51 protein-coding genes and 1 riboswitch (2 of these 52 only partly in view) are annotated in these 56,740 nt (G+C 72.3%); of the genes, 25 read left to right on the top strand and 26 right to left on the bottom strand.

Annotation, left to right across the window (positions count from 1 at the left end; genetic code table 11):
- Positions 1-1,044, bottom strand: the 5' portion of a protein-coding gene (locus AB0F13_RS18435) for a prolyl oligopeptidase family serine peptidase (RefSeq protein ID WP_362082849.1). It extends 90 nt beyond the left edge of the window; 1,044 of the gene's 1,134 nt are visible here — the first part of the coding sequence; it begins with the start codon at positions 1,042-1,044; the stop codon falls past the left edge of the window.
- 47 nt (positions 1,045-1,091) lie between these two features.
- Positions 1,092-1,766: a class II aldolase/adducin family protein gene (locus AB0F13_RS18440; protein WP_362082852.1), complete on the bottom strand. Its 675-nt coding sequence runs from the start codon at positions 1,764-1,766 to the stop codon at positions 1,092-1,094.
- A gap of 112 nt (positions 1,767-1,878) precedes the next feature.
- Here AB0F13_RS18440 and AB0F13_RS18445 point away from each other — a divergent pair, with 112 nt between their 5' ends.
- The 9 genes from AB0F13_RS18445 (at position 1,879) to cobC (ending at position 12,068) form a co-directional block, all read left to right on the top strand.
- Complete coding sequence (locus AB0F13_RS18445; RefSeq protein ID WP_362082855.1) at positions 1,879-3,129, top strand: inorganic phosphate transporter; 1,251 nt, start codon at positions 1,879-1,881, stop codon at positions 3,127-3,129.
- A 19-nt stretch (positions 3,130-3,148) separates the two neighbouring features.
- Complete coding sequence (locus AB0F13_RS18450) at positions 3,149-3,400, top strand: hypothetical protein (protein ID WP_362082857.1); 252 nt, start codon at positions 3,149-3,151, stop codon at positions 3,398-3,400.
- 113 nt (positions 3,401-3,513) lie between these two features.
- Positions 3,514-3,641: riboswitch (cobalamin riboswitch) on the top strand.
- Positions 3,642-3,773: 132 nt separating this feature from the next.
- Positions 3,774-4,745 carry a cobalamin biosynthesis protein gene (locus AB0F13_RS18455; RefSeq protein WP_362082860.1) on the top strand — a complete coding sequence of 324 codons (972 nt, stop codon included), beginning with the start codon at positions 3,774-3,776 and terminating at the stop codon, positions 4,743-4,745.
- Between the two features lie 29 nt (positions 4,746-4,774).
- Complete coding sequence (locus AB0F13_RS18460; protein WP_362083121.1) at positions 4,775-6,436, top strand: cobyric acid synthase; 1,662 nt, start codon at positions 4,775-4,777, stop codon at positions 6,434-6,436.
- Positions 6,436-8,517, top strand: coding sequence for a putative cobaltochelatase (locus AB0F13_RS18465; RefSeq protein WP_362082862.1), 2,082 nt, complete (start codon positions 6,436-6,438; stop codon positions 8,515-8,517). Before AB0F13_RS18460 ends, AB0F13_RS18465 begins: the two co-directional genes overlap by 1 nt.
- A complete protein-coding gene (gene cobO / locus AB0F13_RS18470; RefSeq protein WP_362082865.1) occupies positions 8,517-9,125 on the top strand; it encodes a cob(I)yrinic acid a,c-diamide adenosyltransferase in 609 nt (202 codons plus the stop codon). Before AB0F13_RS18465 ends, cobO begins: the two co-directional genes overlap by 1 nt.
- A complete protein-coding gene (locus AB0F13_RS18475; protein ID WP_362082868.1) occupies positions 9,122-10,558 on the top strand; it encodes a cobyrinate a,c-diamide synthase in 1,437 nt (478 codons plus the stop codon). The genes cobO and AB0F13_RS18475 overlap by 4 nt, the downstream gene beginning before the upstream one ends.
- A complete protein-coding gene (locus AB0F13_RS18480) occupies positions 10,555-10,935 on the top strand; it encodes a cobalamin biosynthesis protein (RefSeq protein ID WP_362082871.1) in 381 nt (126 codons plus the stop codon). The genes AB0F13_RS18475 and AB0F13_RS18480 overlap by 4 nt, the downstream gene beginning before the upstream one ends.
- Before the next feature lie 80 nt (positions 10,936-11,015).
- Positions 11,016-12,068 carry an Rv2231c family pyridoxal phosphate-dependent protein CobC gene (cobC, locus tag AB0F13_RS18485; RefSeq protein ID WP_362082874.1) on the top strand — a complete coding sequence of 351 codons (1,053 nt, stop codon included), beginning with the start codon at positions 11,016-11,018 and terminating at the stop codon, positions 12,066-12,068.
- Between the two features lie 29 nt (positions 12,069-12,097).
- On the opposite strand, the gene AB0F13_RS18490 is transcribed toward cobC, so the two are convergent.
- On the bottom strand, positions 12,098-13,045 hold the full coding sequence (locus tag AB0F13_RS18490) for an SCO1860 family LAETG-anchored protein (protein WP_362082877.1): 948 nt from the start codon (positions 13,043-13,045) through the stop codon (positions 12,098-12,100).
- A 252-nt stretch (positions 13,046-13,297) separates the two neighbouring features.
- Positions 13,298-14,440 carry an amidohydrolase family protein gene (locus tag AB0F13_RS18495; RefSeq protein WP_362082880.1) on the bottom strand — a complete coding sequence of 381 codons (1,143 nt, stop codon included), beginning with the start codon at positions 14,438-14,440 and terminating at the stop codon, positions 13,298-13,300.
- Positions 14,441-14,651: 211 nt separating this feature from the next.
- On the opposite strand from AB0F13_RS18495, the gene AB0F13_RS18500 reads away from it, so the two are divergent.
- The 3 genes from AB0F13_RS18500 to AB0F13_RS18510 are packed head-to-tail and all read left to right on the top strand — an operon-like array spanning position 14,652 to position 17,628.
- Positions 14,652-15,689, top strand: coding sequence for a hypothetical protein (locus AB0F13_RS18500; protein ID WP_362082883.1), 1,038 nt, complete (start codon positions 14,652-14,654; stop codon positions 15,687-15,689).
- The gene (locus AB0F13_RS18505) at positions 15,686-16,960 is read left to right on the top strand and encodes a histidine kinase (RefSeq protein ID WP_362082886.1); all 1,275 of its coding nucleotides are present in this window, start codon (positions 15,686-15,688) and stop codon (positions 16,958-16,960) included. Before AB0F13_RS18500 ends, AB0F13_RS18505 begins: the two co-directional genes overlap by 4 nt.
- Positions 16,957-17,628 carry a response regulator transcription factor gene (locus tag AB0F13_RS18510; protein ID WP_362082889.1) on the top strand — a complete coding sequence of 224 codons (672 nt, stop codon included), beginning with the start codon at positions 16,957-16,959 and terminating at the stop codon, positions 17,626-17,628. Before AB0F13_RS18505 ends, AB0F13_RS18510 begins: the two co-directional genes overlap by 4 nt.
- A 16-nt stretch (positions 17,629-17,644) precedes the next feature.
- Here the strand turns inward: AB0F13_RS18510 and AB0F13_RS18515 are convergent, their stop codons facing one another.
- Positions 17,645-18,805: a serine hydrolase domain-containing protein gene (locus AB0F13_RS18515; protein ID WP_362082892.1), complete on the bottom strand. Its 1,161-nt coding sequence runs from the start codon at positions 18,803-18,805 to the stop codon at positions 17,645-17,647.
- A gap of 134 nt (positions 18,806-18,939) precedes the next feature.
- Between AB0F13_RS18515 and AB0F13_RS18520 the strand changes: the two genes are divergently transcribed.
- On the top strand, positions 18,940-20,088 hold the full coding sequence (locus AB0F13_RS18520) for a TerD family protein (RefSeq protein ID WP_362083124.1): 1,149 nt from the start codon (positions 18,940-18,942) through the stop codon (positions 20,086-20,088).
- 168 nt (positions 20,089-20,256) lie between these two features.
- Here AB0F13_RS18520 and AB0F13_RS18525 read toward each other — a convergent pair whose 3' ends face one another.
- The 3 genes from AB0F13_RS18525 to AB0F13_RS18535 form a co-directional block, all read right to left on the bottom strand.
- Complete coding sequence (locus AB0F13_RS18525; RefSeq protein ID WP_362082895.1) at positions 20,257-21,276, bottom strand: MsnO8 family LLM class oxidoreductase; 1,020 nt, start codon at positions 21,274-21,276, stop codon at positions 20,257-20,259.
- Between the two features lie 63 nt (positions 21,277-21,339).
- Complete coding sequence (locus AB0F13_RS18530; protein WP_362082898.1) at positions 21,340-22,821, bottom strand: alkaline phosphatase PhoX; 1,482 nt, start codon at positions 22,819-22,821, stop codon at positions 21,340-21,342.
- 220 nt (positions 22,822-23,041) lie between these two features.
- Positions 23,042-24,541 carry a hypothetical protein gene (locus AB0F13_RS18535; protein WP_362082901.1) on the bottom strand — a complete coding sequence of 500 codons (1,500 nt, stop codon included), beginning with the start codon at positions 24,539-24,541 and terminating at the stop codon, positions 23,042-23,044.
- Positions 24,542-24,907: 366 nt separating this feature from the next.
- On the opposite strand from AB0F13_RS18535, the gene AB0F13_RS18540 reads away from it, so the two are divergent.
- Together AB0F13_RS18540 and dapA are read left to right on the top strand one after the other, a co-directional pair.
- Complete coding sequence (locus tag AB0F13_RS18540) at positions 24,908-26,746, top strand: endonuclease/exonuclease/phosphatase family protein (protein WP_362083127.1); 1,839 nt, start codon at positions 24,908-24,910, stop codon at positions 26,744-26,746.
- Positions 26,747-26,846: 100 nt separating this feature from the next.
- Positions 26,847-27,749: a 4-hydroxy-tetrahydrodipicolinate synthase gene (gene dapA / locus AB0F13_RS18545; protein ID WP_362082904.1), complete on the top strand. Its 903-nt coding sequence runs from the start codon at positions 26,847-26,849 to the stop codon at positions 27,747-27,749.
- Between the two features lie 79 nt (positions 27,750-27,828).
- On the opposite strand, the gene dapD is transcribed toward dapA, so the two are convergent.
- Positions 27,829-28,824 (bottom strand): 2,3,4,5-tetrahydropyridine-2,6-dicarboxylate N-succinyltransferase, encoded by a 996-nt coding sequence (gene dapD, locus AB0F13_RS18550; RefSeq protein ID WP_362082907.1) that lies wholly within the window; start codon positions 28,822-28,824, stop codon positions 27,829-27,831.
- A 266-nt stretch (positions 28,825-29,090) separates the two neighbouring features.
- Here dapD and AB0F13_RS18555 point away from each other — a divergent pair, with 266 nt between their 5' ends.
- A complete protein-coding gene (locus AB0F13_RS18555) occupies positions 29,091-30,353 on the top strand; it encodes a S8 family peptidase (RefSeq protein WP_362082910.1) in 1,263 nt (420 codons plus the stop codon).
- Between the two features lie 123 nt (positions 30,354-30,476).
- The gene (locus tag AB0F13_RS18560) at positions 30,477-31,481 is read left to right on the top strand and encodes an agmatine deiminase family protein (RefSeq protein ID WP_362082913.1); all 1,005 of its coding nucleotides are present in this window, start codon (positions 30,477-30,479) and stop codon (positions 31,479-31,481) included.
- A gap of 42 nt (positions 31,482-31,523) precedes the next feature.
- Here AB0F13_RS18560 and AB0F13_RS18565 read toward each other — a convergent pair whose 3' ends face one another.
- The 8 genes from AB0F13_RS18565 to AB0F13_RS18600 form a co-directional block, all read right to left on the bottom strand.
- Positions 31,524-31,862: a metal-sulfur cluster assembly factor gene (locus tag AB0F13_RS18565; RefSeq protein ID WP_362082915.1), complete on the bottom strand. Its 339-nt coding sequence runs from the start codon at positions 31,860-31,862 to the stop codon at positions 31,524-31,526.
- Positions 31,859-32,341 (bottom strand): Fe-S cluster assembly sulfur transfer protein SufU, encoded by a 483-nt coding sequence (gene sufU, locus AB0F13_RS18570; protein ID WP_362082918.1) that lies wholly within the window; start codon positions 32,339-32,341, stop codon positions 31,859-31,861. Before sufU ends, AB0F13_RS18565 begins: the two co-directional genes overlap by 4 nt.
- A gap of 18 nt (positions 32,342-32,359) precedes the next feature.
- A complete protein-coding gene (locus tag AB0F13_RS18575) occupies positions 32,360-33,613 on the bottom strand; it encodes a cysteine desulfurase (RefSeq protein ID WP_362083129.1) in 1,254 nt (417 codons plus the stop codon).
- A gap of 2 nt (positions 33,614-33,615) precedes the next feature.
- On the bottom strand, positions 33,616-34,383 hold the full coding sequence (sufC, locus tag AB0F13_RS18580) for a Fe-S cluster assembly ATPase SufC (RefSeq protein WP_362082921.1): 768 nt from the start codon (positions 34,381-34,383) through the stop codon (positions 33,616-33,618).
- 7 nt (positions 34,384-34,390) lie between these two features.
- Positions 34,391-34,717, bottom strand: coding sequence for a non-heme iron oxygenase ferredoxin subunit (locus AB0F13_RS18585; RefSeq protein ID WP_361898243.1), 327 nt, complete (start codon positions 34,715-34,717; stop codon positions 34,391-34,393).
- A complete protein-coding gene (gene sufD / locus AB0F13_RS18590; RefSeq protein WP_362082925.1) occupies positions 34,714-35,895 on the bottom strand; it encodes a Fe-S cluster assembly protein SufD in 1,182 nt (393 codons plus the stop codon). The genes AB0F13_RS18585 and sufD overlap by 4 nt, the downstream gene beginning before the upstream one ends.
- 87 nt (positions 35,896-35,982) lie before the next feature.
- A complete protein-coding gene (sufB, locus tag AB0F13_RS18595; RefSeq protein ID WP_362082928.1) occupies positions 35,983-37,404 on the bottom strand; it encodes a Fe-S cluster assembly protein SufB in 1,422 nt (473 codons plus the stop codon).
- A complete protein-coding gene (locus AB0F13_RS18600; RefSeq protein WP_362082931.1) occupies positions 37,401-38,135 on the bottom strand; it encodes an ArsR family transcriptional regulator in 735 nt (244 codons plus the stop codon). The genes sufB and AB0F13_RS18600 overlap by 4 nt, the downstream gene beginning before the upstream one ends.
- Positions 38,136-38,302: 167 nt before the next feature.
- On the opposite strand from AB0F13_RS18600, the gene AB0F13_RS18605 reads away from it, so the two are divergent.
- From AB0F13_RS18605 to AB0F13_RS18615, 3 genes are all read left to right on the top strand, one after another.
- The gene (locus AB0F13_RS18605) at positions 38,303-39,229 is read left to right on the top strand and encodes an ABC transporter ATP-binding protein (RefSeq protein WP_362082934.1); all 927 of its coding nucleotides are present in this window, start codon (positions 38,303-38,305) and stop codon (positions 39,227-39,229) included.
- Between the two features lie 174 nt (positions 39,230-39,403).
- On the top strand, positions 39,404-40,192 hold the full coding sequence (locus tag AB0F13_RS18610) for an ABC transporter permease (protein ID WP_362082937.1): 789 nt from the start codon (positions 39,404-39,406) through the stop codon (positions 40,190-40,192).
- A gap of 87 nt (positions 40,193-40,279) precedes the next feature.
- Positions 40,280-41,278: a COX15/CtaA family protein gene (locus AB0F13_RS18615; protein ID WP_362082940.1), complete on the top strand. Its 999-nt coding sequence runs from the start codon at positions 40,280-40,282 to the stop codon at positions 41,276-41,278.
- Here AB0F13_RS18615 and AB0F13_RS18620 read toward each other — a convergent pair.
- The 3 genes from AB0F13_RS18620 to AB0F13_RS18630 form a co-directional block, all read right to left on the bottom strand.
- Entirely contained in the window at positions 41,251-42,297 is a 1,047-nt protein-coding gene (locus tag AB0F13_RS18620) for an amidohydrolase (protein ID WP_362083132.1), read from the bottom strand. The two genes, AB0F13_RS18615 and AB0F13_RS18620, sit on opposite strands and share 28 nt — an antisense overlap.
- Positions 42,298-42,385: 88 nt before the next feature.
- Positions 42,386-42,709, bottom strand: a complete 324-nt coding sequence (locus tag AB0F13_RS18625; protein ID WP_362082943.1) for a hypothetical protein — start codon at positions 42,707-42,709, stop codon at positions 42,386-42,388.
- 92 nt (positions 42,710-42,801) lie between these two features.
- Complete coding sequence (locus tag AB0F13_RS18630; RefSeq protein ID WP_362082945.1) at positions 42,802-43,743, bottom strand: heme o synthase; 942 nt, start codon at positions 43,741-43,743, stop codon at positions 42,802-42,804.
- Positions 43,744-44,163: 420 nt separating this feature from the next.
- Here AB0F13_RS18630 and tkt point away from each other — a divergent pair, with 420 nt between their 5' ends.
- From tkt to pgl, 5 genes are read left to right on the top strand one after another with little or no spacing between them, the layout of a single operon-like run.
- Positions 44,164-46,245, top strand: coding sequence for a transketolase (gene tkt / locus AB0F13_RS18635; RefSeq protein WP_362082948.1), 2,082 nt, complete (start codon positions 44,164-44,166; stop codon positions 46,243-46,245).
- A 32-nt stretch (positions 46,246-46,277) separates the two neighbouring features.
- On the top strand, positions 46,278-47,393 hold the full coding sequence (gene tal / locus AB0F13_RS18640) for a transaldolase (protein ID WP_362082951.1): 1,116 nt from the start codon (positions 46,278-46,280) through the stop codon (positions 47,391-47,393).
- 1 nt (position 47,394) lies between these two features.
- Positions 47,395-48,918: a glucose-6-phosphate dehydrogenase gene (zwf, locus tag AB0F13_RS18645; protein WP_362082954.1), complete on the top strand. Its 1,524-nt coding sequence runs from the start codon at positions 47,395-47,397 to the stop codon at positions 48,916-48,918.
- On the top strand, positions 48,915-49,976 hold the full coding sequence (gene opcA, locus AB0F13_RS18650) for a glucose-6-phosphate dehydrogenase assembly protein OpcA (protein ID WP_362082957.1): 1,062 nt from the start codon (positions 48,915-48,917) through the stop codon (positions 49,974-49,976). The genes zwf and opcA overlap by 4 nt, the downstream gene beginning before the upstream one ends.
- Positions 49,973-50,752: a 6-phosphogluconolactonase gene (pgl, locus tag AB0F13_RS18655; RefSeq protein ID WP_362082960.1), complete on the top strand. Its 780-nt coding sequence runs from the start codon at positions 49,973-49,975 to the stop codon at positions 50,750-50,752. Before opcA ends, pgl begins: the two co-directional genes overlap by 4 nt.
- Before the next feature lie 183 nt (positions 50,753-50,935).
- Here pgl and pgi read toward each other — a convergent pair whose 3' ends face one another.
- The 6 genes from pgi to gap all read right to left on the bottom strand — a co-directional run.
- Positions 50,936-52,588: a glucose-6-phosphate isomerase gene (pgi, locus tag AB0F13_RS18660; RefSeq protein ID WP_362083135.1), complete on the bottom strand. Its 1,653-nt coding sequence runs from the start codon at positions 52,586-52,588 to the stop codon at positions 50,936-50,938.
- Positions 52,589-52,713: 125 nt separating this feature from the next.
- A complete protein-coding gene (locus tag AB0F13_RS18665; RefSeq protein WP_003957010.1) occupies positions 52,714-53,049 on the bottom strand; it encodes an RNA polymerase-binding protein RbpA in 336 nt (111 codons plus the stop codon).
- 185 nt (positions 53,050-53,234) lie between these two features.
- A complete protein-coding gene (secG, locus tag AB0F13_RS18670) occupies positions 53,235-53,471 on the bottom strand; it encodes a preprotein translocase subunit SecG (RefSeq protein WP_079274375.1) in 237 nt (78 codons plus the stop codon).
- Positions 53,472-53,598: 127 nt separating this feature from the next.
- Complete coding sequence (gene tpiA / locus AB0F13_RS18675) at positions 53,599-54,375, bottom strand: triose-phosphate isomerase (RefSeq protein WP_362082964.1); 777 nt, start codon at positions 54,373-54,375, stop codon at positions 53,599-53,601.
- 6 nt (positions 54,376-54,381) lie between these two features.
- Positions 54,382-55,593: a phosphoglycerate kinase gene (locus tag AB0F13_RS18680; protein ID WP_362082967.1), complete on the bottom strand. Its 1,212-nt coding sequence runs from the start codon at positions 55,591-55,593 to the stop codon at positions 54,382-54,384.
- Between the two features lie 164 nt (positions 55,594-55,757).
- Positions 55,758-56,740 carry the 3' portion of a type I glyceraldehyde-3-phosphate dehydrogenase gene (gene gap, locus AB0F13_RS18685; protein ID WP_362082970.1) on the bottom strand. 22 nt of this gene lie beyond the right edge of the window, so 983 of the gene's 1,005 nt are visible here — the last part of the coding sequence; its start codon lies beyond the right edge, outside the window; it ends in the stop codon at positions 55,758-55,760.

A 56,740-nucleotide genomic window follows, 5' to 3' on the forward strand; every position in this document is an offset into this window, starting at 1 on the left:
CGTCCGCAAGGTGATCAGTTCCGGTCGTCCGGCGACGAGTTCACGCGAGTGCGCCAGGGGCGCGAGGGTGTCGTCGGTGCCGTGCACGACGAGCGTCGGCACGGTCAGCCGGGCCGGGTCGGCGGCGGCCAGCAGGGCGCCGGGGGCGAGGCCGGTGCGGCCCTCGGTCGCCCGGACCGCAAGCGGAATGAGGGATGCCGGGACGCGGCGGCCGGCGAGGGCACGCAGCGCGGCCGGCCAGTCCAGGACCGGGGCGTCCAGGACGAGGCCGCCGATGCGGCCGCGCAGTTGCGGGTCCGTGCCCTCCACGGCGGCCAGCAGGGCCATGGTGGCGCCGGTGGACCAGCCGTGCAGGACCACCCGGCGGGCGCCGTAGCGGACCGCGTAGCGGATGGCGGCGTCGAGATCCCGCCACTCACCGGCGCCGAAATGGCTGATTCCGTGCGCCGGGCGGGGCGCGTCGGCGTCGCCGCGGTAGGCGAGGCAGAGCACGGGGAGCCGCTGCCGGTGCAGGAACGGCAGGATCACCATGGGGTGCTCGCGGGTGGTGCCCAGCCCGTGCACGGTGATCACCCAGGTGTCGCGGGTGCCGGGCACGAACCACGCGGGCAGCGGGCCCAGCTCGCCGGGGACGTCCACCTCCGCGTGGTCGAGGCCGAGGGCCGTGCGCGGGTTGCCGGTGTGCACCTGCGGGGTGAGCCAGACGTGGTCGCCCGGCCGCGGGCTGCCGTGGGTGACGCGCTCCAGGCGGCGGACCACGCGGTCGTGCGGGTGGGAGACGTCCGCGACGACCGGCCCGACGACGGCGCGCATGCGGCGCCCGGCGAGCCCGTAGGTGCCCGGGCGCAGGGACGCGGGGGTGCGGCCGAGGGTGACCGTGCCGTCCGCGACGTCGTGGAGGGCCAGGCGCGGTTCGCCCGGCAGCGGCCGGCCGGGGTCCGCCTTGAGGGCGGCGTCACCGGCGTACCGCCCGGCCGCCACCGCGGCCGCTCCGGCACCGATCAGTGTGGTGGCGGCCACGGCCGCCGCTGTGCGGAGCACCATCGCCTCCAGTGTGGGCGCGGGTCGCGGTGGTGGCCAGCGGGCGGGGCTCAGCCGCGCTGTCCGTACCCCCGGAGCTTGTCGGCGGCCTCGTCGAGCCGCTCGGGGGTCAGCAGGGACGGGGTGCGGCCGGGGAGGGCGGCGGCCGTGAGCCAGACCCGGCACATCCACTCCAGCTGGGCGGTGCGGTCGTAGGCCTGGTCGAGGGTGGCGCCGTAGGTGAGGGTGCCGTGGTTCTGCAGCAGGCAGCCGGTGCGGCCGTCGAGGGCGCGCAGGATGTGGCCGGCCAGTTCCTCGGTGCCGTAGAGGGCGTAGGGGGCGACGCGGACCGGTCCGCCGAGGGCGGCGGCCATGTAGTGGATCAGCGGTACCTCGGTGACGAGGGTGGAGACGGCGGTGGCGTGCACGGCGTGGGTGTGCACGATGGCGGCGGCGTCGGTGGAGCGGTAGACGGCGAGGTGCATCGGCAGCTCGCTGGTGGGGCTCAGCTCGCCGAGGACCTGACGGCCCTGAAGGTCCACGCCGACCGCGTCGCCGGGTCCGAGCCGGTCGTAGGGGACGCCGGTGGGAGTGACGAGCACCACGTCGCCGACGCGTGCGGAGACGTTCCCCGAGGTGCCCACCACGAGCCCGTCGGCGGTGGTGCGGCGGGCCGTGGCCACGACCCGGCCCCATATGTGCGGTATGCCGTCCTGCCCGCCCACAGCCTGTTCGTATGCCGTCATCGGTCTCCGCCTCCGGTTCGCGTCATCGCTCAGCCCGTCCCAGTTCACCTTCCGTTCACCCTGGGTCCCTACGGTCGCCGCGTACTGACCATCGAGCTGATTGCCTGGGTGAATGGAAAACATCACGCTTCTCATCGGGATCGTGATCGTCACGGCCTTGGTGTTCGACTTTACGAACGGCTTCCACGACACGGCCAACGCCATGGCCACCACCATCTCCACGGGCGCCCTCAAGCCCAAGGTCGCGGTGGCCATGTCGGCGGTGCTCAACCTCGTCGGCGCGTTCCTCTCCGTGGAGGTCGCCAAGACGATCTCGGGCGGCATCATCGACGAGGCCGCCGGCATCCGGCCGGAAGTGATCTTCGCCGGGCTGGTCGGCGCGATCGTCTGGAACCTGCTGACCTGGCTGGCCGGACTGCCCTCCAGCTCCTCCCACGCCCTCTTCGGTGGTCTGATCGGTGCGACCGTCGTCGCCGTCGGCTTCGACGCGGTCAACGCCGACAAGGTCGTCATGAAGGTCCTCATCCCGGCGGTCGCCGCGCCGGTCGTGGCCGGCCTCGCCGCCTGGTGCGCGACCCGGCTCACCTACCGCCTGACCCGCGGCCGCGACGAGCAGGAGACCGCCAAGGGCTACCGTGCCGGGCAGATCGCCTCGGCCGCCCTGGTCTCCCTCGCGCACGGCACCAACGATGCCCAGAAGACGATGGGCGTGATCACCCTCGCCCTGGTCGCCGGCGGCGTGGTCGCCCCGCACTCCGACCCGCCGATGTGGGTCATCGTCTCCGCGGGCCTGGCCATCGCGCTCGGTACGTACCTGGGCGGCTGGCGCATCATCCAGACGCTCGGCAAGGGCCTCACCGACATCAAGCCGGCGCAGGGCTTCGCCGCCCAGACCGGCGCCGCGACGGTGATCCTCGCCTCCTCGCACATCGGCTTCGCGCTCTCCACCACCCAGGTCTGCTCCGGCTCGATCATGGGCGCCGGCCTCGGCCGCAAGGGCGGCGTGGTGCGCTGGTCGACCGCCGGCCGCATGGTCCTCGCCTGGGGCCTGACCCTGCCCGCCGCGGGCCTGGTCGCCGGTGGCGCGGCCCTCCTCGCCGACCAGGGCGACTGGGGCGTGGCCGCGGTCGCCGTCCTCGGCCTGGCCGTGTCCGGCGCGATCTGGGCGGCCTCGCGCCGCAAGCCGGTCACGCACGACAACGTCAACGACCTCAACCAGCCGCAGGGCCTGCCCGCCGAGCCCGCCGGTGTCATCACCGCCGCCCTCCAGGCCGTCGCCCCGCCGCCGGCCGGCCCCCTCTCCGCCGCCCCCGCCCCCGCCGAGCGGGCAGCCGCTCCGGCGGCCGCCGCGGCGACGAGCTAAGGAACCAAGGAATCCCGTCATGCAGATCAACTGGGAAGCCCTCGGCCAGGTCTTCGGCGTCAGCCTCGTGGTGACCGTCGCCCTCGTGGGCGTCTTCACCCTCGGCATCGTCGGCACGTCGTCCCGCAAGCCCCAGGTGCAGCCGGACGGACCCGCCGACGGGGCAGTCACGGCCGGCGGCCCGGGCACGCTCACGCGCGCCGGCGCCTACGCCTGTTTCGCGCTGTGCGCGGCGGCCGTCGGGTACGGCATCCACCTCATCGTCTCCTGAGCCCCTCGAACGCCGCGAATACCTCCCCCACGGCCCGGGAAGGCCGCAGGTCAACCGTGAGTTGACTGCCCTTCCCGGGCCGTGGTGGACTTCCGGAGCCAAACGGCGACAGCAGAGGAAGCCGGTGCGAATCCGGCGCGGTCCCGCCACTGTCACCGGGGAGTGTCCCCCACCGAGGGCCACGGTCCGCCAGCGCGGGCCGGAAGGCCGGGGCGACGCCGATCCGGGAGCCAGGAGACTCTGGTCGCCGGTCACGTCGAGCCAGGGCGCGGACCCTGAGTGAGGACACATCACCATGCCTGGCTGCCGCCGACCACTGCCCCCTGTGCACCGTCCCCGCCAAGGCCTCACGGCGGCCTGACCGGTGCGCGCGATGCGCAGGCATCACCTGCGTGAGGATCACATCGGTTTCGTCTGCGGTGCCGCGCTCGGCTTCGCCTGCGACCTCGTGCTGGGCGACCCGCGCCGCGGTCACCCCGTCGCCGCGTTCGGGCGCGCCGCACACGCCGTCGAACAGCGCCTGTGGCGCGACCACCGCGGCTACGGCACCCTGCACGCCCTGTTGTGCGCGGGCGGCGCAGCGGCCGGCGCCGCGCTGCTGGCCCGTACCGCGCGCCGCTCCCCCGCCGCCGGCACCGCGCTGACCGCCGCCGCGACGTGGGCGGTGCTGGGCGGTACGTCCCTGGGCCGTGAGGCGCGGGCCGTCGGCGGTGCCCTCGCGGCCGGCGACCTGGAGGTCGCCCGGGAGCGGCTGCCGCACCTGTGCGGGCGCGACCCGCAGGCCCTGGACGGGCAGCAGATCGCACGGGCGGTCGTCGAGTCCGTCGCCGAGAACACCTCCGACGCCGTCGTGGGCGCCCTCGTCTGGGGGGCCCTGGCGGGGGTGCCCGGCCTGGTGGGCTTCCGCGCGGTCAACACCCTGGACGCCATGGTCGGTCACAAGTCGCCCCGCCACCGGCGGTTCGGCTGGGCCTCCGCCCGGCTCGACGACGTCGCAGGCTGGCCCGGCGCCCGGCTCACCGCCGCCCTCACCGTGCTCGCCGGACCGGACCCGCGCGGCGCCTGGCGCGTGGCCCGGCGCGACGCCTCCCGCCACCCCAGCCCCAACGCCGGACCGGTCGAGGCCGCGTTCGCCGGCGCGCTGGGGGTGCGCCTGGGCGGCACCCTCGCCTACGCCGGCCGCGTCGAACACCGCCCCGTACTCGGCGCGGAGAACCGGCCCGTGGAGGTGGCGGACATCGAACGCGCGGTGCGGCTCTCGCGCCGGGTCTCGGCGCTGGCCCTGGGGGCCGCCGTCGTGGGCAGGCTCTCTCTCGCAAGCGTCGCAAGGAGGAGGAATCGGTGACAGCCGACAGGAGTGGGCCCACGCGCCCGCTGGGCGGGGGCCTGCTGGTGGCCGGGACCACCTCGGACGCAGGCAAGAGCGTCGTGACCGCCGGCATCTGCCGCTGGCTGGTCCGCAAGGGCGTCAAGGTCGCGCCGTTCAAGGCGCAGAACATGTCGCTCAACTCCTACGTCACGCGCGAGGGCGCGGAGATAGGGCGCGCGCAGGCCATGCAGGCGGCCGCGGCGCGCGTCGAGCCGAGCGCGCTCATGAACCCCGTGCTGCTCAAGCCCGGCGGGGACCGCAGCAGCCAGGTCGTCCTCATGGGCAGGCCGGTGGGCGAGCTCAGTGCCCGCGGCTACCACGCGGGCCGGCAGGAGCAGTTGTTCGGCACGGTCACCCAGTGCCTGGAGGAACTGCGGCGTACGCACGACGCGGTGATCTGCGAGGGCGCGGGCAGCCCGGCGGAGATCAACCTGCGCCGCAGCGACATCGTCAACATGGGCATCGCCCGGGCGGGCCGGCTGCCGGTGGTCGTGGTCGGCGACATCGACCGGGGCGGGGTCTTCGCGTCCTTCTTCGGCACGACGGCGCTGCTCTCCCGCGAGGACCAGGAGCTGATAGCGGGCTACATGGTCAACAAGTTCCGGGGCGACGTCACGCTGCTGGAACCGGGCCTGGCCATGCTCCGCGATCTCACCGGCCGGCCGACCGTGGGCGTCCTGCCGTTCACGCACGGCCTGGGCATCGACGAGGAGGACGGCCTGCGGGTCTCGCTGCGCGGTGCGGTCCGCGAGTCGGTGGTGGCCCCGCCGCACGGCGCCGACGTCCTGCGGGTGGCCGTGTGCGCGGTGCCGCTGATGTCCAACTTCACCGATGTGGACGCCCTCGCCGCCGAACCGGGTGTGGTCGTCCGCTTCGTGGACCGCCCCGAGGAGCTCGCCGACGCCGACCTGGTCGTCGTGCCGGGCACCCGCGGCACGGTACGGGCGCTGGCCTGGCTGCGCGAGCGCGGCCTCGCGGACGCGCTGCTGCGACGGGCCGCGCAGGGCCGTCCCGTGCTCGGCATCTGTGGCGGCTTCCAGGTGCTGGGCGAGCGGATCGACGACGATGTGGAGTCCAGGGCCGGGTCCGTGGAGGGCCTGGGGCTGCTGCCGGTGCGGGTGCGGTTCGCGGTCGACAAGACCCTGGCGCGGCCCGTGGGCGAGGCCCTGGGCGAGCGGGTGGAGGGGTACGAGATCCACCACGGCGTCGCCGACGTGCTGGGCGGGGACGAGCCGTTCCTGGACGGCTGCAGGGTGGGCGCCGTGTGGGGCACGCACTGGCACGGCTCGCTGGAGAGCGACGGCTTCCGGCGGGCGTTCCTGCGTAAGGTCGCCCACGCGGCGGGACGGGCGTTCGTACCGGCGCCCGACACGAGCTTCGGCGCGCTGCGGGAGGAACAGCTGGACCGGCTGGGGGACTTGATCGAGGAACACGCGGACACCGGTGCGCTGCTGCGGCTCATCGAGGGCGGGGTGCCGGTCGGTCACCCGTTCATACCGCCGGGGGCACCACCTCCGCCTGCGCGGAGCCCCCAGGGCCCGGACAGTCCTCGTCCTGGCAGTGCCCGGCTCACCCCCGCTCCCGCGGGGCGGAGCGACAGCCCGGCAGGCCCAGCGGCCGCCGCTGCGCCCAGTCGGATCGATTCCCTCGAAGGGGGTAACACCTGATGGCTCCGGCCACCTACCCGTTCACCGCGATCGTCGGCATGGACGACATGCGACTGGGCCTCGTCCTCAACGCCGTCTCCCCATCGATCGGCGGCGTGCTCGTCCGTGGGGAGAAGGGGGCCGCGAAGTCCACGGCGGTACGAGGCGTCGCCGCCCTGATGCCGGCCATCGATGTGGTGAGCGGTTGCCGGTTCTCCTGCGCCCCGGCAGCCCCCGACCCGGAGTGCCCGGACGGTCCCCACGAGTCCGCCGCTGCGCACACCCGCCGCGCGCAGGTGGTCGAACTGCCTGTCGGCGCGTCCGAGGACCGGCTCGTCGGTGCTCTCGACATCGAGCGGGCGCTGTCCGAGGGCGTGAAGGCCTTCGAGCCCGGCCTGCTGGCCGCCGCGCACCGGGGTGTGCTGTACGTCGACGAGGTCAACCTGTTGCACGACCACCTGGTCGACCTGCTGCTCGACGCGGCAGCCATGGGCGCCTCCTACGTCGAACGTGAAGGCGTCTCCGTCCGCCACGCGAGCCGCTTCCTCCTCGTCGGCACCATGAACCCCGAAGAGGGCGAGCTGCGCCCGCAGTTGCTGGACCGCTTCGGCCTGACCGTGGAGGTCGCGGCCTCGCGGGAGACGGAGGAGCGGGTGGAGGTCGTGCGCCGCCGGCTCGCCTACGACGAGGATCCCGCGGCCTTCACCGCCAAGTGGGCCGCCGAGGAGGAGGCGCTGCGCGAACGCATCGCCGCCGCCCGCGCGCTGTTGCCGGAGGTACGGCTCGGGGACGGCGCGCTGCGCCGGATCGCGGCGGTGTGCGCCGGGTTCGAGGTGGACGGCATGCGCGCCGACATCGTGACCGCACGGGCGGCGACCGCGCTGGCCGCGTGGGCGGGTCGTACGGACGTGAGCACCGAGGACGTACGGCAGGCGGCGCTGCTGTCGCTGCCGCACCGCCGGCGGCGGGCGCCCTTCGACGCGCCGGGGCTCGACGAGGACAAGCTCGACGAGATCCTGCGGCAGTTCGAGGAGGACGAGCCCGAACCGGACCCCGAGCCGGACCCCGGGCCCGAGGACCCGGACGGCGAGGGCGACGGCCCCGGGAGCGGTCCCGGCGGCGGCGGGCAGCCGCCGCAGGACGGGCCGGGGCCCGACGGCACGTCCGACGTGCCGCAGCAGCGGCAGGACTCCGGTTCCCCCGCCCCGCAGGAGAACGCGGGCGCGCCCGCGAGCACGCCCGGCGACAGCCCGGCGGAGATGCCCGCCGTCGCCGCGGCGGAGCCGTTCCGCACCCGCAGGTTCGACGTGCCCGGCCTGGGTGAGGGCGCCGACGGGCGCCGCTCGCGCGCGCTCACCGCGCACGGGCGCACGACGGGGGCGCGCCGTCCCCGGGGCGGCACCCTGTCCAAGCTGCACCTCGCCGCGACCGTGCAGGCCGCCGCCCCGCACCAGCGGGCGCGGGGCCGTTCGGGGCCCGGGCTCGTCGTGCGCCGCGACGACCTGCGGGAGGCGGTGCGCGAGGGCCGGGAGGGCAACCTGGTGCTGTTCGTGGTGGACGCCTCCGGCTCCATGGCGGCACGCAAGCGGATGAGCGCGGTCAAGGGTGCGGTGATGTCGCTGCTGCTGGACGCCTACCAGCGGCGCGACAAGATCGGCATGGTCACCTTCCGTGGCTCGGGGGCGGAGGTGGCGCTGCCGCCGACGTCGTCGGTGGAGGCGGGCGCGGCGCGGCTGGAGAAGCTGCCGACCGGCGGCCGTACCCCGCTGGCCGCGGGACTGCTGCAGGCGCACGACGTGCTGCGGGTGGAGCGGATGCGGGACCCGTCCCGCCGCCCGCTGCTGGTCGTGGTCACCGACGGGCGGGCCACCGGCGGGCCCGAGCCGCTGGCCCGCGCCTCGCGCGCGGCCCGGCTGCTGGCCGGCGAGGGCACGGCCTCGGTCGTCGTGGACTGCGAGGCGGGGCCGGTGCGGCTCGGTCTGGCGGGCGAGCTGGGCCGCGCGCTGGGCGGCCCGGTCGTGACGCTTGAGGAGTTGCGCGCCGACAGCGTCTCCGCACTGGTACGTACCGTACGGAACACCAACACCAGGAGGGTGGCGTAATGCCCCAGGGACAGCCGGCCATCGTGCCCGACGACGGGCTCACCACGCGCCAGCGCCGCAACCGGCCGCTGGTCTTCGTCCACACCGGCATCGGCAAGGGCAAGTCGACCGCCGCCTTCGGCCTGGCGCTGCGGGCCTGGAACCAGGGCTGGCCGGTCGGGGTGTTCCAGTTCGTGAAGTCCGCGAAGTGGAAGGTCGGCGAGGAGAACGCGCTGCGGGTGCTCGGCGCCTCGGGCGAGGGCGGAAGCGTCGACTGGCACAAGATGGGCGAGGGCTGGTCGTGGATCCAGCGCGACGCCAAGGACGGGGAACCGAGCAACGAGGAGAAGGCGCGCGAGGGCTGGGAGCAGGTCAAGCGCGACCTGGCGGCGCAGAAGTACAAGCTCTACGTGCTGGACGAGTTCGCGTACCCGATGCACTGGGGCTGGATCGACACCGACGAGGTGATCGAGGTGCTGCGGAACCGCCCGGGCACCCAGCACGTGGTGATCACGGGCCGCAACGCGCCGGAGAAGCTGGTGGACTTCGCCGATCTGGTGACGGACATGTCCAAGGTCAAGCACCCGATGGACACCGGCCAGAAGGGCCAGCGGGGCATCGAGTGGTGAGTACGCACCTGCCCCGGCTGGTCATCGCCGCTCCCGCTTCCGGCAGCGGCAAGACGACGGTGGCCACCGGCCTGATGCGGGCCTTCGCGGACGCGGGCCTCGCGGTGTCCCCGCACAAGGTCGGCCCGGACTACATCGACCCGGGCTACCACGCGCTCGCGACCGGGCGGCCGGGCCGCAACCTCGACGCCCACATGTGCGGCCCGGAGCGGATCGCCCCGCTGTTCCTGCACGGTGCCGCGGGCTGCGATCTCGCCGTGGTCGAGGGCGTGATGGGCCTGTACGACGGTGCGGCCGGGCAGGGCGAGCTGGCGTCGACGGCGCACGTGGCGAAGCTGCTGCGGGCGCCGGTCGTGCTGGTCGTCGACGCGTCGTCGCAGTCGCGGTCGGTGGCGGCGCTGGTGCACGGCTTCGCGTCCTGGGATCCCGGGGTGCGGGTGGCGGGCGTGATCCTCAACAAGGTCGGCTCGGACCGGCACGAGGCGCTGCTGCGGGAGGCGCTGGAGGAGTCGGGGGTGCAGGTGCTGGGGGTGGTGCGGCGGGTGCGTCAGGTCGGCACTCCTAGCCGTCACCTCGGGCTGATTCCGGTCGCGGAGCGGCGGTTGGAGGCGCTGGAGTCGGTGGCCGCGCAGGCGGACCAGGTTCGCGAGGGCTGCGACCTCGACGCCCTGCTGGCGCTGGCGCGCAGCGCCCCGCCGGTGCCGGGGCCGACGTGGGACCCGGCGGATTCCTTCCCCCACCCCGCCCCTTCCCGTAACCGGGGCTCCGCCCCGGACCCCGGTCCTCAAACGCCGGACGGGCTGGAGGGTGCCCCGCAGCCCGGCGGCAGTCCCGTGATCGCCGTCGCCGGCGGTGCCGCGTTCACCTTCTCGTACGCCGAGCACACCGAACTGCTGACCGCTGCCGGCGCGCAGGTGGTCACCTTCGACCCGCTGCGGGACGAGGCGCTCCCCGAGAACACCGCCGGCATCCTCATCGGCGGCGGCTTCCCCGAGATGTACGCCTCGGAGCTGTCCGCCAACGAGCCCCTGCGCGCGGCCGTCGCCGCCCTCGCGGCAACCGGCGCCCCGGTCGCCGCGGAGTGCGCGGGCCTGCTCTACCTGGCCCGTTCCCTGGACGGCAAGCCGATGTGCGGCGTGCTCCCGGCGGAGGCCCGGATGTCGGAGCGGCTCACGCTCGGCTACCGCGAGGCCGTGGCGATCTCCGACAACGTCCTCGCCGCGGCCGGCACCCGCGTGCGCGGGCACGAGTTCCACCGCACGGTGATCGAGCCCGCCGCGGGTGCCGTCCCCGCCTGGGGTCTGACGCGGCCGCAGCGGCGGGTGGAGGGCTTCGTGCAGGCCGGCGTGCACGCCTCGTACCTCCATGTGCACTGGGCGGGAGCCCCCGGCACCGCCGCCCGCTTCGTCGCCGCCGCGGCGGGCACGGGGTGAGCGCCCTCTATGTCGGCGTCGGCACCTGCCGGGACGTGGCCGCCGCCGAGGTGATCGCCCTGGTCGAACGGACCGTCACCGAAGCGGGGACGGGCGCGGGCCCGGTGGCGGCCCTGGCCACGGTCGACGTACGGGCCGCCGAACCCGGCCTGCTGGCGGCGGCGGAACGGCTCGGTGTGCCGCTCACGGCGTACGCGCCCGCCGCGCTCGCCGCGCAGCCGGTGCCGCACCCCTCGGAAGCCGCCCGCCGGACGCTCGGCACGGCGGGCGTCGCCGAGGCGGCCGCACTGCTCGCGGCCGGGCCCGGGGCGGTTCTTCTCGTGGGGAAGCGGAAGTCCGCGCAGGCCACCTGCGCCGTCGCCCGCGGACCCGGCTGACGGGGGCCCACGGGGCCTCAGTACCGTCTAAGGACTGACCCGCACAGCCCCTTCGAGCCGGAAGCGAGCCGTACCCGCCCATGCACACATCCGCCGAACCCGACCTGCGCCACCACGGTGACGCCGAAGTGCGGGGCATGAGCGCGGAACTGACCGATCTCGCCGTCAACGTGCGTTCCGGTACGCCCCCCCAGTGGCTGCGCGAGCGCATAGCCGACTCGCTCGGCACGCTCGCCGCGTACCCGGACGGGCGCGCGGCCCGCCGGGCCGTGGCGGAGCGGCACGGGCTGCCCGAGGAGCGGGTACTGCTGACGGCGGGGGCGGCCGAGGCGTTCGTGCTGCTGGCCCGGGCGCTGCCGGTGCGGCGCCCCGTGGTCGTGCACCCCCAGTTCACCGAGCCGGAGGCGGCGCTGCGGGATGCCGGGCACACGGTGGAGCGGGTGCTGCTCGACCCGGCGGACGGGTTCCGGTTCGATCCGCGTGCGGTGCCCGGGGACGCGGACCTGGTGATCGTGGGCAACCCCACGAACCCGACGTCGGTCCTCCACCCGGCGGGGGCGCTGGCACGCCTCGCCCGTCCCGGACGGACCCTGGTCGTCGACGAGGCGTTCATGGACGCGGTGCCGGGCGAGCGGGAGTCGCTGGCGGCCCGTACGGACCTGCCGGGGCTGGTGGTGCTGCGCAGCCTCACCAAGACCTGGGGCCTGGCGGGGCTGCGCATCGGTTACGTACTGGCCTCGCCCGGCACGACGGCCAGGCTGGAGCGGGCCCAGCCGCTGTGGCCGGTGTCGTCACCGGCGCTCGCCGCGGCCGAGGCGTGCAGCGCGCCACCGGCGCTCGCGGAGGCCGCGCAGGCGGCGGACCGGATCGCCTCGGACCGCTCCCATCTGCAGCTGCGGCTGGCGGAGTTCCCCGAGGTGACCGTGTGCGGTCCGGCGGCCGGGCCCTTCGTGCTGATCCACCTGGAGCGGGCGGCGGCCGTACGGACCCGGCTGCGCGGCCTCGGCTTCGCGGTGCGCCGGGGCGATACGTTCCCGGGCCTGGGCCCGGACTACCTGCGCCTGGCGGTCCGGGACCGTGCGACCACGGACCGCTTCGTATCCGCCCTGGGCGAGGCGCTGACGGCGCGGTGAGCGGCCCGGCCGGGAGCCGGGTCCTTGTCTCAGTCGCTCTCGCGCGTGGCCTTGCGGCGGCGGGAGGCCAGGAGGGCTCCTCCGCCCGCGACGACCAGCAGCCCCGCCCCGCCGGCGATGTAGGGCGTGGTAGAACTGCCACCGGTCTCGGCGAGGTCCTCCTTCGCGGGCCGGCCGGCCGTGCGGGCGGCCGCCTGCGGCTTGAGGGCCGTGCCGGAGGTGTCCTTCGCGGGGTTCTCCTTCGCCGGGCCGGTCCCCGCGGGCGGCGCCTCGCAGCCGGCCCGGACGAGCGTGACCGTGCCCCGTACCTTGGCCACGCCCAGGGCCAGCGGGTCGATGGCGACGTCGAGCCCCAGCGCCGTGGCCGCCGCCGTGCGGGAGGTGGTGGAGGTCTTCGACAGCTCCAGGCGCACGTCGCCGACGCCGGGCACGGTGACTTCGGTGGGGCCGGTGGCGCTGAGCGTGACCTTCTTGCCGAGCACCGAGACGCTGCCGAGCACGCGGGAGGTGGCGGTGGGCTTCGCGCCCGCCTCGCACACGGCCTCCGAGGTGACCTGCCGGACCTCGATGAGCGAGCGCAGCGGCAGGCCGGGGACGTGCACCGTGGCGCGGACGAGGTTGGCGTAGCCCTTGGCCGCGGTGCGGTCGGCCGTGGCGCGGGAGGTGGCGGCGTCGGCGCGCAGGAGGGTGACGGGCCTGCCCTGTTCGACTCCGTCGAGGGTGACGGTGAGCGTGGTCCTGGCGGCGTCGGCCGGTGCCCGCACGTCGTTGAGGGCGGCGTCGACCGGTACGTGTGCGGTCCCGCCGAGCAGGGAGACGTCGAGGCCGGCGCGCAGGACGCTCGCCGTCGCCTTGCCGGAGTCCGTGGCGTGCGCGGGTGAGGCGCCCAGGGTGAGCGCGGTGGCGGTGACCGTCGCGGCGACGGCCGTCAGCCGGCGTGCGGGCATGCCGAAGGAGGAGCTGGTGGTGCTGAACACGTGTGTGGAACCCCCACGGGAGAACGGAGCCGCCGGCGCGCCAATGGGGGACATCGCGCGCCGACGGCATCGACCCCGCAATGTTCGATGCCCGAAGAGTGAACGGACAGCGCCCGGGCGCCAGTTCACTCCAAAGAATGGGTTTCGCTTCCGTATTCGATTCACGCGGCACAGAAGTGGCGGACAGCCTCGCCGGCACCGGTGCGACTGATGCCTTCACCCGGCCTGCGGCTCCCCGCCCCCGTCACGACCTCAGCCCACGACCCGTCCCCGCAGCACGACCCGCCGTGGCGCCCCGAGCACCCGGATGTCCGCACGCGGGTCGGCGTCGTAGACGACGAGGTCGGCCGGCGCACCCTCCTCCAGGCCCGGGCGGCCCAGCCACTCGCGCGCTCCCCACGCCGTCGCCGCGAGCGCGGCCGTGGCCGGGATGCCCGCCTTGACCAGCTCGGCGACCTCCTGCGCGACCAGCCCGTGAGGCAGCGAGCCACCCGCGTCCGTACCGACGTAGACGGGGATCCCGGCGTCGTGAGCGGCGCCCACGGTCTCGTAGCGGCGTGCGTGCAGGCGGCGCATGTGGTCCGCCCAGCGCGGGAACTTGCCCTGGCCGGCCTCGGCGAGCCGGGGGAAGGTGGCGATGTTGACGAGCGTCGGCACGATGGCCACGCCCCGCTCGGCGAAGAGCGGAATCGTCTCCTCGGTCAGCCCGGTGGCGTGCTCGATGCAGTCGATGCCCGCCTCCACCAGCGGGGCGAGGCTCTCCTCGGCGAAGCAGTGCGCGGTGACGCGGGCGCCCAGACGGTGTGCCTCGGCGATGGCGGCCCGCACCTCCTCGCGCGGCCAGCACGCCCCCAGGTCGCCCGTCTCCCGGTCGAGCCAGTCGCCGACGAGCTTGACCCAGCCGTCGCCCCGCTGCGCCTCGCGGGCCACATAGGCCACCAGGTCCCCGGGCTCGATCTCGTGCGCGTAGTTGCGGATGTAACGGCGTGTGCGGGCGATGTGCCGGCCGGCGCGGATGATGCGCGGCAGGTCCGCACGGTCGTCGACCCAGCGGGTGTCGGAGGGGGAACCGGCGTCGCGCAGCAGCAGCGCGCCCGCGTGGCGCTCGGTCAACGCCTGCTTCTCGGTGGTCGGTTCGTCGACCGCGCCGTGCGCGTCGAGCCCGACGTGACAGTGCGCGTCCACCAGGCCGGGCAGCGCCCAGCCCTCGATCGTGGTGACGTCCCGCACTCCGGCCGGCCGGTCGAAGGTGATCCGCCCGCCGACCGCCCACAGCTCGTCGCGCACCCCGCTCACGGGGTCGGGGCCGACCAATATCCGTCCCTTGATGTGCAGTACCGGCTGCTCCGGCGGTGCCGCGCCCGCGTCCTTGAAGACCATGCCCTGGGAGACCATGAACGCACTGTACGAGCCCGCCGTCATGCGCTGCCGGTCACCATCGGCTTCGTCCCGTGGGTGGGCGATGACGCGCCGGGCGGGGTGCCCGGCGGCGGAGCGCCGGTGGCGGCCCCGGGCCGTGAGGACGAGAGGCGGTTCCGCCGCGCGGCGGAGAGGGTCCGCCGCCCGGGCCGAGGCGCCGGGCGCGGTGTCAGGGAAGTCTGGTCCTATGAGCCGCACACCGCTGTTCCCGCCCCCACCGGCCTCCGCGGGCCCCGCACCGCACGGCGCCCAGGAGCACGGGTGGGACGATCACGTCACGGTCCGCCGCCTCCTGCGGGCGCTCGCCATCGCCGCCTGCGCTCCCTATCTCTCCCTGAAGGTGGCCTGGCTGGCCGGGAGCCGGATCGGCATCCCGCAGGGCAGCACGCTGCTGGACGACGACATGATCCTCAAGGCGGCCAACGCGGTCACGGTTCTCATGGACCTGGGCGTCATCGGGCTGGCCCTGCTGCTGACCCGCCCCTGGGGCCGACGCATCCCCTCCTGGCTCCTGCTCCTGCCGATGTGGGGCGCGACCGGGTTGCTGATCCCCGTCATGGCCGGCTTCCCGGCGCAGCTCCTGCTGCGGGCCCTGGGGGTCACGAGCGCCGAAAAGCCCTCAGGGGCAGGGCCGTTCCTGGCCGAGTGGGTCTTCCAAGTGGTCTACGGCGGGTTCATCGTCCAGGGCCTGGCGCTGGGCGCGCTGTTCACGCTGTACGCCCGCCGGCGGTGGGGTCACCTGTGGCAGGGCGACACCGGCGAGGCCGCCGGTGCGCTGTGGGGGCGGGGACAGCAGCTCGCCGCGGGGGCGGCGGCCCTGCTCGCGGTCGCGCAGGCAGGCGTGCACCTGATGTGGGCGTCCGGCTCGCGGGACGGCCTGCCGCCGACGCTGGCCGGGCAGTACACCGCGGACATGGCGGTGCAGGACGCGGCGTACGCGTTGTACGGGGCCCTGGCCGTGACCGGCCTGGTGCTGCTGCGCCGTGGGGGCCGCGCCCTGCCGCTGCGGGGGCCGCTGCTGCTGGCGGGGGTGGGCTCGTCGGCGGTCGGCTGCTGGGGCGCCTGGATGCTGGCGGCCTCGCTGCTCCGGCTGCACGACGGCGACCGGGCCGCGACCGGGCTGATGATGATCACCTACTCTGTGCAGGTGATCGTCGGACTGCTGGTACTCGCGGCCGGTGCCCGCTTCTTCAGCCGGCGAGCGGCTTCGGAGCCCGCCTCGTGACGGCCGCGCCACGGCGGCTGGCGGGCGCGGCGCTGGGGCGCCGCGCCCGGTTGCGCTGGGTGCACCTGCTGCTCGGCGGTGCCCTGCTCACGCCGTACTACCTGCTGGCGAACACGCTGATGGTGCTCGTCTGGAACCCCGCGGAGTCCTTCCGCGCCACCTCCGTGGCGTGGCAGTTCATGATCTTCGCTCTGGCGCTCGTCCCGGCGGCCGTCACGGCCCTCTACCCGCTCGTACGGCCGCTGGAGGGCACGGCGGCCCGGGCGCTGTGCGGGGTGGCGGAGGCCGAACTGGCGCTGGGTCCCAGCCAGTCGTGGGCGGCGCGGGGGCGTACGGCCGCCTGGTACACGCTGCATCTGCTGACGGGCGGCATCGTCAGCGGCATGTCGCTGGCCGTGCCGCCGTTCGCCGTCGTGCTGATCACCGCGCCGGTCACCGGCGCACCGGCCGGTCTCTTGGAGGCGTACCGGCTCGGTGGCCTTGAGTTGCCGTGGCGCGCGCTGACGCCCGTGCTGGGGCTCGCCTCGCTCGCGCTGGTCGTCGGCACGTCGTGGGCGGCGGGCTCGCTCCTGGCGCGCTGGGCGCCCGTACTGCTGGGCCCCACAGCGGCCGACCGGCTCGCGGCATCCGAGGAACGCGCCCTGCGGCTGGCGCTGCGCAACCGGCTGGCGCGTGAGCTCCACGACTCGGTCGGGCACGCCCTCAGCGCGGTGACCCTGCAGGCCGGAGCCGCGCGCAAGGTCCTCGACGCCGACCCGGAATTCGCCCGGCAGGCGCTGGCCTCGATCGAGAGGACGACCCGCGAGGCGGTCGGTGAACTCGACACCGTCCTGGGCCTGCTGCGCGAGGACGGCGCCGCCTCCGCCGCTCCCACGCCCACCCTCGCCGACGTGGACGGGCTGCTGGAGCGGACGCGGGCGGCGGGCGGCACGGTCGACTTCCGCACGCACGGCCGGCTGGAGAAGGTGCCGTCGGTCGTCTCGCGCGAGGCCTACCGCATCGTGCAGGAGGGGCTCAGCAATGCCCTGCGGCACGCGGGCCGGGTGCCCGTGCGGCTGCGGATAGCGGTACACGACGATGACGTGGAGGTCACCTTGGAGAACCCCGTGAAGCCCGGTTCGGGGCCCGCCCACCGCCGCCAGGGCGGCGGCCGGGGACTGCTGGGCATCGCCGAGCGGGCCCGGCTGCTGCGCGGCAGCAGCGCCTCGGGCGAGCGCGACGGCGTGTGGCAGCTCTCGGTACGCCTGCCGTTGCGCGGTGACGCCCGGTGAACGGCACACCGATACGCATCGTCCTCGCGGACGACGAGCACCTGGTCCGCACCGCCCTGCGCGCCATCCTGGGCGCCGAGTCCGGCCTGGAGGTCGTCGGCGAGGCGGCCACCGGCGCGGAGGCGGTGTCGCTCGTGCGCGAGCTGCGCCCCGACATCGTGCTGATGGACGTGCGAATGCCCGAGGTCGACGGCATCCGCGCCACCGAGCGGATCATGACCGGCATGACCGGGCCGCCCCGGGTCATCGTCGTCACGACGTTCGAGAACGACAGCTACGTGTACGAGGCGCTGCGCGCCGGGGCCTGCGGCTTCCTCCTCAAGCGCGCGGGCGCCGACGAACTCGTCCAGGCCGTCAGGATGGTCGCCCACAGCGACTCGCTGCTCTTCCCCTCGGCCGTACGGGCCCTGGCCGCCGCGCACGTGCACTGCGGGTCCGCCCGCGAGGAGGAGGCGGCGCGGCTGCGCAAGCGGCTCTCGGAGCGGGAGGCGGAGGTCCTGCGGCTGATGACGGCCGGGCTGTCGAACGCCGAGATCGCCGCCCGGATGACGGTGGGCCCGGCGACCGTCAAGACGCACGTCGCCGGGGTGCTCGCCAAGCTGGGCGTACGGGACCGCACGCAGGCGGTCATCGCCGCCTACGAGAGCGGTTTCGTCTCCCCTCGGTGAGCACCCCGCCCGTGCGTCAGCCGCCGGTGACGCAGTCGCGTACGGCCTTGGCCAGGAAGGCCACCTCCGGGGCCGCACCGCCCGGGTAGGCGAACCGGCGCCGGTTGTAGCCGAAGGCGAGGCCGGTGCTCGGGTCGGCGAAGGCCTGCGACCCGGCGGCACCGCTGTGCCCGAAGGCGCGGGCACCCAGGAACGGATAGGCGTCGGCCGAGACGGCGAAGCCCAGGCCGAAGGCGTTGTGCTTGCGCAGCACCAGGTCGTAGCCGACCGAGTGCGCCTGGGCGAACTCGGCCGCCGTACCGGCCGTCAGCAGCGGGGCCTTGCCGTCGACCTCGCTGATGGCGGCCGCGTACATACGGGCGAGGCCCCGCGCGGAGGCCATGCCCCCGACGGAGGCCGGCCCGGCGGCCCGCACGGCCCGGGAGTTGGGCAGGCCGGGAAGGTCGGTCGGCTGGGGGTGGTTCAGGTTGAAGGCGACCCCGCCCATGCTGTGCGGGCCGTGCGCGTTCTCCTGCAGGACGCGCTTCTGCTCGGGCGTGGGGTCCATGGGCTGGATGTCGAGCACCCGGTGCTCCTGGTCCTCGGGCAGGCCCATGTAGAAGTCGATGCCGTACGGGGCGCGGACCCGCGCCTCGTAGACCTGCTGCATGGTCTGCCCGGTGGCGCGGCGGACGATCTCGCCGGTCAGCGCGCCGATGACGTACGCGTGATAGCCGAAGGACGCACCGGGCCGCCAGTACGGCCGCTCACCGGCCAGCCGCTCGGCGATCGCACGGTCGTCGGCTATCTCCTGCGCGGTGAAGCCGCCCTCGACACCGATCAGCCCCGCCCGGTGGGCCAGCAGGTCCCGGAGGGTGATGTTCTCCTTGCCTTCGGCGCCGAACTCCGGCCAGTAGTGCCGCACCGCCTTGTCCAGCTCCAGCGCGCCCTCCTGGACCAGCAGCGCGACGACGAGATGCGCCGCGCCCTTGGTGGAGGAGAACACTCCGGTGAGTGAGTCCCCCGCGATCCCGGGCCCGCCCCACAGGTCCACGACCTGCTGCCCGTCCACGTAGGCCGCCAGCTGCGCGGAGTGCCCGTGCCGCTCCTCGGCGAGGCTGGCCTCGAACGCCTCCCGTACCGCCTCGAACCCACCGGCGACGCTCCCCTGAACCCCGTCCGTGTTCCGGTCCGGCATGCTTACCCCCATTTTCAAGATCGAACTTCCGGGGGCTTCAGCCACGGGCCGCGTTCGAAAATTCCTCACCCTGTTCGACTCCCGGGTCATGGAACCGTAAAGCCCCCCGGCTCGTTACCCGGGACATGACCGCTATGACACCCGGCTCGAACATCCCCCTCTCCGTCGCGCGCGTGACGGTGGACGTCACCGCCCCGGTGCGGCTCGACGTTTCGGGCCTGCTGCTCACCGCCGACGGCAAGGTGCGCTCCGACGACGACTTCGTCTTCTACAACCAGCCCAGCGGCCCGGGCGTGACCCACCGCGCCGCGTCCGGCGCCACGCCCGACGCGATCACCGTCGACACGACGGCCGTGCCCGCCGGCATCGAGAAGATCGTCGTCACCGCGAGCCCGGACGCCGCGGGCGCCACCTTCGCCGGCACCGAGCCGACCGCCACCATCCGCAACGCCGACGACGGCTCCGTGATCGCCACCTTCACCCCGCCCGGGCTGACCACGGAGACGGCACTGGTGACCGTCGAGGTCTACCGCCGCAACGGCGCGTGGAAGGTCCGCGCGGTGGGCCAGGGCTATGCGAACGGCCTGGCAGGCATCGCGACGGACTTCGGCGTGAGCGTCGAGGAGCCCGCCCCCGCCCCCGCGGCGGCCCCCGCGGCCCCGCCGATGCCGGCCACCGCTCCCCCGCCCCCGCCGGCCGCCCCCGGGAAGGTCAACCTGGACAAGGGCAGGGTCAGCCTGCGCAAGAACGAGACGGTGTCGCTGGTCAAGGGCGGCCGGCCGCTGACGCAGTCGGTGCGGATGGGCCTGGGCTGGGAGCCCGCCTGGAACAGCCGCGCCATCGACCTGGACGCCTCGGTCATCGCCTACGGCCCCGACCGCAACATGATCGACGCCTGCTACTTCGGCCGCCTCCAGATTCTCAACGGCACCATCCAGCACTCCGGCGACAACCTCACCGGCGACGGCTCGGGCGACGACGAGAGCATCACGGTCCACATGGGCGGCCTGCCGCCCGAGGTGACGGGCCTGGTCTTCACCGTCAGCTCGTTCAGCGGCCAGAAGTTCACCGAGGTGGCCAAGGCCTACTGCCGCCTGCTGGATGCGCAGAGCGGCGAAGAGCTGGTGCGCTTCGACCTGACGGGCTCGGAGCCGAAGACGGGCGTTCTCATGTGCAAGTTCGTCCGCCAGTTCTCGGGCGAGTGGGAGATGACGGCCATCGGTGAGTACGTGAAGGCGAAGACGGTACGCGACCTGGTGAAGCCGGGAGCGGGAGCGCTGTAGGACCGGACGGCCGGCGGGAGGCCAGGACGCAGAACCCCAGCTCAGCCCGCCCGGTCGGCGGACCACCGGCGGGAGGGGCCGGGGCGGGACGGGTCCCGGCAGGGGCGTAAAGCGTGATTTGCGGCGGCATGCGGGGCACCCTCGACAGCTGACGGTGCCCGCCGTAAATCATGCAGCCCCAGAGGGACCCGTCCCGCCCCGGCCCCGCCCCACCACACCGGCGAGCCTCCGATAGGAGTCCACCAACGCGTCACGGTCGTACGAACTGGTGGTGACAAGCACCTCCTGCGCCTCCGTGCACCGGACGAGCGCGTCGAGGGCGGCGCCGACCTCGTCCTCGCTGCCGTGAATATGCCCGCGCAGCGCCGCCTCGTAGAACCCGCGCTCCCGCCCCGACATCGCCAGCCCCTCCACCTCCTCGACGGGCACCAGCGGCGGGAACACCCCGTGCGTACGCGAGTACGCCAGCGCCCACGCCTCGGGCACCAGCAACCGCCGGGCAGCCTCCGCGGTCCCGGCCACGGCGACATTGCCCGCGACCACCACGTACGGCTTCTCCCACCACTGCGAAGGCCGGAAGGCCTCCCGGTACCGCTCGACGGCGCGCAGCATCGCGTCGTCCCCCCTGAGCCCCCCGATGACCAGCGCCGCACCGGCAGCGGCGGCGAAATCCGCCCCCGCCTCGTTGGCGAGGACGAACAGGGGCACGCGCAACCCCTCCGCGGGCACGGCGTGCACCCCGGGAACCGGCGGGCGGCCGTCGAACCACCCCGCCAGCTCGCCGAGCTGCGCCCCGAAGTCCCCCACCGCCCCCTTGTCCGTGCCCAGCGCCCGCCGGATGCCGTCCGTGAACCCCACCGACCGCCCCAGCCCCATGTCGATGCGCCCAGGGAAGAGCGACTCCAGCACCCCGAACTGTTCCGCGACGACCAACGGCCGGTGATTGGGCAGCATCACCCCGCCCGTACCGACCCGGATGCGCGAAGTGGAAGCGGCGACGGCCGCCGCGAGCACGGTGGGCGCCGACCCGGCCACCCCCGGCACGCTGTGGTGCTCGGACACCCAGAACCGGTGGTAGCCGAGGGCTTCCGCCTCCCGCGCGAACCGCACGGTCTCGCGCAGCGCCTCGCCGGGCTCCCGCCCCTGCCGGGTGCGGGAGCGGTCCAGTACGGAAAGCCGAAGGGTCACCCTCCCTTCAACGCCGCCTACACCTCAGGATTCCCCCGGCGCCCCTGCCGGCCCCTACCGCCCCTACCGCCCCTGCCGCCGCCACGGCCCGGTGATCGCGAGCATGATGCCGGGGTCCTGGATGTTGGCGAACAGCGTCCGTCCGTCCGGCGCGAACGTCACCCCCGTGAACTCGCTGTACTCCGGCTTCCCGGGGGTGCCGATGTTGAGCTCGTTCCGGGCGATCGGATACGTACGCCCGTCGTCGGCGGCGCCGAACAGGTGCTGAACGCCCTCGCCGTCCTCGGCTATGACCAGGCCCCCGTAGGGCGAGACGGTGATGTTGTCGGGTCCGTCGAAGGCCCCGTCGCGCCCGGGGTCCTTGTTGACGCCGAGCAGCACCTTCAGCGTGAGGGTGCGGCGGCGCGGGTTGTAGAACCACACCTGACCGTCGTGCTGGAGCGGGCTCTCCTCCCGGGCGAAGGACGCGACGACGTACACGCCGCCGTCGCCCCACCACATGCCCTCGAGCTTGCGCGCCCGGGTGACCTGCCCGTCCTTGAACTGCTTGCGCACCGGCACGGACCTCGCGTCACGGTCGGGCACCTCCGCCCAGTCCACGCCGTAGACCGTGCCGGCGCGCGTGGCGCGGGAGAGGTCGTCGACGAACCGGCCGCCGGAGTCGTAACACCTGAACGCCTGCAGCACGCCCGCGCCGTCGGCGAGCGTGCGCAGCCGCCCGCGCCCGTGCCGGAAGCCGCCGGGCGGCGTCCACCGGTAGAACAGCCCGTTGGGCCCGGAGGCGTCCTCGGTCAGGTAGAGGTGCCCGCGGCCCGGGTCGACGACGACGGCCTCGTGGGCGTAACGGCCCAGCGCCTTGACGGGCCTGGGCTCGCGGTTGGCGCGCCGGTCCTGCGGGTCGACCTCGAAGACGTAGCCGTGGTCCTTGGTCATGCCGTTCTGGCCGGCCTTGTCCTCGGTCTCCTCGCACGTCAGCCACGTCCCCCAAGGGGTGCTGCCGCCCGCGCAGTTCGTGGACGTGCCGGCGATGCCGACCCACTCCGCGACGTGCTCGCCGTGGCGCGCGACCTCCACCACCGTGCAGCCGCCGGACGCGGCGGGGTCGTAGACGAGCCCACCGGCGAGCGGCACCGGGTGTTTCCAGCCGGAGCGGGGGCCCTTGAGCTCGTGGTTGTTGACCAGCAGCGTCGTTCCCCGCCGCCCCTCGAAGGCGGCGGTGCCGTCGTGGTTGGACGGCGTGTACTCCCCCGACTCCAGCTTCGTGACGCCGCAGCGGGTGACGACGCGGTACGAGAAGCCGGCGGGCAGCGCGAGGATGCCGGCGGGGTCGGGGAGCAGCGGCCCGTACCCGATCCGGCCGGCCGCGAGGGAGCCGGCGGCGCTCCCCGTGCCGCCCACCGCTGCGTCGCCCGCGGCACCTTCGGCGCCGGTGGCGGCGGCGAGCGCGCCGGGTGCGCTGGCGAGCACACCGACGCTGCCGGCCAGCGCCACCCCGGCGCCGGTGAACGCGGTTCGCGTGGTGAAGTCTCTTCGGCTGAGAGTCATCTACGTCTCCAGGGACCGGGGTCGGCGGTTCGACGCCCCGGGCCCCCGCGAGGCGGACCCGGGACGGCGCTTACGTTCCCGTTCCCCACCGAATGGGGGATGAACACACGCCGACACCGCCGCAACGAGACGAAGGCGGCGGCAAGCCGCGGTCGCACCCGGCGCCCGGGCACCAACCGGGGCGCACGCGGCACACCTGCCGCCGCAGCTCCTGGAGGGACTACGCGCGGGAGCGTGCCTTGAAGGCGGCCTTGCGGGCTTCCTTCGCGGTCTTCCTGTCCGGGTGGAGCCGCCCCATCGCCTCCAGGACGTCGGCCGTCGCCGGGTGGTCCACCTTCCACGCGGCATCGAAGAAGCCGCTGTGGCGGCCGACCAGGCTCTCGACGAGGCCCTGGAGCTCCTCCGTCTCGCCCTCGGCGGCCAGCTGGGCGGCGATCGTGTCGATGGTCAGCCAGAAGACCATGGTCTCCCCGGGCTCGGGGATGTCCGTGGCGCCGTGTTCGGCGAGCCAGACGCGGGCGAGGCCGCCGAGCTGGGGGTCGTCGAGGACCTCGCGCAGCGCGGGCTCGGCCTCGGCGCCGACGAGGGAGAGCGTCTGCTGACAGGCGAGGCGGCGGCCCGGCGCCTCCTCGTCGGCGCCGCGCGCGGCGGCGAGCAGCTCACGGGCGGCGTCGAGCGGCGTACGGCGGGCGAGCCACATTTCGGCCTCGTCGCGGACGGCCGTCCCGGGGTGGTTGGGCAGGGCCGCCAGGAGCTCCTCCGCGCCGGCCTCGGCGAGGTCGCCGACGGCGGGGGCGTCGATGCCGGCGTCGAGCATCCGGGTCCGTACCGCGAAGACGCCGAGCGGGGTGAGGCCGACCATGCCGTAGCGGGTGACGTCCTCGTCCTCGGGCAGTTCGGAGGTCACGCCGTCGACGGACTCACGGATGTGGCCCTCACCGTCGACCACCTCGATGAGGGACTCGTCTACGGGCCGGTACTCCACCAGCCCGGTCGGGGCGAGCAGCCGGAACTGGTCGTCCAGTCGCATCATCGCGTCGGAGACCTCTTCGAGGACGTCGTCCGTGGGCTCGTCCATGTCGTCCGGCACGATCATGGACGCGGCGAGCGCCGGCAGGGGTACGGGCCGCTCGGCCGAGCCCTCGTCGAGCGCGGTCAGCAGATAGAGGTTGCCGAGGATGCCGTCGAGGAAGTCGGCCTCCTCCTCGGGGTTCCAGTCGATCCCGTCGAGGTCGATGTCACCGGTGCCGGAGTCGGTGAGCTGCTCGACGAGGTCGCCGAGGTCGGGCGCGGCGGCGTCGGCCAGTACGGTCTCCAGGCCGCCGAGCCACAGCTCCAGGATGTCCTGCGGGCTGCCGGAGGTGAGCGTGGCGAGCTCCTCGCCGGCGACGGCGGTGCCGGACGGCTCGTCGGCATCGGCGTCGGCGGCCCCGGCGTCCGGGTTCTCCGTGAACTCCACCAGGCCGGTGTCCAGCGCCAGCTGCCAGGCCTCGGCGGCGTACGCGGTGCCGTCCTCCTCGTCGTCCAGGCCCAGGAGCTCGGTGGCGTCGCGCAGTTGACCGGCGAGCAGCTCGCCTCCCGCACCGACCGGGGTGCCCTCGCCGGCCCAGCGGGCGAGCTTCGCGGCGCGGGCGAACAGCGGCGCGGAGAGCGCGTCCCGCGCGAGCTCCGCGTCGGAGGGGAGCCGCACCGGCGGCATGGTCGGGCGGTCTCCGGACATCAGGGGGGTCATCTCCTTGTGGTGACGGCCGCGCCGTGGTTCAGGGCGCGCAGGTGCCAAGCCTAGGCCGTGCCCGGGGTTGTCCTTCCCCTGACCCGCCCCTTCCCTCCCCCGGCTGCCGCTGGGAGGTGTCCCCGGACGGGCTGCATGCGCAGCCCGTCCGGCGCTTGAGGACACAGCACAGCCGGCCCGTCCGGCGCCTGAGGACACACCACATCCCCGAACCCTTGACAACGCCCCTTGCCACACACGACATTGACGCGCGTAGATTGTGTGTCACTCCCGTGACGACGTGTAATCACCCGGCATCTGACGATCACCCGCTTGGCCGACCCCCTACACCACTCCCACCCGGAGGCCTCCGTGCTGCCCACCCGCCGTTCCCCGCGCCGCCGTACCGCGACCGTCGGCACCCTCATAGCCGGCGCGCTCGCGGCCGGGCTGCTCGTCCCCCAGTCCGCGAGCGCGGACGGGGCAACCGGGGTCCGCATCCATGACATCCAGGGCACCACGCGGATATCCCCGCTCGCCGGCCGGCAGGTCGCGGACGTGCCCGGCATCGTCACGGCCGTCAAGAACTTCGGTTCCGCACGCGGCTTCTGGGTCCAGGACCCGCAGCCCGACAAGGACGACGCGACCAGTGAGGCCGTCTTCGTCTTCACCGGCAAGGACGCCCCGGCCGTAGCCGTCGGCGACCGCGTGCTCGTCTCCGGCACGGTCGGCGAGTACTACCCGGGCGGCGAGGCGGCGGGCCTGCAGTCGGTGACCCAGCTCACCAAGCCCGGCGTCACCGTCCAGTCCTCCGGCAACGCCCTGCCCGCCGCCGTCCGGCTGCGCCCGTCCACGGTCCCGGCCACGTACGCGCCCGACGCGCACGGCGGTTCCATCGAGAAGCTCCCGCTCAAGCCCGGCCGCTACGCCCTGGACCGCTACGAGTCCCTGGAGGGCATGCGGGTGGAGGTCCGCGACGCCCCCGTCGTCGGCGCCACCAGCGAGCACAAGGACCTGTGGGTCACCACCGACCCGCGCCACAACCGCACCGAGCGCGGCGGCACGGTCTACGGCTCCTACCGCGACCCGAACGCCGGCCGGGTGAAGGTCGTCTCGCTGCTCCCCTACGCGCAGCACCCCTTCCCGGTCGCGAACGTCGGCGACAAGCTGGCCGGCACCACGGCCGGCCCGCTGGACTACGACAACTTCGGCGGCTACACCGTCCAGGCCACCGAGCTGGGCACGCTCGAGGACCACAAGCTGCAGCGCGAGACCACGCGCAAGCAGAAGAGCGACGAGCTGGCCGTGGCCACGTACAACGTCGAGAACCTCTCGCCGAAGACCCCGCAGGCGAAGTTCGACCGCCTGGCCGCCGCGCTGGTGACCAACCTCGCCTCGCCCGACGTCGTCGCCCTCGAAGAGGTCCAGGACGACAACGGCACGACGAACGACGGCGTCGTGGACGCCGGGCAGACGCTCAAGAAGCTCACGGACGCCGTCGCGGCGGCGGGCGGACCGGCCTACCAGTGGCGGCAGATCAACCCGGTCGACGGCCAGGACGGCGGTCAGCCGGGCGGCAACATCCGCACCGCCTTCCTCTTCAACCCCGCACGCGTCTCGTTCAAGGACGTGCCGGGCGGCGACGCCACCACGGCGGTGAAGGCCGTCCGCGAGGGCGGCAAGGCGGCGCTGTCCGCCTCCCCCGGCCGCATCGACCCGGCGAACACCGCCTGGGCCAACAGCCGCAAGCCGCTGGCGGGACAGTTCTCCTTCCGGGGCCGGGACGTCTTCGTCATCGCCAACCACTTCAACTCCAAGGGCGGCGACCAGGGCCTCGACAGCCGCTTCCAGCCCCCGGCCCGCTCCTCGGAGACCCAGCGCAACCGGCAGGCGCAGGCCGTCAACGCCTTCGTGAAGCAGCTCCTGGCCGCCGACCGGCACGCGAACGTGATCGTCGCCGGCGACCTGAACGACTATCAGTTCTCGCCCGCGCTCAAGGCGCTCACCGCGGGCGGCGTGCTGAACGACCTGGTCGGCCGGCTCCCGAAGAAGGAGCGTTACGGCTACGTCTACCAGGGCGACTCGCAGGTCCTGGACCACATCCTGACCAGCCGCAGCCTCGGGCGCGTCGACTACGACATCGTCCATGTCAACGCGGAGTTCGCCGACCAGGCGAGCGACCACGACCCGCAGGTGCTGCGCTGGAAGCCGTAGCAACCCTTAGCGGAACCAGGCAGAACAATTAAATAGACCTGTATGGTCGAGGGGGCCCAGACTTCGGGGAACACCACCACCCCGACCCGGAGCGTGACGCATGCCGCACACCAGCCCCTTCGGCCGTACCCTCTGCGCGATGGTCACCCCCTTCACCCCGGACGGGTCCCTCGACCTCGACGGCGCGCAGCGCCTCGCCGACCACCTCGTCGGCGGGCGCGGCGGCTGCGACGGGCTCGTCCTCAGCGGCACCACGGGCGAGTCGCCCACCACGAGCGACGCGGAGAAGAGCGCGCTCATCCGGGCCGTGGCGGAGGCCGTCGGCGACCGCGCCCGGATCACGGCCGGCGTGGGCACGGCGGACACCCGGCACACCGTGGAGCTGGCCCGGGCCGCGGAGAAGGCCGGGGCGCACGGGGTGCTGGTGGTCACCCCTTACTACAGCAAGCCGCCCCAGGAGGACATCGCCGAGCACTTCCGCACGGTGGCCGACGCGACCGGCATCCCGGTGATGCTGTACGACATCCCCGGCCGCACCGGCACCCGCATCGAGCCCGAGACCATGCTGCGGCTGGCGGAGCACCCGCGCGTCGCGGGGGTCAAGGACTGCTCGAACGACCTGCTCGGCAGCTCGAAGATGATCGCGGAGACCGGCCTCGCCTACTACTCCGGATCCGAGGAGATGAACCTTCCGCTGCGGGCGGTGGGCGCCGTCGGCTACGTCAGCACGGTGGCCAATGCCGCGGGACCGGTCCTGGCCGCGGCCCTGGACGCCCACGACCGGGGTGCGAACGCGGAGGCGACGCTCCACCACCAGCGGGTGCTGCCGCTGGTGGAGCTGATGATGGCCGCGGGCCTGCCCGGAACGGTCACGGCGAAGGCCCTGCTGGGCGCCCTGGGCCTGCCCGGCGGCCCGGTCCGGGCACCGCTGCGCGCGGCGTCACCGGACCGGACGACGGCCCTGGTGAAGGCGTACGAGAACACCATCGCCGGACAGGCTTGACCAAGCCCGTCCGGCGGCACCTCCCAGCGGTAACCGGGGGAGATTGAGGACCGGTGTCCGGGGCGGAGCCCCACCCACCTCAGTTGTGGCTGTGCAGCACCTCGTTGAGACCGCCCCACGTGCTCTTGTACGGGCGGGCCTCGACGGCGCCGGTGGTGGAATTGCGGCGGAAGAGGATGTTGTCGGCGCCGGAGAGCTCCAGGGCCTTGACGACCTGGCCGTCCGGCAGCGTGACGCGGGTGCCGGCGGTGACGTACAGGCCCGCCTCCACCACGCACTCGTCGCCCAGCGCGATGCCGATGCCCGACTCCGCGCCCAGCAGGCAGCGCTCGCCGATGGAGATGATCTGCTTGCCACCGCCGGAGAGGGTGCCCATCGTGGAGGCGCCGCCGCCGATGTCGGTGCCGTCGCCGACGACGACGCCCGCGCTGATGCGGCCCTCGACCATGGAGGTGCCGAGCGTGCCGGCGTTGAAGTTGACGAAGCCCTCGTGCATGACGGTGGTGCCGGAGCCGAGGTACGCGCCGAGCCGGACGCGGTCGGCGTCGGCGATGCGTACGCCGGAGGGGGCGACGTAGTCGGTCATGCGCGGGAACTTGTCGATGCTGGTGACCTGCAGGTGCAGGCCCTCGGCCCGGGCGTTGAGGCGCACGGTCTCGACCTGGTCGACGGCGACGGGGCCGAGCGAGGTCCAGGCGACGTTGGCGAGCAGGCCGAAGATGCCGTCGAGGTTCTGGCCGTGCGGCTTGACCAGGCGGCCGGAGAGCAGGTGCAGGCGCAGATAGGCGTCGTGCGCGTCGACCGGCTTCTCCTCCAGCGAGGCGATGACCGTGCGGACGGCCACGACCTGGACGCCGCGGCGCGGGTCCGGGCCGACCGCCTTGAGGGCGGCCTCGCCCAGCAGCTCGGCGGTGGCGTCGGCGGTCAGCGTCTGAGTGCCGGCGGGGCCGGGCTCGGCGACCAGCTCGGGGGCGGGGAACCAGGTGTCGAGGACGGTACCGTCCGCGGCGATCGTGGCAAGGCCGGCGGCGACGGCGCCGGTGGCGGTACGGGTGGTGGCAACAGCATCGGTCATGTCCGAAAACCTAACCGGCCGGGCCCGCTCAAGGCGAACCGGTGGCCCGGTCGGGCCCGGGCCCGGCCCCGACGCGTCCTCGCCGGTCCGGCCGGGGCGTACCTCACGCGGGTGGCGCAGTGGTGCCAGCCAGTCGGCCCAGCTCAGATCGCGGACGGAAACAAAGTCGACATATCTATAGGGAGGACGGCTCCGTGGGCACGCTCCCGCTCACGGAGCCGGCCCGGTCCCCCGCCGGAACGTACGCCGCCACGAACGGAACCCGCATGAGACTGCCCCGAAGCTGCCTGCCCGCAGCGGCCCTGCTCCTGGCCGTTCCCCCGGCCAACGCCTCGGCCGCCCCGGCGGGGCCCACGGCGGACGGTCCGGTCCGGCCCGCCCCACTGCGGCCGACGGCGGGCGAGCGCGTGCCCGACCACTACATCGTCACCCTGCGCACCGGATCCAGCCCGCGCACCCTGGCGAGCCGGGTGGGCGTGAACCCGGACTTCATCTACACCCACGCCCTCAACGGCTTCGCCGCCACGCTCACCGCGGAGCAGCTGGAGGCCGTGCGCAGCGCCCCCTACGTCGCGGCCGTCGAGCAGGACGCGGTCCTCGCACAGGCCGATGCACCCCGGGCCGGCGTATCCCCGGCCGATGTACCCCGGGCCGGCGTATCCCCGGCCGACGTCCGCGGTGTCGGTCCCCGCGTGGGGACGGACACTTATGGCCTGGACCGCATCGACCAGCGCAACCTCCCCCTCGACAGCCGGTTCAACGCCACCTCCACGGGCGAGGGCGCCACCGCCTACGTGATGGACACCGGCATCGACTACACCCACCCCGACTTCGGGGGCCGCGCGAAGAACGGCACCGACCTCGTCACCTCCGGCGGCGACGGTGCCGACTGCCCCACCGGGAGCGGCCACGGCACGCATGTGGCGGGCGTCATCGGCGGCGCCGCGTACGGCGTGGCCCGCAGGGCGACCCTGGTCAGCGTGCGCGTGCTGGACTGCACGGGCAAGACGACCATCGCCAAGTTCATCGCGGGGTTCGACTACGTGGCCAGGACCGCGGTCCCCGCCTCCGTCCTCAACGCCTCGCTCAGCGGCCCCGCCTCGCAGGCCGTGAACACCGCCGTCGGCAACGTCGCCGCCAGGGGCGTGCCACTCGTCGTCGCGGCCGGCAACGAGAACGACAATGCCTGCAACCACTCCCCCGCCGGCACGCTCACGGCCCTGGCGGTCGGGGCGACCGACCGGCTGGACCGGATGACCGACTTCACCGACTACGGCCCGTGCGCCCGCATCCTCGCCCCCGGTGCGGACATCGTCTCGGACCGCATCGGCGGCGGCACCACCACCAAGAGCGGAACCTCCCAGGCCGCGCCCCACGTGGCCGGCGTGGCGGCGCTCTACAAGGCCCGCAACCCGGCCGCCTCCTCGGCCACGGTCATCAACTGGCTCATCGAGCAGTCCACCAAGAACGTGGCCAGGGACATGAAGCCCGGCACCCCCAACCGGCTCCTGTACACCGGCGGCCTGTGAGGCGAAGCCCCGTACGGCCCCCGGCGGCCGCAGGGGCGAGCGGGCGGCCGGGGCGAGCGGGCGGCCGGGGCGAAACGATATAGCGTGCGAAAGCAGCTACGCCGCGAGCCCGAGGAACCGACGATGAATCACATGCCGTCCGAGTCGCTGCCGCACGCCCGGACCTTCATGGGCTGGCCGCCCGCCGGCTCGGTCTGGGGGCGGGACACGGCGGCCGTGCGCGAGGACGTCGCCGCCATCGCCCGCACGATCGCGGAGTACGAGCCGGTCGTGCTGCTCGCCGGGCCGGGGGACGCCGAGGGTGCCCGGTCGGCGTGCGGCGAAGCCGTCGAGGTCGCGCCGGTGCCCGTGGACGACCTGTGGCTGCGGGATTCGGGTCCGGTGTTCGTCACCGCGGCCGACGGCACCGTCCACGGCGTCGACTTCCGCTTCAACGGCTGGGGCGGCAAGCAGGAACACCCCCGTGACGGCCGGGTGGCCCGGCGCGTCCTGGAGGCGTTCGGCGTTCCCCGCGTGGAGGCCCCGGTCGTCGCCGAGGGCGGCTCGCTGGAGACCGACGGCGCCGGCACCCTCCTGGCCACCGAGAGCTCCCTGGTCAACGACAACCGCAACCCGGGCCGCTCCCGCGACGACATCGAACAGGCCCTCACGGCCCTGCTCGGCGTCCGCAAGGTGATCTGGCTGGAGGGCGTGCGCGGCGAGGACATCACCGACTGCCACGTCGACGCCCTCGCCCGCTTCGTGGGACCGGGCGAGGTGCTGCTCAGCCGCCCTCCGCGGTCGGCCCGGCCCGACGTGTGGGCACGGGTGTACGAGCAGGCCCGTACGGCTCTGGAGGCCGCCACCGACGCGGACGGCCGCGTCCTGGAGATCATCGACCTGCCCGAGCCCGACCCGGCCGAACTCGGCGACCGCGGCGCCGACTTCCTCGGCACCTACATCAACTACTACGTCGCCAACGGCGCCGTGATCGTGCCCCGCTTCGGCGACCGGCGCGCGGACGAGGAGGCGGCGGCCCTGCTGGCCGCCCTGCACCCGGGCCGCGACCTGCGCACCGTCGAGATCAACACCCTGGCCGAGGGCGGCGGCGGCATCCACTGCACCACACAGCAGCAGCCCGCCACCTGACGGGGTCGGGTGGCGGGCCGCCGGGGACGGGGGGTGCGGAGCTCAGACGTTGAAGCCCAGCGCCCGGAGCTGCTCGCGGCCCTCGTCGGTGATCTTGTCGGGGCCCCACGGCGGCATCCACACCCAGTTGATGCGGAGCTCGCTGACGATGCCCTCGGTGGCCGACTTCGCCTGGTCCTCGATGACGTCGGTCAGCGGGCAGGCCGCGGACGTCAGGGTCATGTCGAGGGTGGCGATGTTGGCGTCGTCGATGTGAACGCCGTAGATCAGGCCGAGGTTGACGACGTCGATGCCCAGCTCGGGGTCGACCACGTCGTAAAGGGCCTCGCGGACCTCCTCCTCCGTGGCCGGCTTGGTGGTCACCTCTGCGTTGTCACTCATGCGGTCTTCCTTGCTGTGTTCTCAGGGTTTTCGGGGCCTGCGCCCAGAGCCTGGGCGGTCGCGTCCTTCCACGCCATCCAGCTCAGCAGAGCACACTTCACCCGCGCGGGGTACTTGGAGACGCCGGCGAACGCGACCGCGTCCTCCAGCACCTCCTCCATCGCGTCGTCCGGTTCGAGCTTGCCCTTGGACTGCATCAGCTCCAGGAACGTCTCCTGGATCCGGCGGGCCTCGTCGAGGTCCTTGCCGACCAGCAGCTCGTTGAGCACCGAGGCGCTCGCCTGGCTGATGGAGCAGCCCTGGCCCTCGTAGGAGACGTCTTCGATCGTCTCACCGGCCAGCCGCACGCGCAGCGTGATCTCGTCGCCGCACGTGGGGTTGACGTGGTGCACCTCGGCATCGCCGTCGCGCAGGCCCCGCCCGTGCGGATTCTTGTAGTGGTCCAGGATGACGTCCTGGTACATCGAATCAAGCTTCACAGTCCGCAGCCCTCGCCGTCAGCCGAAAAAGTTCCGTACGTGCTCCAGGCCCTCGATCAAGGCGTCGACCTCGCCGGGCGTGGAGTACAGATAGAACGACGCCCGGGTGGTCGCGGGAATTCCGTACCGCAGGCACACGGGGCGGGCGCAGTGGTGGCCGACCCGGACCGCGATGCCCTGCTCGTCGAGGACCTGGCCCACGTCGTGCGGGTGGATGTCACCGAGCGTGAAGGAGACGGCGGCGCCGCGGTCCTCGGCCGTGGTGGGGCCGATGATGCGCAGGTCGGGGACCTCCTGGAGCCTGCGGATCGCGTACTCGGTGATCGCGTGCTCGTGGGCGGCGATGTTCTCCATGCCGATCGAGGTGAGGTAGTCCACCGCGGCGCCGAGGCCAACGGCCTGGGCGATCGGGGGCGTACCGGCCTCGAACTTGTGCGGCGCGGGGGCGTACGTCGAGGAGTGCATCGAGACGGTCTCGATCATCTCGCCGCCGCCGAGGAACGGCGGCAGGTCCTCGAGCAGCTCCTGGCGGCCCCACAGGACGCCGATGCCGTCGGGGGCACACATCTTGTGGCCGGTGAAGGCCACGAAGTCGGCCTGGAGCGCCTGGACGTCCAGCGGCATGTGCGGGGCGGCCTGCGAGGCGTCGACGACGACCAGGGCGCCGACCTCCTGCGCGCGGCGGACGATCGCCTCGACCGGGTTGACCGTGCCCAGGATGTTGGAGACCAGCACGAAGGAGACGACCTTGGTCTTCTCGGTGATGATCTCTTCGATGTTGGACAGGTCGAGCCGGCCGTCGTCGGTGAGGCCGAACCACTTCAGCTTCGCGCCGGAGCGCTGCGCGAGCAGCTGCCACGGCACGATGTTGGAGTGGTGCTCCATCTCCGTGATGACGATCTCGGTGTCGTGGTCGACGCGGTAGGGCTCGTCGGCCCACGCGAGCATGTTCGCCACGAGGTTGAGCGACTCGGAGGCGTTCTTGGTGAAGATCACCTCATCGCGGCTCGGGGCGTTGATGAAGGCGGCGACCTTGTCGCGGGCGCCCTCGTAGAGCGCCGTGGCCTCCTCGGCGAGCACATGCACGCCGCGATGGACATTGGCGTTGTGCCGCTCGTAGTGCGCGTTGATCACGTCGAGCACCTGGCGCGGCTTCTGCGAGGTCGCGGCGTTGTCCAGGTAGACGAGCTTCTTCCCGTCGTGGACCACGCGGTCCAGGATCGGGAAGTCCTTGCGGATCGCGTCGGTGTCGAGGAGGCCCGGCAGCAGTATGGTCACGCCGTTACGCCACCCTTCGTCACATAGGACTCGTAGCCCTCGTTCTCCAGCTTGTCGGCGAGCTCGGCGCCGCCGGACTCGACGATGCGGCCGGCGGAGAAGACGTGCACGAAGTCGGGCTCGATGTAGCGCAGGATGCGCGTGTAGTGCGTGATCAGCAGGGTGCCGACCTCGCCGGTCCCGCGGACGCGGTTGACGCCCTCGGAGACCTGGCGCAGCGCGTCGACGTCCAGACCGGAGTCGGTCTCGTCGAGGATCGCGATCTTCGGCTTGAGCAGCTCGAGCTGGAGGATCTCGTGGCGCTTCTTCTCACCGCCGGAGAAGCCCTCGTTGACGTTGCGCTCGGCGAAGGCGGGGTCCATGTGCAGAAGCTCCATGGCGGACTTGACCTCCTTCACCCAGGTGCGCAGCTTGGGGGCCTCGCCGCGGATGGCGGTGGCGGAGGTGCGCAGGAAGTTGGAGACCGAGACGCCGGGGACCTCGACCGGGTACTGCATGGCGAGGAAGACACCGGCGCGGGCGCGCTCGTCGACGGACATCTCCAGGACGTCCTCACCGTCGAGGGTGACGGTGCCGCCGGTGATCGTGTACTTGGGGTGGCCGGCCAGCGAGTAGGCCAGGGTCGACTTGCCGGAGCCGTTGGGGCCCATGATGGCGTGGGTCTCGCCCTGCTTCACGGTCAGGTCGACGCCCTTGAGGATCTCCCGGGGGCCGTTCTCGGCCTCGACGGAGACGTGCAGGTCGTGGATCTCAAGCGTTGCCATGGGGAACTCAGGACTCCTGGGTGATGGAGACGAGCACGTCGTCCCCTTCGATCTTGACGGGGTATACGGGGACGGGACGCGTGGCGGGCAGGCCGTCGGGCTTGCCGGTGCGCAGGTCGAAGCTGGAGCCGTGCAGCCAGCACTCGATGTGGCAGTCCTCCACCTCGCCCTCGGACAGCGAGACGTTGGCGTGCGAGCAGATGTCGTTGATCGCGAACACCTCACCCTCGGTGCGGACGAGCGAGACGGGGGTGCCGTCGATCTCGACCCGCTTGGGGGTGTCCTCTTCCAGCTCGCTCAGGGTGGCTGCGCGTACGAAGACGGTCTCGCTCATGCCAGGGACGCCTCCAGCTCGGCCTCGATCTTGGCGATCAGGCGCTCCTCCAGGTCGGGGATACCGATCTGCTGCACGAGCTCGGCGAAGAAGCCGCGCACGACCAGCCGGCGGGCCTCGTCGGCCGGGATGCCGCGGGCCATCAGGTAGAAGAGCTGCTCGTCGTCGAAACGGCCGGTCGCCGAGGCGTGGCCGGCGCCGACGATCTCGCCGGTCTCGATCTCCAGGTTGGGCACCGAGTCGACGCGGGCGCCGTCGGTGAGAACGAGGTTGCGGTTGAGCTCGTAGGTGTCGGTGCCCTCGGCCTCCGCACGGATGAGCACGTCGCCGATCCACACGGCGTGGGCGTTCTGGCCCTGCAGCGCGCCCTTGTAGACGACGTTGCTGCGGCAGTGCGGGGTGTCGTGGTCGACGAGGAGACGGTGCTCCTGGTGCTGGCCGTTGTCGGTGAAGTACAGGCCGTAGAGCTCGGCCTCACCGCCGGGGCCGGCGTAGAGGACCCGGGGGTGCAGGCGGACCAGGTCGCCGCCCAGGGTGACGATCACGGACTTGAAGGTGGCGTCGCGGCCGACCAGGGCGGTGTGCTGGGCGGCGTGCACCGCGGTGTCGTCCCAGTCCTGGATGGAGACGACGGTGAGCTTGGCGCTGTCGCCGACGAGGAACTCGACGTTGGCGGCGAGCGTGGCGTCACCGGTGTGGTCGATGACGACGACGGCCTCGGAGAAGGCGCCGATCTCGATGAGCTGGTGGCCGAAGGCCACGCCGCCCTCGCCGTGCACGGCGACCCGGACGGGCTCGGTGAGCACCGTCTCCTTGGGGATCGAGATGACCGAGGCCTTCTCGAAGGAGCTGAACGCCTGAGCGGCGACCCGGTCGACCGGCTTGCCGGCCTTGCCCAGCCGCGCGTCGTCGCGGCCGACGGTCTCCACGCTCACGCCTTCGGGGGCGCTCACGTCGACCTTGACGCCGCCGCCGTTCGCCACGGCCGTGCCGTCGTGCAGGCCGCGCAGGCGCTCCAGCGGGGTGAACCGCCACTCCTCCTCGCGGCCGTGCGGCACGGGGAAGTCCGCGACGTCGTACGAGGCGGGGGCGCTGACCCGCGCGTCGATGGGCTGCTTCGGCCCGCCCACCTGGATGGCGCCGTCGGTCGTGCTGCCGGCGGGAGTGTTGTCAGCCATGGCTGTCGTCGTGCTCTCTTCCTGTCACAAAGGGTTCGCTGCGGTGTCCGGTGCCGGGGGCACCTCCCAGCGGTAGCTGGGGGAGGGTCAGCCGACGGCGCCTTCCATCTGCAGTTCGATCAGCCGGTTGAGCTCCAGCGCGTACTCCATGGGCAGCTCACGGGCGATCGGCTCGACGAAGCCGCGCACGATCATGGCCATGGCCTCGTCCTCGGACAGACCGCGGCTCATCAGGTAGAAGAGCTGGTCGTCGCTGACCTTGGAGACGGTCGCCTCGTGGCCCATGGAGACGTCGTCCTCGCGGACGTCGACGTAGGGGTAGGTGTCCGACCGGGAGATGGTGTCCACCAGCAGGGCGTCACAGAGCACGTTCGACTTGGAGCCGTGGGCGCCCTCGCCGATCTCGATGAGGCCGCGGTAGGAGGTGCGGCCGCCGCCCCGGGCCACCGACTTGGAGACGATGTTGGAGGAGGTGTTCGGCGCCATGTGGACCATCTTGGCGCCGGCGTCCTGGTGCTGGCCCTCGCCGGAGAAGGCGATGGAAAGGGTCTCGCCCTTGGCGTGCTCGCCCATCAGGTAGACGGCCGGGTACTTCATCGTCACCTTGGAGCCGATGTTGCCGTCGACCCACTCCATGGTCGCGCCCTCGTAGGCCACGGCCCGCTTGGTGACCAGGTTGTAGACGTTGTTCGACCAGTTCTGGATCGTCGTGTAGCGGCAGCGGCCGCCCTTCTTGACGATGATCTCCACGACGGCGCTGTGCAGCGAGTCCGAGGAGTAGATCGGCGCGGTGCAGCCCTCGACGTAGTGCACGTAGGCGTTCTCGTCGACGATGATCAGGGTCCGCTCGAACTGGCCCATGTTCTCCGTGTTGATACGGAAGTAGGCCTGCAGCGGGATGTCGACGTGGACGCCCGGCGGGACGTAGATGAAGGAGCCACCGGACCACACGGCGGAGTTCAGCGAGGCGAACTTGTTGTCGCCGACCGGGATCACCGTGCCGAAGTACTCCTGGAAGAGCTCCGGGTGCTCCTTCAGGGCGGTGTCGGTGTCCAGGAAGATGACGCCCTGCTCCTCCAGGTCCTCGCGGATCTGGTGGTAGACGACCTCGGACTCGTACTGCGCGGCGACACCGGCGACCAGGCGCTGCTTCTCCGCCTCGGGGATGCCGAGCTTGTCGTAGGTGTTCTTGATGTCCTCGGGCAGTTCCTCCCAGGAAGCGGCCTGCTTCTCGGTGGAGCGCACGAAGTACTTGATGTTGTCGAAGTCGATGCCGGAGAGGTCGGAGCCCCAGGTCGGCATGGGCTTCTTGGCGAACAGCTTCAGGCCCTTGAGACGGAGCTTCAGCATCCACTCGGGCTCGGACTTCTTGGCCGAGATGTCGCGGACGACCTCCTCGGAGAGGCCGCGCTTGGCCACGGCACCGGCCGCGTCGGAGTCGGCCCAGCCGTATTCGTACGTGCCCAGGCCCTCGAGCTCAGGGTGGGCAGTCTCCGTGGGGAGAGTCATGCGGGGTTCCTCCCGGCCGTGCTGGTGGATGCGGTGGTGGTCTTTTTGGGAATGAACGTCGTGCACACACCGTCACCGTGGGCGATGGTGGCGAGACGCTGCACATGCGTTCCGAGCAGGCGCGAGAAGACCTCGGTCTCCGCCTCGCACAGCTGCGGAAACTGCTCGGCGACATGGGCGACCGGGCAGTGGTGCTGGCAAAGCTGTTCGCCGACCGGCGCGCTACGCGCCGTAGCAGCGTACCCGTCCGCGGTCAATGCCCGGGCGAGGGCCTCCGCGCGGTCCTCGGGGGCGACGGCCTCCAGGGCCTTGCGATACGTCTCGGCCTGTGCGGTCATCCGGGCGCGGGCGAAGGCCGCGACCGCGGCCTCGCCCATCTCGCCGCCGCCGGCGGACTGCGCGATCCAGCGCAGGGCGTCCTCGGCGAGCTGGTCGTAGGCCTGGTCGAAGGCGTCCCGGCCGCAGTCGGTCAGGGCGAAGACCTTCGCGGGGCGACCCCGGGAGCGGGCGCCGTAGACGCGCTTCTCGCGGGGCTCGACCACGCCCTCGGCGGCGAGCGTGTCGAGGTGGCGGCGGACCGCCGCCTGGGTCAGTTCCAGCCGCAGGGCCAGCTCGGCCGCGGTGGACGGACCGTGATCGAGGATGGACCGGGCGACGCGGTTGCGGGTACCGGGCTGCTCGTCGTGGGCAGCGGGCACGCGGAAGCCCTCCCCGGCGGCCGGCTCGGCCACGGGACCCTGTGGAGCTTCGCCCGTGTATTTCACAACACCATTGTTGCGTAATTACCGCAGGCGCGACAAGCGCGTCCGGATCACGTAACGGTGGCTTTGATCACTTAGGGTCACCTAACCCACCCCGGCGGCCCGCGGGCGCCCCCGGGCTTCGTACACTTCCGGGCATGCATGCAGAGCCCGCGGTCGCAGTCCACGGCCTGGTCAAACGGTACGGAGCGAAAGCCGCGGTCAACGGTCTCGACCTGACGGTCGCTGCCGGCGGCGTGACCGCCGTGCTCGGGCCCAACGGGGCCGGCAAGACCACCACCATCGAGACCTGCGAGGGCTACCGCCGCCCCGACGCCGGCACCGTCCGCGTCCTCGGGCTCGACCCCGTCGCCGACTCCGCCGCGCTGCGCCCGCGCGTCGGCGTGATGCTGCAGAGCGGTGGCATCTACGCCGGCGCCCGCGCGGAGGAGATGCTCCGCCACACCGCGTCACTGCACGCGCATCCGCTGGACGTCGATGGGCTGATCGAGCGTCTCGGGCTGGGCGACTGCGGCCGTACGGCCTACCGGCGGCTGTCCGGCGGACAGCAGCAGCGCCTCTCGCTCGCCATGGCCGTCGTCGGCCGCCCCGAGCTGGTCTTCCTCGACGAACCGACCGCGGGCCTGGACCCGCAGGCCCGGCACGCGACCTGGAACCTGGTGCGCGAGCTGCGCACGGACGGCGTGACGGTCGTGCTGACGACGCACTACATGGACGAGGCCGAGCAGCTGGCCGACGACGTCGCCGTCATCGACGGCGGCAAGGTCGTCGCCCAGGGCAGCCCGGAGGAGCTGTGCCGGGGCGGCGCCGAGAACACCCTGCGCTTCCACGGCCGGCCCGGACTGGACCTGGCCTCGCTCCTGAAGGCCCTGCCCGCCGACTCCGCCGCCGTGGAGCCGGCCCCCGGCTCCTACCGCGTCAGCGGCAAGGTCGACCCGCAGCTGCTCGCGACGGTCACGTCGTGGTGTGCGCAGCACGGGGTGATGCCCGACCGGATAACGGTCGAGCGGCACACCCTCGAGGACGTCTTCCTGGAATTGACGGGCAAGGAGCTGCGGGCATGAGCGGGTACACACGCACCGGCCGGGGGCCCGGGGGCTGTCCCCCGGAGAACCGCAGCCTGGAATTGACGGGCAAGGAGCTGCGGGCATGAGCGGGTACACACGCACCGGCCGGGGGCCCGGGGGCTGCCTCCCGGAGAACCGCAGCCTGGAACTGACCGGCAAGGAGCTGTGCGCATGAGCGCGACCGGTACCTTCGCGCCGAAGCCCGGCGCGGCCCCCCTCGGCCGGATGATCCGGGCGCAGGCCGCGCTGGAGACGCGGATGCTGCTGCGCAACGGTGAGCAGCTGCTGCTGACCGTCGTCATCCCCACCCTCCTCTTGGTGCTCTTCAGCGCCGTCGACATCGTCACTGTGCCCACCGGAAAAACGGGCGGCGAGGGGAAGGCCGTCGACTTCCTGACGCCCGGCGTGCTGGCGCTGGCGGTGATGTCGACGGCGTTCACCGGCCAGGCCATCGCCACCGGCTTCGAACGCCGCTACGGCGTGCTCAAGCGGCTCGGCGCCTCCCCGCTGCCGCGCTGGGCGCTGATGACGGCAAAGACCTGCTCCGTGCTGGTCACCGAGGCCCTGCAGATCGTGCTGCTGACCGTGATCGCCTTCGCCCTCGGCTGGTCGCCGCACGGCAACCCCCTGGCCGTGCTCCTGCTGCTGGCGCTCGGCACGGCCGCGTTCTCCGGCCTCGGGCTGCTGATGGCCGGCACGCTCAAGGCGGAGGCGACGCTGGCCGCGGCCAACCTGGTCTTCCTGCTCCTGCTCGTCGGCGGCGGCGTCATCGTGCCCCTGGAGAAGTTCCCGGACGCCGCGCAGTCCGTGCTGGCGCTGCTGCCCATCGCGGCGCTCTCCGACGGCCTGCGCGACGTCCTGCGGGACGGCGCGGGCATGCCGTGGGGCGACCTCGGCATCCTGGCGGCGTGGGCCGTCGCCGGGCTGGGCGCGGCGGCCCGGTTCTTCCGCTGGGAGTAGCCGCCCCGGACCGCGGAACCGCGGGGGACAATCCACCACGCACCCCCCTCGTGAATCCGTGCACAAGCAGGCCCTTACGATGACTGCGTGCCGAACATGCCGAACCCCCTGCAGATGGTCGCCGACCGCTGGCAGCCCTCCGCCCGCTTCGTCCAGCGGGCGGCGCTGGCCTGCGTCGTGATGGCCGTGGTCATCGTCGTGACGGGTGGCGCTGTCCGGCTCACCCAGTCCGGGCTCGGCTGCCCCACGTGGCCGACCTGCACCGAGGACAGCCTGACGCCGACGCCCGCGATGGGCGTCAACGGCGTCATCGAGTTCACCAACCGCATGCTGACGTACGTGCTGTGCGCGGTCGTCGGCCTGACGATCATCGCGGCACGCGCGCGTGCCCCGCGCCGCCGCAGCCTCACCCGGCTCGGCTGGGCGCAGTTCTGGGTCGTCATGGGCAACGCCGTGGTCGGCGGCGTCACGGTGCTGACGGGCCTGAACCCGTACATCGTCAGCTCGCACTTCCTGCTGTCCACGGCGCTTCTGACGGTCGCCGTGGTGATGTGGCGGCGCACCCTGGAGGGCGACGACGAGCCCCGTGACCTGGTGGCCGGCCCGGTCCGCCAGCTGTCCTGGGTGCTGGTGGCGGCGAGCGCCCTGCTGATCGTGATCGGCACCGTGGTCACCGGTTCGGGCCGGCACGCGGGCGACGCGTCGAAGGACGTCCGCCGCATCCCGCTGGACTGGCACGAGATCACGCAGTTGCACGTGGACTTCGTCTACATCGTCGTCGGCCTCACCGTGGCCCTGTGGTTCGTGCTGCGCGCGGTGAAGGCCCCCGCGGCGGCCCGCCGTACGGTGGCCGAGCTGTTCGCCGTCCTGATGCTCCAGGGCGTCATCGGGTACGTGCAGTACTTCAACGACTCGCCCGAGTTCGTCGTCGGCACCCACATGTTCGGCTCCTGCCTGGTGTGGATCGCCGTCCTGCGGGTCTTCCTGTCGCTGCGCGAGCGGGGCGAGGCGGCGGCGCTGCCCGCGCCCGCCGCCGGGCACGAGGCACTCGCCGCGGATCAGCCCGCGACCGCGTCCAGCCGGTAGACCCTGCGGGCGGTACCGGCGGCCACCAGCGAGGCGATCCGCCCCGCGTCGGCCGCCCGGCACCAGCCGTCGGTGACCCAGTGCCCCATCAGCCGCTCCATGGCCCGTACGAACAGCCGGGCGGCCACCACGTACAGCTCGGCCGGCCCCCGGGCGCCCGTGGAGAACAGCAGCTTGCCGAACGGCGCCTCGCGCAGGGTCTCCTCGGGCCGGGCGCCGACGTCCGCGTAGACGTGCGGGAAGGCGGCGGCCAGCTGGGCCGCCTGCCGCCGGTTCCAGGGGGCCGGCAGCAGCACCAGGTCCGCGCCCCGGCTCGCGGTGGCCCGCAGGAAGCCGGTCAACCGCTGGGGATCGGGGCAGTGCAGCTGCACGGGCAGGCCCGTGGCGACCGCGCTCCACAGGAGATGCCGCACGAGGACGGGGTCGGCCGGCGGCTCGCCCGTGGGGCGGGTGCGCAGCCAGCGCCCGGCGGCCTCACGCACCTCGGCGGCCCCGGGCGGGCTGTCGTCGCAGAAGGTGACGCCGGAGGCGAAGGCCGTGGCGCTGCGGGCGGCCGCGTAGAGCGCTTCGGCCGTGCAGGCGAGGAAGGCGTCCGCGCCGCCGCAGGTGTCCGCGATGCGTGCGGCCAGCGGTTCGAGGCGTACGACCTCGTGGGCGCGGCCGTCGGCGGCGCGGGCGAGCTCGGCGGGCGAGGTGAGGCCGCCGGGCACCCCCGCCTCCAGCAGGAACGTGCCGATGCCGGCGCCGCGCAGCAGCAGGTGCCCCGCGCGGTAGGCGCCCAGCTCGCGGCGCCTGGCCAGGTAGCGGACGGGCGCGCAGTGCGGTTCCAGGCCCAGCAGGGGCGGGCACCAGCGGCGTACGGCGAGGCCCGCGCGGCTGTCGAAGAAGGTCGTGCCGGGCGGCGCGGGCCCGGTGGCCCCGGCGGCCTCGGCGAGGTGCGTCTCGAACTCGCCCAGCCCCAGGTCGCCGTGCACGGCTCCGTGGCTGTACTGGTCGACGAGCGGCGGTATGCCGTCCATCCGGCCGTCCATGCGCCCCTCCCTCGCCGGTCCCCACCGCGCGGCGCCGTGGCGCCGCTCCCGGTGGTTCTAACGGGCGAAAGGGCCGTCAGTTATCGGCGGGTCCGTTGGAGGGTCCGTCGATCTGCATGCCGGCCATGCGGGACCACTCGTAGGGGCCTGTGCGGACCTTGGCGGCGAACTCGCCGTCGAAGTCGTCGTGGAGGGTGATCCCGGCCAGCTCGGCGGCCTGCTGTGCCGTCTCGTACGAGCCGGCGACGAGGTTGCCCCACTCGCCGTTGGCGCCGACGAGGGCGATGCGGGTGCTGCCGCGGCCGATGTGCGCGAGCTGGCCCTCGGCGGCGCCGCCGTGGCTCCGGGCGAAGGCGGTGATCTGCTTGGCCAGTTTCGCTGCCTGCTTGTTGTCTCCCATGGCCAGGATACTACCGACGGGTAGCCCAAACGGCGATGGGCGGTGCAGGTGGCCTTGGCCACCTGCACCGCCCATCGGCGAAGTCGAAGGGATCAGCGCAGGAACGGGTCGATGGCGACGGCCGTGAACAGCAGCGACACGTAGGTGATCGACCAGTGGAACAGGCGCATCTCCTTGAGCTTGGCGCCCGTGACGCCGGCCTTGGCGCGCGCCTGCAGGGCGTGTGCCTCCTTCAGCCACAGGTAGCCGCAGGCGACGGCGACGAGCGTGTAGAACCAGCCGGTGTAGCCCAGCGGCTGCAGCAGCAGCGAGACGGCGACCATCACCCAGCTGTAGAGGACGATCTGCTTGGCCACGGCCTTGTTGCCCGCGACGACCGGCAGCATCGGCACGCCCACGCGCTCGTAGTCGTCCTTCACCTTCATCGACAGCGGCCAGTAGTGCGGCGGCGTCCAGAAGAAGATGACGAGGAAGAGGATCAGGGAGGCCCAGGAGACCTCGTTCTTCACCGCGGACCAGCCGATGATGACCGGCATGCAGCCGGCGATGCCGCCCCAGACGATGTTCTGCGCGGTACGCCGCTTGAGGATCATCGTGTAGACGACGACGTAGAACAGCGAGGCGCCCAGCGACAGCACCGCGGACAGGGGGTTGACCAGGGTCCAGAACCACACGGTCGACCCGATGGTCAGCACGGTGGCGAAGGCCAGGCACTCACGGGGGGAGACCATTCCCGTGACGAGCGGACGCTGGGACGTACGGTCCATCATCGCGTCGATGTCGCGGTCGATGTACATGTTGTAGGCACCCGCGCCACCGGCGGAGAGGTAACCGCCGACGCAGGTGGCCAGCACCAGCCAGAGGTTCGGGACGCCCTCGGCCGCCAGGAACATCACCGGCACCGTCGTCATCAGCAGCAGCTCGATGACGCGCGGCTTCGTCAGCGCCACGAACGCCTTGGCACGGGCCCCGAACGGCCGGTGACCGGGGTTCTCAACGAGGACCCCCGCAGGACGGGATTCGACGGCCGTCACGTACACCCCTGACAGAGATAAGGCCAGCAAGCGCGTCCGGTCGAGAATCCCGGGTAGATGCTTGCGCGTACCACGCCACTCTAGACGCAGGGGAGAGCGCGGCCTTCGCCGGGGTGGGGTCGTGTTGGGGCCCCGGCGCCGCCGGGACGCGCCGGGCCGAATCCGGCAGAACGGTCGCGTTCGGGAGGCGGGCGGACGCCATGCCCGGCAGGCTGGAGTCACGGCCGTCAATGCCATGAAAGGAATCTTCTATATCCGGATGATGTCGCGCGGGTCGCCCTCTCAAATGAGTGGTGGGCAGCCCGACTGTGAGTCGAAAAGATGCGCGTCCCAGCGGGGGTAGGCTCGACGACGCCGCGTCGTGGCGGGCAATACCGCCCCCGGCAGATTGAACATGTGGAGAGGAGCCCTGATCCGAGGGTGAGCACCAAGCCGACCACCACAGACCTCGAATGGACCGAACTGGACCAGCGGGCCGTCGATACCGCCCGCGTCCTGGCCATGGACTCCGTACAGAAGGTCGGCAACGGCCATCCGGGCACGGCCATGAGCCTGGCGCCCGCCGCCTACCTGCTGTTCCAGAAGCTGATGCGGCACGACCCCAGTGACGCCGACTGGACCGGCCGCGACCGGTTCGTCCTCTCCCCCGGTCACACCAGCCTGACCCTCTACGTCCAGCTCTTCATGGCCGGCTACGGCCTGGAGCTCGCGGACCTCAAGGCCTTCCGCACCTGGGACAGCAAGACCCCCGGTCACCCGGAGCACGGTCACACCCGCGGTGTGGAGACCACCACCGGCCCGCTGGGCCAGGGCATCGCCAACGCCGTGGGCATGGCGATGGCCGCCCGCTACGAGCGCGGCCTGTTCGACCCGGAGGCCCCGAAGGGCGAGTCGCCCTTCGACCACCACATCTGGGCGATCGTCTCCGACGGCGACCTGGAGGAGGGCATCTCCTCCGAGGCGTCCTCGCTGGCGGGCCACCAGAAGCTCGGCAACCTCATCGCGCTCTACGACGACAACCACATCTCGATCGAGGGCGACACCGAGACCGCCTTCTCGGAGGATGTCCTGGGGCGTTACGAGGCCTACGGCTGGCACGTCCAGCGCATCGAGCAGGCCGCCAACGGCGACTTCGACGTCCGGGCGCTGCACGCGGCGTACCGGGCCGCTCAGGCCGAGACCGAGCGCCCCTCGATCATCGCGGCCCGCACGATCATCGCCTGGCCCGCCCCGAACGCCCAGAACACCGAGGCCTCGCACGGCTCGGCGCTCGGCGACGCCGAGGTCGCGGCGACCAAGAAGGTGCTGGGCTTCGACCCCGAGCAGACCTTCCAGGTCGAGGACGAGGTCTTCGCGCACGTCCGCCAGGTCGTCGACCGCGGCCGTGAGGCGCACGCCTCCTGGGACAAGCGCCTGCAGGAGTGGCGTCAGGCCAACCCCGAGCGCGCCGCCGACTTCGACCGCATCAACGCGGGCGAGCTGCCCGACGGCTGGGAGAAGGCCGTCCCGGTCTTCCCCGCCGGCAAGGACGTCGCGACCCGCAAGGCGTCCGGTGAGGTCCTCAAGGCGCTGGGCGGCGTGATCCCCGAGCTGTGGGGCGGCTCCGCCGACCTCGCCGGCTCGAACAACACCACCATCGACGCGTCGTCGTCCTTCCTCCCCGAGGGCAACCCCCTCCCGGAGGCGAGCCCGTACGGCCGTACGATCCACTTCGGCATCCGCGAGCACGCCATGGGTTCGACCATGAACGGCATCGCGCTGCACGGCAACACCCGCGTCTACGGCGGCACCTTCCTGGTGTTCTCCGACTACATGCGCCCGGCCGTGCGCCTGGCCGCGCTGATGAAGCTGCCGGTCACCTACGTGTGGACGCACGACTCCATCGGCCTCGGCGAGGACGGCCCGACCCACCAGCCGGTCGAGCACATGGCCGCACTGCGCGCGATCCCGGGCCTGAACATGGTCCGCCCGGCCGACGCCAACGAGACGGCGATCGCCTGGCGCGAGATCACCAAGCGTCACACCACCAACCCGGCGCCGCACGGTCTGGCCCTCACCCGCCAGAACGTCCCGACGTACGAGGCCAACGAGGGCGTCGCCAAGGGCGGCTACGTCCTGTTCGAGGCCGAGGGCGGCCGCCCGCAGGTGATCCTCATCGCCACGGGTTCCGAGGTTCAGCTGGCCGTCGAAGCCCGCGCCGCGCTGCAGTCCGAGGGCATCCCGACCCGTGTGGTCTCGATGCCGTCCGTCGAGTGGTTCGAGGAGCAGGACCAGGCCTACCGCGACGGCGTGCTGCTGCCGGACGTCAAGGCCCGCGTGGCCGTCGAGGCGGGCATCGGCCTGACCTGGCACCGCTACGTCGGCGAGGCCGGCCGCATCGTCTCGCTCGAGCACTTCGGCGCCTCCGCCGACTACAAGGTGCTCTACCGCGAGTTCGGCCTGACCTCCGAGGCGGTCGTCGAGGCCGCCCGCGAGTCGATCGCCGACGTCAACCGCCGCTGACGCCCGTACACCATCAAGTAGGAGCCGAACCCATGACAGACGCACTCAAGCGCCTCTCCGACGAAGGCGTCGCGATCTGGCTGGACGACCTGTCCCGCAAGCGCATCACCTCCGGCAACCTCGCCGAGCTCATCGACCAGAGCCACGTCGTGGGCGTCACGACCAACCCGTCGATCTTCCAGAAGGCCATCTCCAGCGGTGACGGCTACGAGCAGCAGCTCGCCGACCTCGCCGTGCGCAAGGTGACCGTGGAAGAGGCCATCCGCATGATCACGACGGCGGACGTCCGCGACGCCGCCGACATCCTGCGCCCGGTCTTCGAGGCGACCGACGGCCAGGACGGCCGGGTCTCCATCGAGGTCGACCCCCGTCTGGCGCACGACACCCACGCCACGGTCGCCGAGGCCAAGCAGCTGGCCTGGCTGGTGGACCGCCCCAACACCCTCATCAAGATCCCGGCGACCGAGGCGGGCCTGCCCGCGATCGCCGAGACCATCGGCCGGGGCATCAGCGTCAACGTCACGCTGATCTTCTCGCTCGAGCGCTACCGCAAGGTGATGGACGCCTACCTGACCGGTCTGGAGAAGGCCAGGACCGCGGGCCTGGACCTCTCGCTGATCCACTCGGTCGCGTCCTTCTTCGTCTCGCGCGTGGACAGCGAGATCGACAAGCGCCTGGACGCGCTGGGCACGGACGAGGCCAAGGAGCTGCGCGGCAAGGCCGCCCTGGCCAACGCCCGCCTGGCCTACCAGGCCTACGAGGAGGTCTTCTCCTCGGACCGCTGGGCCGCCCTGGAGAAGGCAGGCGCCAACAAGCAGCGTCCGCTGTGGGCCTCGACCGGCGTCAAGGACCCGGCCTACAAGGACACCCTGTACGTGGACGACCTGGTCGCCCCCAACACGGTGAACACCATGCCGGAGGCCACCCTGGAGGCCACCGCCGACCACGGGCAGATCACCGGTGACACCGTGCGCGGCACGTACGAGCAGGCCAAGGCCGAGCTCGACGCGATCGCGAAGCTCGGGATCTCCTACGACGACGTCGTGCAGCTCCTGGAGGACGAGGGTGTCGACAAGTTCGAGCAGTCGTGGAACGACCTTCTGAAGTCCACTGAGGCGGAGCTCAAGCGCCTCGCCCCGGAGGCGTGAATTGAGCAGCAGCAATCCGCTGCGTGACGCATCGGACCGACGGCTCCCGCGTATCGCGGGGCCGTCGGGCCTGGTCATCTTTGGCGTCACGGGCGATTTGTCCCGTAAAAAGCTGATGCCCGCCGTCTATGACCTGGCCAACCGCGGCCTGCTGCCGCCGGGCTTCTCCCTGATCGGCTTCGCGCGCCGCTCCTGGGCGGACGAGGACTTCGCCCACGAGGTCTACAACGCCGTCAAGCAGCACGCGCGCACCCCCTTCCGTGAGGAGGTATGGCAGCAGCTGGTGCAGGGCTGCCGCTTCATCGAGGGCGACTTCGACGACGACGCGGCCTTCGAGAGGCTCAAGGACACCATCGAGGAGCTCGACAAGGCGCAGGGCACGGGCGGCAACTTCGCCTTCTACCTGTCCGTGCCGCCGAAGTTCTTCCCCACGGTCGTCCAGCAGCTCAAGAAGCACGGCCTGGCCGAGCAGAAGGCGGGCTCCTGGCGGCGTGCGGTCATCGAGAAGCCCTTCGGCCACGACCTGGCCAGCGCCCAGGAGCTCAACCGGATCGTCCACGAGGTCTTCCCGGCGGAAGAGGTCTTCCGGATCGACCACTACCTGGGCAAGGAGACGGTCCAGAACATCCTGGCGCTGCGGTTCGCCAACACCCTCTTCGAGCCGATCTGGAACCGGTCCTTCGTCGACCACGTGCAGATCACCATGGCCGAGGACATCGGCATCGGCGGCCGCGCCGGCTACTACGACGGCATCGGCGCCGCCCGCGACGTCATCCAGAACCACCTGCTGCAGCTGCTGGCGCTGACCGCCATGGAGGAGCCCGCCTCCTTCGACGCCAACGCGCTGGTCGCGGAGAAGACCAAGGTGCTGGGCGCCGTGCGGCTGCCCAAGGACCTCGGCAAGGAGACCGTGCGCGGCCAGTACGCGAACGGCTGGCAGGGCGGCGAACAGGTCGTCGGCTACCTCGAAGAGGACGGCATCGACCCCAAGTCGAAGACCGACACCTACGCGGCGGTCAAGCTGGAGATCGACAACCGCCGCTGGGCGGGCGTCCCCTTCTACCTGCGCACCGGCAAGCGGCTGGGCCGCCGCGTCACCGAGATCGCGGTCGTCTTCCAGCGCGCCCCGCACTCGCCCTTCGACCACACCGCCACCGAGGAGCTGGGGCAGAACGCCCTGGTCATCCGGGTGCAGCCGGACGAGGGCGTCACCATGCGGTTCGGCTCGAAGGTGCCGGGCACCTCGATGGAGGTCCGGGACGTCTCGATGGACTTCGCGTACGGCGAGTCCTTCACCGAGTCCAGCCCGGAGGCGTACGAGCGGCTCATCCTCGATGTGCTGCTCGGTGACGCCAACCTCTTCCCGCGCCTGAGGGAGGTCGAGCTGTCCTGGCAGATCCTCGACCCCATCGAGGAGTACTGGGACAAGCACGGCAAGCCCGCGCAGTACCCGGCCGGCACCTGGGGGCCGGTCGAGGCGGACGAGATGCTCGCACGAGATGGACGGAGCTGGCGTCGGCCATGAAAATCGATCTTACGGACACCACGGCCAGCAAGATCAACAATGCCCTGGTCCAGGGCCGCCGCGCCATCGGCACCCCGGCCATCGGCATGGTCCTCACACTGGTCATCGTCACCGACGAGGAGCACGCGTACGACGCGCTCAAGGCGGCCAACGAGGCCTCCCGCGAGCACCCCTCGCGCAAGCTCGTCGTCATCAAGCGGGTCAGCCGCTCGCCGCGCGACCGCGCCCAGGCCCGGCTCGACGCCGAGGTCCGGGTGGGCACCTCGGCCGGCACCGGTGAGACGGTGGTGCTGCGGCTGTACGGCGAGGTCATAGACCACGCCCAGTCGGTGGTGCTGCCCCTGCTGCTGCCGGACGCCCCCGTGGTCGTGTGGTGGCCGGTGGCCTCCCCGATCGACCCGGAGAAGGACCCCCTGGGCGCGCTCGCCCAGCGCCGGGTCACCGACACCTACGCCGCCGAGGACCCGGTCACGGAGCTCGCGGCCCGCGCCGCCAGCTACTCGCCCGGCGACACCGACCTGGCCTGGGCCCGGATCACGCCGTGGCGCTCGATGCTCGCGGCCGCCCTGGACCAGCAGCCGGACATCGAGGTCACCTCGGCCGAGGTCGAGTGCGAGCCCTACAACCCCAGCGGCGAGCTGCTGGCCATGTGGCTCGCCGACCGCCTCGGGGTGACCGCCCGGCGGACCGTCTCCGAGGGGCCGGGCCTGACGGCCGTCCGCCTGGAGACCAGGTCCGGCGTCATCACCCTGGACCGCGCGGACGGCTCCCTGGCCACGCTTTCCATGCGCGGCCAGCCGGACCGCGCCGTGGCGCTCAAGCGGCGGGACACCGCGGAGCTCCTCGCGGAGGAGCTGCGCCGGCTCGACCCGGACCTCATCTACGAGTCCGCGCTGAAGTACGGCGTGGAGCGGCTCGGCGAGCCGGGGCCGGCCACCCCGCCCGCTGCCGCCGCGGGCTCGGCGCAGTCCGCGGACGCCGCAAAGTCACCGGAGGCCGCCGAGGCCGGGTCCGCCCCGGCGAAGAAGGCCTCCGGCAAGAAGACGGCGGCCAAGTGAGCACGCCCCAGATCGTCGTCCACCGGGACAAGGAGCTGATGGCCCAGGCCGCGGCGGCCCGGCTGATCACGAAGATCGTGGACGCCCAGGCCGCCCGCGGCTCGGCCTCCGTCGTCCTCACCGGCGGGCGCAACGGCAACGGGCTGCTCGCGGCCCTCGCCGCGGCGCCCGCCCGGGACGCCGTGGACTGGTCCCGGCTGGACCTGTGGTGGGGCGACGAGCGGTTCCTGCCGGACGGCGACCCCGAGCGCAACGCCACGCAGGCGCGCGAGGCGCTGCTCGACGCGGTGGACCTCGACCCGGCGCGGGTGCACTTCATGCCCTCGGCGGACGGCAAGTACGAGGACGCGGACGCGGCGGCCGAGGCCTACGCGGCCGAACTCGAGGCCGCCGCACGGCCCGAGGACCACGGGCCCGTGCCCTCCTTCGACGTCCTCCTGCTGGGCGTCGGCCCGGACACGCACGTCGCCTCGCTCTTCCCCGAGATGCCGGGCGTCCGGGAGACCGAACGCACGGTCGTCGCGGTCCACGGTGCGCCGAAGCCACCGCCGACGAGAGTGTCGCTGACCCTCCCGGCGATCCGCGCGGCGCGCGAGGTCTGGCTGCTGGCCGCGGGCGGGGACAAGGCCAATGCGGTCGCCATGGCCCTGTCCGGTGCGGGCGAGATCCAGGCCCCGGCGGCGGGCGCGTACGGCCGCAGCCGCACGCTGTGGCTGCTGGACGCGGCGGCTGCCGCGCAGTTGCCGCGGGACTTGTACCCCCCGGCATCGCCGTAACCGGGGCTCCGCCCCGGACCCCGGTCCTCAAGCGCCGGACGGGCTGATTTCTTGCCGGAACCGGCGGAAATCCAGCCCGTCCGGCGCTTGAGGACACCGCGCGCAGCGCGGTCCGTGGTCTGGGGCGCGGCCCCAGCTCCGGAAGGGGGCGGGCAGGAGAAAGATCACCCGCCCCCGGCGCGGCTAGCGGCCCCGCAGCTCCCGGTAGCGCGACACCAGGGCGGCCGTCGACCCGTCGAGCCCCGGCACGTCCGTGCCCTCCGTCAGCGCAGGCTCCACCCGCTTCGCGAGGACCTTGCCGAGCTCGACGCCCCACTGGTCGAAGGAGTCGATGTTCCAGATCGCGCCCTGGACGAAGACCTTGTGTTCGTACAGCGCGATGAGCTGACCGAGCACGGACGGGCTGAGCTCGCTCGCGAGGATCGTCGTCGTCGGGTGGTTCCCGCGGAACGTCTTGTGCGGGACGAGCGCGGCCGGTACGCCCTCCGCCGCGACCTCCTCGGGGGTCTTGCCGAAGGCGAGCGCCTGTCCCTGGGCGAAGAGGTTCGCCATCAACAGGTCGTGCTGGGCCACCAGCCCCGGCAGCAGGTCGTCCACCGGCTTGGCGAAGCCGAGCAGATCCGCGGGGATCAGCTTGGTGCCCTGGTGGATCAACTGGTAGTAGGCGTGCTGCCCGTTGGTGCCGGGGGTGCCCCACACGACCGGGCCGGTCTCCCAGTTGACGGGCTGTCCGTCACGGTCGACAGACTTGCCGCTGGACTCCATGTCCAGCTGCTGCAGGTAGGCGGGGAACTTCGACAGGTAGTGGCTGTAGGGCAGCACCGCGTGCGACTGCGCGCCGTGGAAGTTGCCGTACCAGATGCCCAGCAGGCCCAGCAGCAGCGGGGCGTTCTCCTCCGCGGGGGCGGTGCGGAAGTGCTCGTCGACGAGGTGGAAGCCGGCCAGCATCTCGCGGAAGCGGTCCGGGCCGATGGCGAGCATGAGGGAGAGCCCGACGGCCGAGTCGAAGGAGTAGCGGCCACCGACCCAGTCCCAGAACTCGAACATGTTGGCGGTGTCGATGCCGAAGTCGGAGACCTTCTCCGCGTTGGTGGACAGCGCCACGAAGTGCTTGGCCACCGCGTCCTCGCCGGCGCGCAGCCCGGTGAGGAGCCAGTTGCGCGCCGAGGTGGCGTTGGTGATGGTCTCGATCGTGGTGAAGGTCTTCGAGGCGACGATGAACAGCGTCTCCTCGGCGTCCAGGTCGCGCAGCGCCTCGTGCAGGTCCGCGCCGTCCACATTGGAGACGAAACGGAACGTCAGGTCGCGGGCGGTGTAGGCGCGCAGCGCCTCGTACGCCATCGCCGGACCGAGGTCGGATCCGCCGATACCGATGTTGACGACGTTCTTGATGCGCTTACCGGTGTGTCCCTTCCAGTCACCCGAACGGACCCGGTCGCAGAAGACCTGCATCTTCATCAGAACGGCGTGCACCGCGGGGACGATGTTCTCCCCGTCGACCTCGATCACGGCCGATTCCGGGGCGCGCAGGGCGGTGTGCAGCACCGCACGGCCCTCGGTGGTGTTGATCTTCTCGCCCCGGAACATCGCGTCCCGCAGCTCGCTGACGCCGGCCGACCCGGCCAGCTCGCGCAGCAGGCGCAGCGTCTCGTCGGTGATGAGGTGCTTCGAGTAGTCCAGGTGCAGATCGCCCACCGTCAGCGCGTACTTCCCGGCCCGGTGCGGATCGCGTGCGAACAGCTCTCGCAGGTGCACCTCCCCCAGTTCCTCGCGGTGCTTGGCCAGCGCGTTCCACTCGGGAGTCCGGTCGAGCCGGGTGCGGCCTTCTGCGTTCATCTCGGACATCAGCCCACTTCTTCTCGTTAGCTGCCTCGCACACCCAACCTAAATGATCGAAGCGGCCCGGCCGTACACCTGGTGGGGTGTACGACCGGGCCGCTTCGTCATTCGCTTGTCGCTGCTCAGATCTCTCCGCGGAGCTTGGCGAGCGCCTCGGCGAGGATCGCCTCGCCATCGGCGTCGCTGCGCCGCTCACGGACGTAGGCGAGGTGCGTCTTGTACGGCTCGGTGCGGGGCGGGTCCGGCGGGTTGTCCCGGTCCTGACCGGCCGGGAAGCCGCAACGCGGGCAGTCCCAGGTGTCGGGCACCTGTGCGTCGCTGGCGAAGCTCGGCTGCGTCTCGTGCCCGTTGGAGCACCAGAAGGAGATGCGGAGGCGCGGTGCTGACTCGCCCCGCTCGGCCTCCCCCATCGGCCCCGCTCCGACCCGGCTTCCTCGGATCGCGTTGCCACTTGCCACGGTCGTAACTCCCTGCGTGATGGTGCTGCACTGTGCCGGAATGAGCGGGTGCACCGCGGGGCGGACAGTCGTCTGCGCTGCGGGCGTCCCAGTCTACGTAAGGCCCAACGCGCGTCCAGTGGCAGGAGTTACAGCCCGCCCATAAGAACGCGAGCCCCATCATAGGCCGCTGATACGACAGTACGTCAGCTGTCGAGCTTCATCAGCAGGCCGAGGGCGACAATGCAGGCGAACCAGAGAAGACCGACCACGATGGTGATCCGGTCGAGGTTGCGCTCGGCGACCGAGGAGCCGCCTACGGAGGACTGCATGCCGCCGCCGAACATGTCGGACAGGCCGCCACCCTTCCCCTTGTGCATGAGCACCAGCATCATCATCAGCAGGCTGAAGACGATGAGGGCGATCGAGAACCCGATGACCACGGCTGGACCAACTCTCTCGGACTGACTCGGATGGAGAACACTGCGGGGCCGGGGGCGGCGTGCACGCCGATCCCGGCCCCGACAGGGTACGACGGGGAGTACCCGTCGTCATAGCTGCTGCTGATCGCTACTGGTCGCGGAAGCGAACGATCTTCACGAACTCCTCGGCGTCCAGCGCGGCGCCGCCGACCAGGGCACCGTCCACGTCGGGCTGCGCCATGATCGCCGCGATGTTGCCGGACTTCACCGAGCCGCCGTACTGGATGCGGATCTTGTCGGCGAGCTCCTGGCTGTAGAGCTCGGCCAGGCGGGTGCGGATGGCTCCGCAGACCTCCTGGGCGTCCTCGGGGGTGGCGACCTCGCCCGTGCCGATGGCCCACACGGGCTCGTAGGCGATGACGACGGTCCCGGCCTGCTCGGCCGGGACGTCCTTCAGGGCGCCGTCGATCTGCGCGAGGGTGTGCGGAACCTGCCGGCCGGCCTTGCGGACGTCCAGGCCCTCGCCCACGCAGAGGATGGGGGTGATGCCGTGGCGGAAGGCGGCCTTCACCTTGGCGTTGCAGACCTCGTCGCTCTCGCCGTGGTACTGGCGGCGCTCGGAGTGGCCGACCGCCACGTAGGCGCACTTGAGCTTGGCGAGCATCGCACCGGAGATCTCACCGGTGTAGGCGCCGGAGTCGTACGCCGAGATGTCCTGGGCGCCGTACTTGATCTTCAGCTTGTCGCCGTCGACCAGGGTCTGCACCGAGCGCAGGTCGGTGAAGGGCGGCAGGACGGCGACCTCGGTGGCGTCGTAGTCCTTGTCCGCGAGGGCGAAGGCGAGCTTCTGGACGTGCGCGATGGCCTCGAGGTGGTTGAGGTTCATCTTCCAGTTGCCCGCCATCAGCGGGGTACGTGCACTCACAGCGGTTCAGTCCTCCAGTGCGGCGAGGCCGGGGAGCGTCTTGCCCTCGAGGTATTCGAGGCTGGCGCCGCCACCGGTCGAGATGTGGCCGAATGCATTCTCGTCGAAGCCCAGGATGCGCACGGCCGCGGCCGAGTCGCCACCGCCCACGACGGTGAAGCCGTCGCAGTCGAGCAGGGCCTGGGCGACGGCCTTGGTGCCGCCCGCGTAGTCGGGGTGCTCGAAGACGCCCATCGGGCCGTTCCAGAAGACCGTGCCCGCGTCGGCGAGCTTCGAGGCGTAGAGCTCGCGGGTCTTCGGGCCGATGTCCAGGCCCTCCTTGTCCGCCGGGATGGCGTCCGAGGCGACCAGCTCCGGGTTGGCCGGGGCCTTGGTCTTCAGGTCCGGGAAGTCGGCCGAGACCAGGACGTCGACGGGGAGCACGAACTCCACGCCGCGCTTCTCGGCACGCGCCAGGTACTCCAGGCAGACCGGGATCTGGTCCTCCTGCAGCAGCGAGACGCCGACCTCGTGGCCCTTGGCCTTGAGGAAGGTGTACGACATGCCGCCGCCGATGAGGATGCGGTCGGCCTTCTCCAGCAGGTTGTCGATGACACCCAGCTTGTCGGAGACCTTGGCACCGCCCAGCACCACGACGTAGGGGCGCCGCACCTCGTCGGTGAGCTTCTTCAGGACGCCGACCTCGGTGGCGATCAGGTCGCCGGCGGCGTGCGGGAGGCGCGCCGGGAGGTCGAAGACCGAGGCGTGCTTGCGGTGCACCGCACCGAAGCCGTCGCCCACGTACAGGTCGGCCAGGGCCGCCAGCTCGTCGGCGAAGGCACCGCGCTCGGCGTCGTCCTTGCTCGTCTCGCCCGCGTTGAAGCGGAGGTTCTCCAGCAGCGTGACCTCGCCGTTCGCCAGTGCGGCGACGGTGGCCTTCGCGCTGTCGCCCACCGTGTCGGTGGCGAACGAGACGCTCTTGCCCAGGATCTCGCCGAGCCGCGTCGCGGCCGGGGCGAGGGAGTACTGGGGGTCCGGGGCGCCCTTGGGACGGCCCAGGTGGGAGGCGACGATCACCTTGGCGCCCGCCTCGGCGAGCTTCGCGATCGTCGGCGCGACGGCACGGATCCGGCCGTCGTCGGTGATGGTGGTGCCCTCCAGGGGCACGTTCAGGTCGGCGCGGACGAAGACCCGCTTGCCCTCGACGCCGTCCTGGATGAGTTCGTCGATCGTCTTCATGCAGTGACTCCGGTTGGGGGCACCGCCCAGCGGCAGCTGGGGGATTCCGTAAGTGTCAGTCATGGAACGGGGCCCGTACGGCGCGTCATCGCGTCGCACGAGCCCCGTCCCCTACATCTTGGTGCCTGTCGACAGTGCCGTCGGTGCTGTCAGGGCAGGCAGCGTCAGAGCTGGCCGCCGACGAAGACGGTCAGGTCCACCAGGCGGTTGGAGTAGCCCCACTCGTTGTCGTACCAGCCGACGACCTTGACCTGGCTGCCCTGGACCATGGTCAGGGAGGAGTCGAAGGTGCAGGAGGCCGGCCAGTTCACGATGTCGGAGGAGACGATCGCGTCCTCGGTGTACTCGAGGATGCCCTTGAGCTGACCCTCGGCGGCCTTCTGGAAGGCGGCGTTGATCTCTTCCTTGCTGGTCTCGCGGTCGAGCTCGAGGACCAGGTCGGTGACCGAGCCGGTGGGGACCGGGACGCGCATGGCGATGCCGTCCAGCTTGCCCTTCAGCTGCGGCAGGACCAGGGCGGTGGCCTTGGCGGCACCCGTCGAGGTCGGGATGATGTTCTCCGCGGCGGCGCGGGCGCGGCGCAGGTCGGAGTGCGGGAAGTCCAGGATGCGCTGGTCGTTGGTGTACGCGTGGACCGTGGTCATCATGCCCTTGACGATGCCGAAGTTCTCGTCGAGAACCTTGGCCATCGGCGCCACGCAGTTGGTGGTGCAGGAGGCGTTGGAGATGACGTGGTGGTTGGCCGCGTCGTACTTGTCCTGGTTGACGCCCATCACGATGGTGATGTCCTCGTTCTTGGCCGGGGCCGAGATGAGGACCTTCTTCGCGCCGGCGGCCAGGTGCTTGGCCGCGTCCTCACGCTTGGTGAAGATGCCGGTGGACTCGATGACGACGTCGGCGCCGAGCTCGCCCCACGGGAGGGCGGCCGGGTCACGCTCGGCCATCGTCTTGAAGGTCTGGTTGCCGACAGTGATCGAGTCGTCGGTGTGGCTGACCTCCTGCTTCAGACGACCCAGGATGGTGTCGTACTTCAGCAGGTGAACCAGGGTGGCGTTGTCGGTCAGGTCGTTGACACCGACGATCTCGATGTCCGCACCCTGCTCCAGGAGCGCGCGGAAATAATTACGACCGATACGGCCAAAGCCGT

The sequence above is a fragment of the Streptomyces sp. NPDC026206 genome (assembly GCF_040638465.1).
In the GTDB taxonomy this organism is placed as follows: Bacteria; Actinomycetota; Actinomycetes; order Streptomycetales; family Streptomycetaceae; genus Streptomyces.

What these genes read in the sequence shown, in the direction of transcription:
- opcA (WP_362082957.1), top strand. Translation starts at nt 48,915, where the DNA reads ATGAAAATCGATCTTACGGACACCACGGCCAGCAAGATCAACAATGCC.
- sufC (WP_362082921.1), bottom strand. Translation starts at nt 34,383, where the DNA reads ATGGCAACGCTTGAGATCCACGACCTGCACGTCTCCGTCGAGGCCGAG.
- cobC (WP_362082874.1), top strand. Translation starts at nt 11,016, where the DNA reads ATGCACACATCCGCCGAACCCGACCTGCGCCACCACGGTGACGCCGAA.
- sufB (WP_362082928.1), bottom strand. Translation starts at nt 37,404, where the DNA reads ATGACTCTCCCCACGGAGACTGCCCACCCTGAGCTCGAGGGCCTGGGC.
- tal (WP_362082951.1), top strand. Translation starts at nt 46,278, where the DNA reads ATGACAGACGCACTCAAGCGCCTCTCCGACGAAGGCGTCGCGATCTGG.
- AB0F13_RS18535 (WP_362082901.1), bottom strand. Translation starts at nt 24,541, where the DNA reads ATGTCCGGAGACCGCCCGACCATGCCGCCGGTGCGGCTCCCCTCCGAC.
- AB0F13_RS18450 (WP_362082857.1), top strand. Translation starts at nt 3,149, where the DNA reads ATGCAGATCAACTGGGAAGCCCTCGGCCAGGTCTTCGGCGTCAGCCTC.
- AB0F13_RS18455 (WP_362082860.1), top strand. Translation starts at nt 3,774, where the DNA reads ATGCGCAGGCATCACCTGCGTGAGGATCACATCGGTTTCGTCTGCGGT.
- dapA (WP_362082904.1), top strand. Translation starts at nt 26,847, where the DNA reads ATGCCGCACACCAGCCCCTTCGGCCGTACCCTCTGCGCGATGGTCACC.
- AB0F13_RS18465 (WP_362082862.1), top strand. Translation starts at nt 6,436, where the DNA reads ATGGCTCCGGCCACCTACCCGTTCACCGCGATCGTCGGCATGGACGAC.
- AB0F13_RS18560 (WP_362082913.1), top strand. Translation starts at nt 30,477, where the DNA reads ATGAATCACATGCCGTCCGAGTCGCTGCCGCACGCCCGGACCTTCATG.
- AB0F13_RS18530 (WP_362082898.1), bottom strand. Translation starts at nt 22,821, where the DNA reads ATGACTCTCAGCCGAAGAGACTTCACCACGCGAACCGCGTTCACCGGC.
- AB0F13_RS18440 (WP_362082852.1), bottom strand. Translation starts at nt 1,766, where the DNA reads ATGACGGCATACGAACAGGCTGTGGGCGGGCAGGACGGCATACCGCAC.
- AB0F13_RS18680 (WP_362082967.1), bottom strand. Translation starts at nt 55,593, where the DNA reads ATGAAGACGATCGACGAACTCATCCAGGACGGCGTCGAGGGCAAGCGG.
- AB0F13_RS18605 (WP_362082934.1), top strand. Translation starts at nt 38,303, where the DNA reads ATGCATGCAGAGCCCGCGGTCGCAGTCCACGGCCTGGTCAAACGGTAC.
- cobO (WP_362082865.1), top strand. Translation starts at nt 8,517, where the DNA reads ATGCCCCAGGGACAGCCGGCCATCGTGCCCGACGACGGGCTCACCACG.
- AB0F13_RS18625 (WP_362082943.1), bottom strand. Translation starts at nt 42,709, where the DNA reads ATGGGAGACAACAAGCAGGCAGCGAAACTGGCCAAGCAGATCACCGCC.
- AB0F13_RS18565 (WP_362082915.1), bottom strand. Translation starts at nt 31,862, where the DNA reads ATGAGTGACAACGCAGAGGTGACCACCAAGCCGGCCACGGAGGAGGAG.
- dapD (WP_362082907.1), bottom strand. Translation starts at nt 28,824, where the DNA reads ATGACCGATGCTGTTGCCACCACCCGTACCGCCACCGGCGCCGTCGCC.
- AB0F13_RS18610 (WP_362082937.1), top strand. Translation starts at nt 39,404, where the DNA reads ATGAGCGCGACCGGTACCTTCGCGCCGAAGCCCGGCGCGGCCCCCCTC.
- AB0F13_RS18620 (WP_362083132.1), bottom strand. Translation starts at nt 42,297, where the DNA reads ATGGACGGCATACCGCCGCTCGTCGACCAGTACAGCCACGGAGCCGTG.
- sufD (WP_362082925.1), bottom strand. Translation starts at nt 35,895, where the DNA reads ATGGCTGACAACACTCCCGCCGGCAGCACGACCGACGGCGCCATCCAG.
- AB0F13_RS18555 (WP_362082910.1), top strand. Translation starts at nt 29,091, where the DNA reads ATGAGACTGCCCCGAAGCTGCCTGCCCGCAGCGGCCCTGCTCCTGGCC.
- AB0F13_RS18515 (WP_362082892.1), bottom strand. Translation starts at nt 18,805, where the DNA reads ATGCCGGACCGGAACACGGACGGGGTTCAGGGGAGCGTCGCCGGTGGG.
- AB0F13_RS18495 (WP_362082880.1), bottom strand. Translation starts at nt 14,440, where the DNA reads ATGGTCTCCCAGGGCATGGTCTTCAAGGACGCGGGCGCGGCACCGCCG.
- pgi (WP_362083135.1), bottom strand. Translation starts at nt 52,588, where the DNA reads ATGAACGCAGAAGGCCGCACCCGGCTCGACCGGACTCCCGAGTGGAAC.
- AB0F13_RS18445 (WP_362082855.1), top strand. Translation starts at nt 1,879, where the DNA reads ATGGAAAACATCACGCTTCTCATCGGGATCGTGATCGTCACGGCCTTG.
- AB0F13_RS18500 (WP_362082883.1), top strand. Translation starts at nt 14,652, where the DNA reads ATGAGCCGCACACCGCTGTTCCCGCCCCCACCGGCCTCCGCGGGCCCC.
- AB0F13_RS18585 (WP_361898243.1), bottom strand. Translation starts at nt 34,717, where the DNA reads ATGAGCGAGACCGTCTTCGTACGCGCAGCCACCCTGAGCGAGCTGGAA.
- AB0F13_RS18520 (WP_362083124.1), top strand. Translation starts at nt 18,940, where the DNA reads ATGACACCCGGCTCGAACATCCCCCTCTCCGTCGCGCGCGTGACGGTG.